The sequence below is a fragment of the Bradyrhizobium sp. AZCC 2230 genome (assembly GCF_036924495.1).
Classification (GTDB): Bacteria; Pseudomonadota; Alphaproteobacteria; order Rhizobiales; family Xanthobacteraceae; genus Bradyrhizobium; species Bradyrhizobium rifense.
The window spans coordinates 8,556,403-8,613,688 of record NZ_JAZHRS010000001.1 but is presented as its reverse complement, the minus strand read 5'-3'; the positions used below and the strand labels follow the sequence as shown (position 1 = coordinate 8,613,688).

Below are 57,286 nucleotides of genomic sequence, written 5' to 3'. Positions count from 1 at the left end.
TGATCTGGTAGCGGATGTTGACGTCATCGAGCTGCTCGCCGGTGGAGCGGTCGACGCCGGTCATCATCGCAGCCAGCATGTCCTTCTTATCGTCGACGGCATCCGCGCCCTTGCGGCGCTCGGCGATGATCTCGTCGACCATCCTGTTCATGAAGTCGACGTCTTCACCCATCGTCTTGCGCCGCTTCTGCATCCAGAGCTGCTCGAACGGCAGGCCGCGGGTCATCATGATGGTTTCGAGCGAGCGCACCAGCGACTCGACGAAGGGATGGTAATCGCGCCGGTAGAACGAGTTGAAACGGTAGTCGAAGCCGCACAGGCCGATCGTGTCCAGCGTCAGCGCCGTCATGTCGTGGACGACGTCGATCTCCTCGTCGGCGTTGAGCCGCTCCCATTTGTGGACGAGCTGCTCGGCGATATCGACCATGCTCGGGTGGTAGGACTGCATGGCACGGTTGCCGAACGGCTGCAGCAGGATGTTGTGCGCCTTGCTCCAGTTCGGCTCCTTGGTATCCGCGGTGAACAGGCCGTCGCCGCCGACCGCGCGCACACGCCGCAACGCGCCGCGCACGGCCTTGTCGAAGCGTTTCTCGTCGGAAAGCTCGTCAACGAGATCGTGGCCGGAGACGACGACGATCGGCGAGCCCATCATGTCGAGCCAGAAGATCGGACCGAGCTCCTTGGCAAGCCGCGTCAGGTTCTGCACGGGTGCGGCCGAATCCAGCGACAGCATGTTGCCGACCACTGGCTTGGTCGGCGGCTGCGGAATCGGATCCAGACGGTTCTTCGATGACATTGCTACGCTTCCCCCTGCTCGCAACGACGAGCTAGCCAAACCGCCTTCTACGCCATTCGATCAGCTTGGCGCTGACCTCTTCCGGCTTCTCCTGCTGCGTCCAATGGCCGCTGTCCTTCACCAGATGCTTCTCGAGATCCGCCACCAGCGTCTCCATGCCGTCGGCCGCCGACGGCGGCAGTACCGCGTCGTTCTCGGCCATGATCATCAGCGACGGCACGCTGATATGGTGATCGAGCCCCTGCGACCGCTCCCAATTGCGGGTGAAATTGCGATACCAGTTGATGCCGCCGGTGAAGCCGGTCTTCGTGAACGTGTCGACGAACACTTTCTTCTCGTCGGCCGACAGGATCGGCGTGCGCGGATCATGCCTGGCGTCGTAATTCGCGATCATCTGCGGAAACGCCAGATTGATCCGTGGCGAGGCACCAATGCCGGCAATCGGCTGTTCCTCCGGCGCACCCGGAGGGCGCGCGACCGGCTTGCGCATGAAGGCATCGAAGGTCTCTTCGACGCGGCTGCCAAAAATCCTGTCCGGCTCGCGTGCCGGATCCTGGAACTGCACGATGTACATCTGATCGCCGAACCGCTTGCGGAACAGCTCGATCGGATCGACCGGCGCGCGGTCCCAATGCGGCGTGTTGACACCGACGACGCCGGCAACGCGCGCGGGGTGCCGCAACGGCATTTGCCAGACGACGAAGCCACCCCAGTCGTGACCGACGAAGATCGCCTTGTCGATGTTCAGATGATCCAACAGCCCGACGAGATCGCCGGTCAAATGCTCCATGTCATAGGCCTCGAGCGGCTCGGGCCGGTCGGTCGCGCCATAGCCGCGCTGGTCCGGGGCGATCACGCGAATGCCGGCCTCGCTCAGCGCCTTGATCTGGTGGCGCCAGGAGAAGGCGAGTTCGGGCCAGCCATGGCACAGCACCACCGGCGGCTTGTCGGTGACTGGGCCCGCCTCGTAATAGCCCATGCGGATTCCGTTCGTCTGCACGAACTTGAGCGGCGGCATTTCGATCATTGCAAAAATCCTGACAAACTTCCTATTCCGCCGCGCCCTTGATGTCGGCCGCGGGTGGCGCATAGGCCGCTTCGAGCGCGGCAAACTCCTCCGGCAGCATGTCGCACATCACCTGCACATGCGGAATGATGTTGGCGCCGACGATGAAGCCGAAATCGAGCTGGTCGCGGTAGCTCTGCACGGTGATGTTTAGAGCCTGCCCGTGAGTCGAGATCGACACCGGGAAGATGTGCAGCAGTTCGGCACCTGCGGCGTAGAGCGTCTGCCGCGGGCCCGGCACGTTGGACACCGTGATGTTCGCCGCCGGCGGCAGCACGTCCGAGAGGTCGGAGCGGCTGTACAGCAATGCCATGATCTGGACGATGATCGGCGCCCCCAGCATCGAGATGTTGGAGACCTGCGGCATCAAGGCCCGCAACGGATGCGACATCTCCTTGGACTTGGCCGACTGCGCGATGATGGCCTCTAACCGCGCCTTGGGATCATCGATGTTGGTCGCGATCGAGCAGATCATGCCGAACACCTGGTTGTTGGCCTCGGTGTTGCCCTCCTCGCGCAGCGAGATCGGCACGGCGGCGGTCAGCGACTTCGCCGGTAGCGTGCCGTATTGCTGGAGGTAGCGGCGGACCACGCCGGAGGCGAGCGCCAGCACCACGTCGTTGAGCTTTCCGCCGGCCTGCTTGGCCAGCGCCTTGGAGCGCGACAACGAGATCGACACGCCGGCAAAGCTGCGCTCCGACGAAATCGACTTGTTGAGCATGGTCGGCGGCGACACCATGCTGGCAAGGCTCTCGCGCGACTTCGGATCGGAAATCTTGCCGAGCACGTCGGAGACGCTCTTGACCATGGTCGGGATATTGCCGGCGAAGCGCACTGCGCTCTCGATCTGGTACATCGCATTGTCGAACAGGATCGAGCCGATGTCGCTCTTGCCGGTGCGCGGCAGTTGCAGGTTCTTCGCGGCCGCCGAGGCATCGAGCGGCTGGGTGAAGAGCTGCTGATAGGAATCGAGCAGGTTCGCCGCGATATCGCGCGGCTCCTGTCCCGGCCTTGATCCGCCCGTCGGCGGCTCGACCTTTCGCGGGATCGGCGAGATGTCGTAGATCATGTTGGTCAGGGCCGCACCGGCACCGCCGTCGACGGCGGCATGGTGCATCTTGGAATAGAGCCCGACCTCGTTGTCCTTCATGCCCTCGAACACGTAGAACTCCCAGAGCGGGCGAGCGCGGTTCAGGAGCTTGGCATGCATCCAGCCGACGATGCGCTCGAGCGTGGCCCGATCGCGCGGCGCCGGCAGGCTGGCGCGGAAGATGTGACGGTCGATGTCGAACTGGTCGTCCTCGACCCAGGTCGGATGATCGATGTCGAGCGGCGCCTTCTCCAGGCGCGCCTTGAGGATCGGCGCGATGTGCAACCGCGAGACGATCATCGCCTTGAAGTCTTCGAAGAAGTCACCCTTGTAGTCGTCAGGCAGGCGAAAGATCGCCATGCTGCCGACGTGCATCGGCATTTCCGGCGTTTCCAGATAAAGAAAAGACGCGTCAAGCGACGACAGCTTCTTACCGTCAGCCATAGTTCCCTCCCGTAGAATTTGACGGGCGCCTTGGGTAGCGCTTCTCGTCAGGTCGATATTGCCCGTTCTGGCGGGGCATATGCAATGGCAAACGGCCCGGCCCGGTCAAATGGCCAGAACTCCCCCTCCGGTTGAGCCAGGCGATCCGCCACGGCCCACAACGCGGCCGGGTTCACCCCGAGCCCAATATGGCTTGCGAAATGCACCTCGATATTCTCGGCCCGGTCGGAGGGGTGTAGCAGGCAAGTCCGCCAATTCACGACGCCGTCTGTGCGCGAATAGATCGACGTCGCCGGCACCGGAAGATCGCCGGCGATCGCTGCGCGCGCTTCCGCGAAATCCTCGACCCGCTCGCCGGACAACGCCTCATAGAGCGCCGTCGCGTTGGTGGCCCGCACATCATTGGCAAACGGGCTGCCGAGCGTGATCACAGAGCGGACCATATCGGGCACCTGGAGTGCGAGATCCCTGGCATAGACGCCGCCGAGGCTCCATCCGACCAGGCTGACCTTGCGTCCGCTTGCAGCGTGGATTTCGCTGAGCCGACTGCGCAGGGCTTCCCGCATCCGCGCCAATCCGCCGAGATTGCGGCCTATCCGCCAGGCATGCGCTTCATAACCGAGTTCGCCGAGATAGCGCCGCATCGGCGCCATCGACAGATCACTGGCGAGAAAGCCCGGAAGCGCCAGCACCGGATGGCCGTCGCCCCTTGGTGCGCGCATCAGCAGCGGCGACAGCAGGACGCTGGCGTTGAATTCGAACAGGCTGCGCGCCTCCGCGAGCAGCAGGCCAAGGGCCGGCGGACGAAGCCGGCCCGAGCCTGGCACCCCGTCGCGCGTGGCCGGCATTATTTCTTCTTGTCGCCGCTGCGCGGGCTACCGAGACCGGCCATGGTCACGAACATGTCCTGAAACCGTTCCGCGATCTTGGGATCGAAGGTGAACCAGCTCTGGACCAGCGATTCCGGCGAGACCTTGTCGATGTTGCTCAGGACCTGCTGCTGCAGCTTGTCCATCACCGCCGTCTGCATCGGCGACACGTCGGGCAACCCGAAGAACTGGCGGGCCTCGAGGGGGGTGCAGTCGATTTCGATATTAACTTTCATGTCCCCTCCGGATGAGATTCGAGCGACGTCAGACAGTATCGCCGCGACATGGTGGGCGACGCAAGCGACCTGAGACCTGGGGCCGGACACGGGCTTCCGCAATTGGCGGATATGGTCAATCAAATTGTCGGCGCGAATGGGCGCCGGCGGGACCGTTTCCGCCCTCATTCTCGGGACCGGGCTGGCCGAAAGTCCAATGTCGCCCATATGCCTATCACCCCTAAATTGTTGGTCAGCATTGCTGCAAAGCGGTGCAACTTGGCGCGTTCCTTGCTGGAATGGCGCTTGCACGGGTCGAGAACTCTGGGCAACATGGATCGATCAACCCCGCCGAACAATCAAAAATCACGGTGCGGGCGAGTGGAGAGGGTCAAGAATGTCAGTCGGACGAAGTTTGTTTGCGGCGACGCTCGCCGGTGCGCTTGCGTTGGCGGTCTCGCCGGCGTCGAGCCAGACGCTGCGCTACGCCAACCAGGGTGAGCTGAAATCGCTCGACCCCTACACGCTGAACGAGTCGACCACCAGTGCACATCTCGGCCACGTCTATGAGGGCCTGGTCGCCCGCGGCAAGGACCTGAAGATCATCCCGGCGCTCGCCGAAAGCTGGGAGACGCCGGAGCCGACACGCTGGCGCTTTCACCTGCGCAAGGGCGTGAAATTCCACAATGGCGACCCCTTCACCGCTGACGACGTGGTGTTCTCGGCCGAGCGCGTGCGGGCGAAAGGCTCGAATTTCCAGAGCCGCGTTCCCGCCGATGCCAAGGCCGTCAAGATCGACGATTACACCGTCGATTTTATCCTGACCTCGCCCAATCCCATCCTGACGGCGCTGTGGGCGACCTGGTACATCATGGACAAGAAATGGGCAGAGGCGAACGATGCGGTGGCGCCGACACCGGCCGCCGCCACGACCCCTAGCTACGCCTCGCTCCATGAAAACGGCACTGGCCCCTTCACGATCGAGAGCCACCAGCCGGGCGTGAAGACCGTCTTCAAGGCCAATCCGGACTGGTGGCGCAAGCCGGAACATAATCTGAAGGAGATCATCTTCACGCCGATTGCAAACCCGGCTACGCGTGTCGCAGCGCTGTTGTCGGGCGAGGTGGACGTGATCGAACCGGTTCCGGTCCAGGACATCGAGCGCGTCAAAGCGAGCCCCAACGCCACTGCGCTGACGGGACCTGAGCTCCGCACCATCTTCGTTGGCATGGATCAGGCGCGCGACGAGCTCCTGTATTCCAACATCAAGGGCAAGAACCCGTTCAAGGACGTTCGCGTCCGCGAAGCCGTCTACCGGGCGATCGACGTCGACCTGATCAAGAATCGCGTCATGCGCGGCCTCTCCACGCCGTCCGCATTGATGGTCGCACCAGAGATCTTTGCCTCGAAGGACTTCACCCGGCCGAAGTTCGATCCCGACGCCGCCAAGAAGCTTCTGGCAGACGCCGGCTATGCCGACGGTTTCGAGGTAACGATGGACTGCCCGAACGATCGCTACGTCAATGACGCCGCGATCTGCCAGGCGATCGTCGGCATGCTCGCCCGCATCAACATCAAGGTAGACCTGCTGGCGCAGCCGAAGGCCCAGTATTTCGCCAAGGTGCTGAAGCCCGGCGGCTACAAAACCTCGCTGTTCATGCTGGGCTGGACCCCGGATACGCTCGATTCCCAGAACGTGCTGCACGACATCATGGGCTGCCGGGAGGATCCCAAGGATCCCAACCGCGGCGAAGCCAATCTCGCCGGCTATTGCAACAAGCAGTTCGACGAGCTCGCGGACAAAGTTCTCGTGGAATCCGATGCGACCAAGCGCGATCTCCTGATCAAGCAGGCTTTCGAGGTCTCGATCAAGGACTGGGCCTATGTCCCGCTGCACCAGCAGGCGCTCGCCTGGGGCGTGTCGAAGAAGGTGAAGCTGACCCAGCGTGCGGACAACATGGTCATGCTCTACTGGGCGACCAAGCAGGACGAGTAAGTGTCGACAAGTTGTGAAGTCCCGGAAGCCATCGCTTTCAAGATCTGGCTTCCGGGACTTGCTGTTTAAGGATTTGCCGTTTCAGGCTAACGCGATGATGCGTGCTGCTGAAGAGATGTGAAAGGAACAGATGCTCGCTTTCACACTGCGCCGGGCCATCCAGGCCGTCGGTGTCATGATCGCCGTCGGGATCATCTCGTTCTCGATGTTCCGCTTTGCCGGCGATCCCGTGAACCAGATGGTCGGGATGGATACGTCGGGCGCCGAACGCGCCGCGATCCGCAAATCGCTCGGCCTCGACGATCCCGTGATCGTGCAGTTCGGCCGCTACGTCGGCAATGCTGCGCAGTTCAAGTTCGGCGTGTCCTACCAGTTTCGACTGCCGGTCAGCAATCTGCTGATGGAACGGATGCCCGCGACGCTGGAGCTCGCGATCTGCGCCACTATCTTCGCAATGGTCAGTGGCATCCTAATGGGGGTCTATTCGGCGCTTCGCCGTGACAGCTGGCTCGCGCATGTGTTCCAGGCCGTCTCGCTGATCGGCATTTCGCTGCCGACCTTCCTGATCGGCATCCTCATGATCTACCTGTTCTCGGTGACACTCGGCTGGCTGCCCTCGTTCGGGCGGGGCGATGTCGTGCATATCGGCTGGTGGACGACCGGACTCCTGACTTGGTCAGGGTTGAAGGCGTTGATCATGCCCTCGATCACCCTCGGCCTGTTCCAGATGACGCTGATCATGCGGCTCGTCCGCGCGGAGATGCTCGAGGTGATGCGGACCGACTACATCCGCTTCGCCCGCGCCCGTGGGCTGACCACGCGTGCGATCCATTTCGGTCACGCGCTGCGCAACACGCTGGTTCCCGTCATCACCGTGGCGGGCTTGCAATTTGGCTCGGTGATTGCTTTCGCAATCATCACCGAGACCGTGTTCCAGTGGCCGGGCATGGGGCTCCTGTTCGTGCAGGCCGTTCAGAACGTCGATATCCCGATCATGGCGGCCTACCTGATGATGGTGTCCCTGATCTTCGTCACCATCAATCTCGTGGTTGATATCCTCTACACCATCGTCGATCCGCGGCTGCGCTCGACGGTCAGCCGGGCGCACTGACATGAGCGAGGCCGTCGTTCCGCACAGCACCGAGAAGCGCGCGACCCCACCTGGCTGGTTCAGGCGTTCGCTCGACAGCGACCTGTTCTATTCGTTCCGCCGCTCCAGGATCACCATGATCGCAGCCGGTGTGACGTTGCTGTTCTTCCTGATCGCGATCTTCGCCTCGGTGTTGTCGGTGCAAAATCCGTTCGACCCGGCGCAGCTCCAGCTGATGAACTCGCGCATCTCGCCGCTCTGGACCGCCGACGGTCAGAGCCCGTTCCTGCTCGGCACCGACGAGCAGGGCCGCGACGTGCTGTCAGCGATCCTTTACGGTCTGCGCATCTCGCTTCTCGTCGGCGTACTCGGCGTGGTCTTGTCCGGCGCGCTCGGCATCCTGCTCGGGCTGACGGCCGGCTATTTCGGCGGCGCCGTCGACGGACTGATCATGCGCATCGCCGACGTGCAGCTTTCCTTTCCGGCCATCCTGATCGCGCTCCTGATCAACGGCATCGCCAAATCGGTGTTTGGCAACAAGCTCGACGAGATGAGCATGCTGGCGGTCCTGGTCTTCGCCATCGGGCTGAGTTTCTGGGTGCAGTACGCGCGCACGGTGCGTGGCTCGGTGCTGGTCGAGAAGAACAAGGATTATGTCGCAGCCGCGCAATTGATCGGCCTGCCAGCCCCCGTGATCATGCTGCGCCACGTGCTGCCGAACACAATGGGGCCGATCCTCGTGATCGCCACCATCAACCTCGCGCTCGCCATTATCACCGAGGCGACGCTGTCGTTCCTCGGCTCGGGCATGCCTGAGACCATGCCCTCGCTCGGCACGCTGATCCGCATCGGCAACGGCTATCTGTTCGCCGGCGAATGGTGGATCGTCGCATTCCCCGGAATCGCGCTCGCGGCCCTGATCCTGTCGATCAACCTGCTCGGCGACTGGCTGCGCGACGCGCTCAACCCGAAACTCCGATGAGTATGCAGCGTTCATGACCGAACCCGTTCTCTCCGTCCGTAATCTTCAGGTCGAGTTCGCCTCCCGCCGCGGCACGCTGCGCGCGATCGACGGCGTTTCGTTCGACATCGCCAAGGGCGAAGTGCTCGGCGTTGTCGGCGAATCCGGCGCCGGCAAATCCGTCACCGGGCTTTCGGTGATCGGCCTGATCGATCCGCCCGGCCGCATCTCCGGCGGCGAGATCCGCTTGTCGGGCCTGCGCATCGACAATCTGCCGCCGGAGGAGATGCGCCGCGTTCGCGGAAAACGCATCGGCATGATCTTCCAGGATCCGCTCACCTCGCTCAATCCGCTGTACAAGGTCGGCGACCAGATCGTGGAAACGATCCGGACCCACCTCAATCTGTCCGAACAGGCTGCGCGCCGCCGTGCCATCGACCTCCTCGCTGAGGTCGGCATTCCCGCACCGGAAAAGCGCATCGACGGCTATCCTCATGAATTCTCCGGCGGCATGCGCCAGCGCGTGGTGATTGCGCTGGCGATCTGCGCCGAGCCGGAGCTGATCATCGCGGATGAGCCGACCACGGCGCTCGATGTCTCCGTGCAGGCGCAGATCATCTCGCTGATCAAGCGGCTCGGCCGCGACCACGGCACCGCCGTGATGCTGGTGACGCACGACATGGGTGTGATCGCCGAGACCTCGGACCGCGTCGCGGTGATGTATGCCGGCCGCGTCGCCGAGATCGGCCCGGTGCAGGACGTCGTGAGGAACCCGTTGCATCCCTACGCCAAGGGCCTGATGGGCGCGATCCCGACGCTTGCCGGCGACGACAAGCGCCTGGTGCAGATTCCAGGCTCCATGCCGCGCCTCTCGGCGATCCCGCGCGGCTGCTCGTTCAACCCGCGCTGCGCTTCCGTCTTCGATCGCTGCCGCGTCGACCGGCCCGAGCCGCTATCGCGTGGCACGCAGTCGGTTGCCTGCCATCTCTATGACAGCGTGCCCGCGGAGACCGCGGCATGAGCGCCCCGTTCGTCCAGGCGACAAATCTCCGCCGCGTCTTCGACGTCTCAAAGCCCTGGCTCAACCGCTTGCTGGAAGGCGGGCATCTCGAATATCTCAAGGCCGTCGATCACGTCACCTTCGACATCAAGAAGGGCGAGACCTTTGCGCTGGTCGGTGAGTCCGGCTCGGGCAAGACCACGGTGGCGCGGATGGTGGTCGGCCTGTTGCCGCCGAGCGCCGGCAATGTCCTGATCGACGGCGTCTCGATGACCGATCCGCGGCAAGGTCAAGCGCGCCGAAAGCTGCGCCGCCGCATCCAGATGATTTTTCAGGATCCCTATGCGAGCCTGAACCCGCACTTCCGCGTCGATGCTATCATCTCCGAGCCGATCCGCGCCTTCGACCTGATCCAGGGCGAACGCGACATCCAGGCGCGCGTCGGCGAGTTGCTCAGCCTCGTTGGCCTGCATCCCGATGACCGCCTGAAATTCCCGCATGAGTTCTCCGGCGGCCAACGCCAGCGTATCGCAATCGCGCGGGCGCTCGCCTCCGACGCCGAATTCATCGTCTGCGACGAGCCGACCTCGGCGCTCGACGTCTCAGTGCAGGCGCAGATCCTGAACCTGATGCGCGACCTCCAGGACAAGTTCGGCCTGACCTATTTGTTCATCAGCCATAACCTCGCCGTGGTCCGCCACATGGCGAGCCGCGGTCGGCGTGATGTATCTCGGCCGCATCGTCGAGATCGCGGAAGGCAAGGAGTTGTTCGCCAGTCCGCGCATGCCCTACACCAAGATGCTGCTTGGTGCCGTGCCTGATCTCGCCATGAGCGGCCGCCAACGCATTCCGGTGAAGGGCGAGATCCCGAACCCGATCAATCCGCCGCCCGGCTGTGCCTTCAATCCGCGCTGCCCGCTGGCGTTCGACCTCTGCCGCAAGGAGGCACCGAGCCTGATCGACGGCGTCGCCTGCCATGCGGTTAACACCGCGCCGGTCCCGGCGTGACGCGCGCGTGCCATGCGGCCTGCGCATTGGCCGCCAGGCATCGCCTGTGATCAATTGCGCGCGCCGTAAATGAGGTAGCCCATGGCCAGCATCGTCAATCCCGATCCCTTCACGACGCGCCCCGAAATCGAGGGCACGTTCGGTGTCGTCGCCACCACGCACTGGATCGCGACCGCCGTCGGCATGGCTGTTCTGGAAAAGGGCGGCAATGCCTTCGACGCCGGTGTCGCCACCGCCTTCACGCTTCAGGTCGTCGAGCCGCATCTGAACGGCCCCGGCGGCGACGTACCTGTCATCGTCCATGACGTGAAGCGCGGCCGCACCGAGGTGATCTGCGGCCAGGGCCCGGCACCGGCGCGCGCCACGATCGCGCATTACAAGAGCGAGGGCCTCGACATGGTGCCCGGCACCGGCCTGCTTGCGGCCTGCGTCCCCGGCACCTTCGAATCCTGGATGATGTTGCTCCGCGACTACGGCACGATGTGTGTCCGCGATGTGCTGGAGCCTGCGATCTCCTATGCCCGCGACGGCTATCCCCTGGTCGAGCGCGCCTGCGCCACGATCCAGACTGTCGAACAATTGTTCCGCAAGCACTGGCCGACCTCGGCCGCTGTCTACCTGCCGAACGGCGAGGTGCCGAAACCCGGTACGCTCTTCACCAACAAGACGCTTGCGGCGACCTACACCCGCATCCTCAACGAGGCCGAAAGCGGCGGCGGAGGCCGCTACGCCGAGATCGAGCGCGCGCGAAAAGCTTGGTCGCAAGGCTTCGTTGCCGAGGCCATCGACAAGTTCTGCCGAACGCAGGAGGTGATGGACGTCAGCGGCTCGCCGCATCGCGGCGTGCTCTCCGCCGACGACATGGCACGCTGGCAGCCGACAATCGAGGCGCCCCTCACCTACGATTATGGTCGCTACACCGTCTGCAAGGCCGGCGTCTGGAGCCAGGGTCCGGTGACGCTGCAGCAGCTCGCGCTGTTGAAAGGCTTTGCGCTCGACGGGCTCGATCCGACCGGGCCGGAGTTCGTCCATCTCCAGATCGAATGCGCAAAACTCGCCTTCGCGGACCGCGAAAAATTCTACGGCGATCCCAAGTTCAGCGAAATCCCGATCGCGACGCTGCTGTCGGACGCCTACAACGACGAGCGCCGCAAGCTCGTCACCGACAAGGCATCGCTCGATTTCGTACCCGGCACCGTCGAAGGCTTCGGCGGCGTGGTCAAGCTGCGCCGTGCCGAAGGACAACGCGAAGCAGTCGGTGCGCTCGGCGCCGGCGAGCCGACGGTGGGACGCTTCGGCGAGGTGCGGGGCGACACCGTGCATTTCGACATCATCGACAAGGCCGGCAACATGGTGTCCTCGACGCCGTCTGGCGGCTGGCTGCAATCCTCGCCGATCATTCCGGAGCTTGGTTTCTGCCTCGGCAGCCGCGCCCAGATGTTCTGGCTTGAGGAAAACCATCCCGGCTCGCTCGCACCGGGCAAGCGGCCGCGCACCACGCTGTCGCCGACCATGGCGCTGCGCGACGGCGAGCCGTACCTCGCCTGGGGCTCGCCCGGCGGCGACCAGCAGGATCAGTGGATCACGCAATTCTTCCTGCGCCACGTCCATTGCAACCTCAATCTCCAGGAGGCGATCGACGCGCCGGCCTGGCACTCCGAGCACTTCCCGATCTCGTTCTGGCCGCGCACCTCGCGCCCCGGCGTGCTCGTGGTCGAGAACCGGGTGCCGAAGGCAACGATCGAGAACCTGCGCGAGCGCGGGCACATCGTCGAGGTCGGTCCCGACTGGTCCGAAGGCCGCCTCACCGCGGCCTCGCGCGTCGGTGTGCGCCGGCGCGCCGCCGCCAATCCGCGCGGCATGCAGGGCTACGCCGCGGGACGCTGAAGGCAGCACATGACCTGGTCGATCATCGCGCGAGATCCTGCCACCGGCCAGTTCGGCATTGCGGTAGCGACCCGCTTCTTCGCCGTCGGCGCACGCGTGCCCTACGTCGCGGCGGGCGTCGGGGCCATTGCAACGCAAGCTTTCGTCAATCCCTATTACGGCATCGACGGCGTCAAGCTGTTGCGCGAGGGCCTGAACGCCCATGACGTGCTCGCCGCCCTGCTCGCGACCGACGACGGCCGCGAGAGCCGGCAGATCCACATCATGGATGCGGGTGGCGCGATCGCTGCGCATACCGGGCGCGATTGCGTCGACTGGTGCGGACATATCGCCGGCAGCGGTTTTTCGATCGCCGGCAACATGCTCGCGGGCGCCGACGTTCTCGCCGAGACGGCCAAGACCTACATTGCCAATGACAGCCAGCCCTTCCCGCGCCGGCTGCTTGCGGCCATGCGCGCAGGCGAAGCCGCCGGCGGCGACAAGCGCGGCAAGCAGTCCGCGGCACTGCTGATCCACGGCGAGGAGGAATGGCCGGCGCTGGATATTCGCGCCGACGACCATCCCGACCCGCTCGGTGAACTCGAGCGGCTCGAACGGGTCAGCCACGAACTCTGGGTCCACTTCCGCCCGTCCATGCCGACCCGGCAGAACCCAGCCGGCAACACCGATCGCAGCGTCATCGACGCCAGCATCGCCGCGGCGCGGGCAAGACAAGCATGAGCGCAAGCCCTCTCATCGAGATCAGGGACCTGCGCATCCGCTTTCACGGCGACGACGGCCGCGTCACCCACGCGGTCGACAGCGTCGATCTCAGCGTCGCCAAAGGCGCAACGCTCGGCCTCGTCGGCGAATCCGGCTGCGGCAAGAGCGTGACCTCGCTGGCGATCATGGGCCTGCTGCCGAAGCAGACGACGGAGATATCAGGCGCGATCCGCTTCGACGGCTTCGACCTGCTGAAGACCCCGGACCAGACGCTGCGCGACCTGCGCGGCAACCGGCTCGCGATGATTTTCCAGGAGCCGATGACGTCACTCAATCCGAGTTTCACCATCGGCGACCAGATCATCGAGACCATTTTGCGCCATCGCGGCGGTTCGCGCCGCAGCGCGCGTGAGCGGGCGATCGAGCTGCTGCGTCGCGTGCACATCCCTTCGCCCGAGCGCCGGATCGACGAATATCCGCACAAGCTCTCCGGCGGCATGCGCCAGCGCGTCATGATCGCGATGGCGCTCGCCTGCGATCCACAGCTCCTGATCGCCGACGAGCCGACCACCGCACTCGACGTCACCCTGCAGGCCCAGATCCTGGAGCTGATGCGCGAATTGAAGGCCGCGAGCGGCGCCGCGATCATTTTGATCACCCACGATCTCGGTGTCGTTGCCGAAGTCTGCGACGAAGTCGCGGTGATGTATGCCGGCGAGATCGTCGAGCGCGCGCCGGTCGACGAATTGTTCTCCGCGCCGCAGCACCCCTACACGGTCGGACTGCTCGGCTCAATCCCGCGTCTGGACCATCGCGCCGAACAGCTTGCGACGATCGAGGGCATGGTGCCGAACATGGCACAGCCACCCGCCGGCTGCCGTTTCGCAGCGCGCTGCCCGTTCGTGCTGAACGACTGCACCAGGGCGCCGCCGCCACTGGTGGAAGTCAGTCCCGGCCACCTCTCGCGCTGCATCCGCGCGCCGCTCGAACGTCTGGTGTCGTGATGGCGCTGCTCGAGGTCAACGGCCTGGTCAAGCATTTCGTCGCCCAGCGCTCGCTGTTCGGCCGGGCGCTGGCGCATGTCAAAGCCGTCGATGGCGTGTCATTTTCGCTCGAGGCCGGCAAGACACTGGCTTTGGTCGGCGAGTCCGGTTGCGGCAAATCCACCGTCAGCCGTCTGGTGCTGCGGCTGATCGAACCCGATGCGGGCACGGTACGCTTCGACGGCCGCGATCTGCTCGCCCTCGATGCCAATGCGCTCCGCAAATTCCGCCGCGAGGCGCAGATCATCTTTCAGGACCCCTATGCCTCGCTCAATCCGCGGATGACGGTCGGCCAGATCCTGACTGAGCCGCTGGCGCTGCACGATCTCGTGCCACCAGAGCGGCGGCACGAGCGCGTCGCGGAAATCTTGCGGCTGGTCGGGCTCGAGCCGCGCCTGGCCCGGCGCTATCCGCACGAATTCTCCGGCGGCCAGCGCCAGCGCATCGCCATTGCGCGCGCACTCGCGGTCGAGCCGAAGCTGATCATCTGCGACGAACCGGTCTCGGCGCTCGACGTCTCGATCCGCTCCCAGATATTGAACCTGCTGCGCGAGCTGCAGGACCGGCTTGGTCTGGCCTATATCTTCGTTTCGCATGATCTCGCGGTGGTCAAGCACATCGCCGACCGAGTCGCGGTGATGAATCTCGGCCAGATCGTCGAGACCGCAGAGGCCGATGCGCTGTTCACAGCGCCCCGTCACCCCTATAGCCGCGCGCTGCTGTCCGCGATCCCCGTGCCTAAACCACGGGCAAAGCGAAGCCGGATTGTGCTTCAGGGCGAGATCCCCAGCGCGCTGAACCCGCCGCCGGGATGCCGCTTCCACACCCGCTGCCCCTACGTCGTCGACCGCTGCCGCAGCGAAATGCCACAGCTCGTGCCGGATGGCATTGGACATGCAACGGCCTGCCACCGAACGACGGAACTGCCGTCGTCCGAGGCGATCGTCCCAATGGACGGCGGCTTCTCGCCGGCCCTTGAAAAATTGGTCGCCGCCTTCAGCGGCAGCCTGGAAGCAGCGAGCGACGGCGGGGTTAGTTCATTGAGGACCGACCCGGCGTAGCCGTCAAACAGAGGTTGAGAACGATGAGTTTTGTGCGTTTGGCATTTCTGGCGTCGGCATTGCTGACGTCGCTCGCGGGCGCGGCCCAGGCCCAGACCACGCTTCGCATCGGCATCGCCGAGGACCCCGACATCCTCGATCCCAGCATCGGCCGCACTTATGTCGGCCGCATCGTGTTCTCCGCCTTCTGCGACAAGCTGTTCGACATCGACGAAAAGCTCAACGTCGTGCCGCAGCTCGCGCTGTCCTACGAGACTTCAGCCGACGGCAAGGAGATGACGATCAAGCTGCGGCCCAACGTCAAATTCCATGATGGCGAGCCGCTCGACGCGGAAGCCGCCAAATTCTCGATCGAACGGCACATGACGCTGCCGACCTCGTTCCGGAAATCGGAGCTTGCCAGCGTCGACCATGTTGAGGTCGTGGATCCCCTCACGATCAAGCCGGTCCTGAAGACGCCCTACTCGCCCTTGATCGCACAGCTCACCGACCGCTCCGGCATGATGGTGTCGCCGAAGGCGGCGAAGGAGGCCGGCGACAAGTTCGGCCTGCATCCGGTCTGCGCCGGTCCCTACAAGTTCGTCGAGCGCGTCCAGCAAGATCGGATGGTCTTTGAAAAATTCGCCGACTACTGGGACAAGGATAACATCCATATCGACCGCGTCGTGTTCCTGCCGATTGTCGACTCGACGGTGCGGCTGGCGAACCTCAAGTCCGGCGGACTCGACCTGATCGAGCGTGTGCTCGCCACCGACATCAAGGACGTCCGCGCCGATCCCAAGCTGGTGCTGTCGACGGCGCCCGAGCTCGGCTATCAGGGCCTGACCATCAACATCGGTAACGACAAGACCAAGGGGCCGCTGAGCCAGTCGGCGAAAGTGCGCAAAGCGCTCGATCTGTCCATCGATCGCGAGGCGATCAATCAGGTTGTCTTCAACGGCGAATTCACTGCCGGCAATCAGTGGGTCAGCCCCACGCATCCCTACTACCAGAAATCATTCCCCGTTCAGGGCCGCGACATTGCCAAGGCCAAGGCATTGTTGAAGGAGGCGGGCGTCAGCCTCCCCGTAACTGTCGACTACATGGTCCCGAAGGGAACGGAGTATGAGGCCGTCGCTCAGGTCGTGCAGTCGATGGCCGCGGAAGCGGGCTTCGACATCAAGATCCGCGCCGTCGAATTCGCGACCACCTTCAAGCAGGCCCAGGCCGGCGAGTTCCAGGTATTCCAGATCAACTGGAGCGGCCGCATCGATCCTGACGGAAATTCCTACATCTTCATGCGCAGCAAGGCACCGCAGAACGACGGCGTTTATTCGAACCCGGACGCTGACAAGCTGTTGGAAGAAGCCCGGACGGTCGCGGGCTTTGATGAGCGCAAGGCGATCTACGAAAAGCTGACCAATATCCTGCTCACCGACCTGCCGATCATCTACATCTATCACCGCACGCTCCTGATCGCGCACACGACCAAGCTCCAGGGCTACAAGCAGATGCCCGACGGGCTGGTGCGCGTGGTCGGATTGAAGTTCAAGTGAGCACGGCTTTGCCCGGGACGCGAGCCGCGCCATGCTGAACTTCCTCGCCCGCCGGATCGCGCAGATCGTACCGACACTGTTCTTCGTGTCGGTGCTGATCTTCTCGCTCCAGCAATTGCTGCCGGGCGATCCCGCTCTGGTGATGGCGGGTGAGGAGCGCGATCCCGCCGTGATCGAGCAGATCCGCCAGCAGTACAAGCTCGATCAGCCGATTCCCGTGCAATACGTCTATTGGCTCAAGGGCGTTCTATCAGGCAATTTCGGCGAGTCGCTGCGCAACAAGATGCCGGTCCGCGAGCTGATCGCGCAGAAGCTGCCGGTGACTCTCCAGCTCGGCTCGATGGCGATGCTGATCGCGTTCCTGATCGGCATTCCCGCCGGCATCGTCTCCGCCGTGAAGAGAGGCACGATGTGGGATTATGGAGCCAACCTGTTTGCGCTCTGGGGCATCTCGACGCCGAATTTCTGGCTCGGGATCCTGCTGATCTTCCTGTTCTCGATCGAGCTCGGCTGGCTCCCGGCCTCGGGCTATGTGCCGCTTAGCGAAAACTGGCGGGCGAGCCTTGCCGCCACCATCATGCCCGCCTTCGTGCTCGGCAACGCGATTTCCGCGGTCCTGATGCGACATACCCGCAGCGCGATGCTCCAGGTGCTGGAGAGCGACTATGTCCGGACCGCGCGCGCGAAGGGTCTCTCCGAGCGCTCCGTGATCCTGAAGCATGCCATGCGCAACGCGCTGACGCCGATCATCACCCTCGGCGCGCTCGAGCTCGGCACGCTGCTGTCCGGTGCGGTGCTGACCGAGCAGATCTTCTCCATTCCCGGCTTCGGCAAGCTGATCGTGGATGCCGTGTTCAACCGCGACTATGCTGTCGTGCAGGGCGTGGTGCTGGTCACCGCCACGGTCTACATCACGCTCAATCTGGTTGCCGACGTCGCCTATATCCTCGTCAATCCGCGGCTGAGGGGCTAGGCCATGACCGACGCCGCCCTGTCCGGCCCCCTTGTGCGAGCCGACGAGCTGGACAGCCCGGCGCGCCGCGCCCGGCGCCGCCTGTTCAAGCGCAAGGCGGCGGTTGCGGGCCTCGCGGTCCTCACCATCTTCATCCTGCTCGCGTTGCTGGCGCCGCTGGTAGTGCCCTACGATCCCATCGCGACGAGCTGGAGCCTGGTGCGCAAGCCGCCCACAATGGCGCACTGGTTCGGCACTGACGAGCTTGGCCGCGATACCCTGAGCCGCGTCGTCTACGGCGCGCGGGCCTCGCTGCTTGCGGGCCTGATCTCGGTCGCGATCGCGCTCGGCATCGGTGTGCCGCTCGGCCTCGTCGCCGGCTATCGCGGCGGGTTCGTCGATGCGCTGATCAGCCGGATCACCGATGCGATGCTGGCCTGCCCGTTCCTGATCCTGGCGATTGCGCTGGCGGCGTTCCTCGGTCCGAGCCTTGGCAACGCCATGATCGCGATCGGCATCTCGGCGACGCCCATCTTCATCCGCCTGACCCGCGGCCAGGTGCTGAGCGTCAAGGCCGAGGACTATGTCGAAGCGGCCCGCGCACTCGGCAATCCGCCCTGGCGCATCGCAGTCTCGCACATCCTGCCGAACATCTTGCCCGCACTGCTGGTTCAGGCCACGCTCTCGATCGCAGCCGCCATCATCGCCGAGGCGGCACTATCGTTCCTCGGCCTCGGCCAGCAACCGCCGGCGCCATCCTGGGGCAGCATGCTGAACGCAGCGCAACGCTTCCTGACCCAGGCGCCCTGGATGGCCATCTGGCCGGGGCTGGCGATCTTCCTCGTGGTGCTGTCATTGAACCTGCTCGGCGACGGCCTGCGCGATGCCCTCGACCCGCGTCAGCGCTAGATTACAGTCTCGCGCATCACGCGCCGGCAATCCATCTCGTATTCGAGGTCGACCACCGGCGGCCGCGCAAAGTGCCAGGTGAGACCCGAGCGCAATGCGCCGTGCCGAACAAGTTCATCGACCAGCGCGTGATGGAAGTCGTGCACGGAATAGGCCTGCACGCCGGTGGTGTCCTTCCAGCTGAATCCGAACGCCGTCATCCGGTTCTCCATCTGTGACGTCGTGGTGAATCGCACCTTCTCGCGCAACCCCTCCGGGCTGAGGTCGCGGTAGCGCACCGTGCGCTCGACATAGGTGCCGCTGCCCTCGCGCGCCTCGGCGCCGCCAGCAATGACGAAGGACGGCGCTTTGGAGTTCGTCGGGCGCGTGAAGGAGAACGCGTAGAACGAGGGCTCGGACGGCGGATCGAGTTCAGGACAGACATTGCTGCGCGCCACCGGATTGGTGGTGCCGTCGAAGATACCCCATTCCGACAGCGTCTTCACATAATGCAGGTTGAATGCGCGAAAGCCTTCCTCGCTGAAGGCGGCCGGCGAGCGCAGCTCGCAGGCACAGAAGGCCGTCAACGGACGCCCTGCCGCCTGAATGAACTTTGCCGCAAGGGCAAACCCCTCGGCCAGAGGCACGAGGCGATCGAACCGGACGCGTTCGATCTCATAGCCATCATCGGCTGCAGCACCAGCAGAATACTGGAACACGGAGGGAATGAACCGATAGTTGCCGGCGGAGAATTCACGAATCATGACGAACTCCTAATCCAGTTGAATGCGGATGCCCTTAGCCCCATTGAGCAGGCGCCTCAGGTGAAATCCGGCGAGAGGATCATCCGCGTGCGCGCCGACCAGCGCGGCAAAGGCCGGCATGGCCGCGGCGTCGCCGGCTTCCATCTTGGCAAAGGCCGCGGAATACCGCGCCGCCTCGGGCGCCTCGAACCTTTCACGTGGCAGTGGCTCGAACGCACGCAGCGGCTCGCTGCGCCCGCGCAGCATCAGATCGCCGACGGGACGCCCCTGAAAATTATCGGCTGCCTCGGCGACACTGGAGCTGACACAGATGCGGGTGCCCAGCTGTTTGTTCGCGGCTTCCAGCCGCGCCGCGATGTTGATCGTGTCCCCATATGCGGTGTAGTCGAAGAAGCGGTTGCCGCCGAAATTGCCGACCAGCGCGGAGCCTGCGTGAATGCCGATGCGGGTGGTGCCGAACCTCACACCCTTTGTATCCTGTCGCGCGCAAAAATCCTGCGCCCAGGCATCGAGATCGTGGGCGCAGGCGACCGCACGCGTCGCGTAGTCAGGCTGATCGCCGGGCGCATTGAACAGCACCTGGATTGCGTCGCCGATGATTTTTGCGACCGTCCCGTCATGCGCAAAGACGACCTCCGTCATCCCGCCGACATATTCGTTGAGGAGCGCGCCCAGCGTCTCGGGCGGCGCGGTCTCGACCAGCGAGGTGAAGCCGGTGATATCGGTGAAAATGGTCGCGACATCGCGCCACTGCACTTCGATCCCCTGACCCTCGGCGCCCGCCGCCAGACGCTTGGCGAGCTCCGGCGAGAAGTGACGCGACAACGCGGCGTGAGCCCGCTCGGCCTCCGCCTGGCGGCGCCTCACCTCGCGCAACATCTCGATGTGGCGAAGCGTCTTGTCGATCGTGGTTTCCAGGTCGGCGAAGTCGATCGGCTTGGTCAGGAAGTCGAACGCGCCGCGGTTCATGGCGGTGCGGATGTTGCTCATGTCGCCATAGGCCGAGACGATGATGGTCGACTTCTTCTCCTCGGCTTCCTGCAGCTTCTGCAATAGCGACAGCCCGTCCATCCTGGGCATGTTGATGTCGGAGACCACCATGTCGACTTGCGGGTTCTGCTCGAGCGATTCCAGCGCCTCCAGGCCGTCGCGCGCGAATATGATGGCGACAAGCCCGTCGCGAATCTTCCTGCGGAATTTTTGCAGGATCAGCGCCTCGAGATCGGGCTCGTCGTCGACGAAGAGGATGGTCGGAGTCATGCCGCCTGCTCGAGCCTCGTGTCGATCTGCTGGCGCAGCAGCGCAAAATCGATCGGCTTGGTGAGGAGCCCGGTGGCGCCGCGCTCGATCGCCTTGCGACGCGTCTCGGCATCGCCGTATGCCGTGATCATGATGACCGGAACATGCGGATGCTCGGCACGCACCTTGGGCAGCATGTCGAGCCCGCTCATGCCGGGCATGTTGATGTCGGACAGGATCAGGATCAACGAGGGGTCGCGAACCTCGGCCGCGAGCTTCAGCGCATCGGGCGCCGAGGGTGCGAACTCCATCTGGAAACGGCCGGCGCGCAGGTCGCGCCGAAACTGCTGCCGGAACAGCGCCTCGACATCGGGCTCGTCATCGACGACCAGGATGTAAACGTTCACGTCTTGCCTCCGGAAGTACTACCTGCCGGCATGACGCGCGGCAGGGTGATGATGAATTCGGTGAATACACCGGGCTCGGTGGTCACGTCGATCGTGCCGCCGTGCTGTTTCACGACGATGTCATGGCTCATGGACAGACCAAGCCCGGTGCCCTCGCCGGCAGGCTTGGTGGTGAAGAAGGGATTGAACATCTTCTCCTTCACATCCTGCGGAATGCCTGCGCCGTTGTCGCGGATCCGGATCTCGACCCTCCCGCCGAGATTCTTCGTCGCGGCGCTCAAGGTCGGCTCGAATCCGTCCGCGGCGCTCTCCTTGCGCTTGGTCGCAGCATAGAAGCCGTTCGAGATCAGATTGAGGAAGACGCGGGTGATTTCCTGCGGATAGACGTCGGCCATCCCGGCGGTCGGATCGAGGTCGCGCTGGAGTGTCACGTTGAACGATGGCCGCTCGGCGCGCGCACCGTGATAGGCCAGATTGAGGCTCTCCTCCACGATCGCATTGATGTCCGCGGGGCGATGCTCGCCTGAGCCTTCGCGCGAATGCAGCAGCATGTTCCTGACGATGGAATCGGCGCGCTTGCCGTGCTGCACGACCTTCTCGAGATTGCTCTTGAGCATCCCGGTCAGCTCGTCCACCTCGTCCTTTGTCTTGCCGTCAAGCGATGCCGTTTGCAGGACCTCGTTGAGCTCGTCGATCAGCTCGGTCGAGATCGACGAGAAATTATTGACGAAGTTGAGCGGGTTCTTGATCTCATGGGCGATGCCAGCCGTGAGCTGGCCGAGCGAAGCCAGCTTCTCGGTCTGGATCAGGCGGCCCTGGGCCGCGCGCAATTCATCAAGGGACTGCGAGAGCTCCATCGTGCGTTTGCGCAACTCATTCAGCAGCCGCGCATTCTCGATGGCGATGACGGCTTGCTTCGTGAAATTCTCGACGACAGAGATCTGCTTGTCCGTGAACGGACGGACTTCCTTGCGATAGACTGCGATCGTGCCGATCAGCTCGCTCTCCCTCAGCATCGGCACGACGACGATCGTGCGAGCGCCGGCCACATCGGAGATTCCGCGAATGCTTGCTCCTCCAGCAATATAGGCAGGCGTGCTTTGCACATCGTGAACGTGAACGACCTGACGTGTCTTGACCACGGCGGCGAGCGCACTCTCCGGATGAGGACGGATCGCAACATCCCGTCGCGAAGCTGCGAACGCAGGCGGCACGTTGTAGTCAGCCGCGATGGTGAAGCCTTCGCCGTCCCACAGGTTCATGATCCCGAAACTCGCGCCGCAGACGCGCGTGGCATTCTCGAGCAATTTGTGGAACACCGGCGTGAGTTCGCCCGGGGACGAACTGATCACCTGTAGCACCTCCGAAGTCGCTGTCTGCTGCTCCAGCGACTCGCTCAATTCAGCCGTACGTACCTCGACCTTCTTTTCCAAATCGGCATAGGATTCCTGCAAGCGCGCGCCCATGTCGTTGAACTGGTCGGCAAGGCCTTCGAGCTCGTCCCCGGTCTTGATCGAGATGCGCTGAGAGAAGTCGCCGCCGCCGATCCGCTCGGCGCCGACGCGCAATGCCTGGATCGGGCCAACCATGCGGCGCGCAAGGAAAATCCCGGCGAGCACCGCGAAGATCGATGCCGCGAGCAGCACGATCGCAAGCCTCTGCAACGAGGCATAGAGCGCCGCATAGGCCTCTTCGACCGGCAGCTCGACGAACATGGTCCAGCCGAGCGGGGCGATTGGCGCCGACGCCGTCAAAACCTTCTGCCCCTGGATGTTGGTCGCTTCCTGCAAGGCATCCGGCATGACGCCGCCGCCGGCGAGCGCAGCGCGGACCTGCGCCAGTCCCGACAGGTCGGTGTTGCGCAAAACCAGGCTGATATCAGGATGCGCGATCAGGCGCCCCTCCGGGCCGACCACATAGGCGTGTCCATGCTCGCCGACCTTGATCTGGGACACGACATCCCAGATCAGCTTGAGATTGACCTCCGCAATGCTGACGCCCGCATCCTTGCGGGCGCCGGCCTGCGCCAGCGTCATGTAGGGCTCTGACTCCCGGCGGAAATAGACCGGCCCGTAATAGACCTTGTGCGCGACCGCCTGCGTGAATTTTGGATCGTCCGACAGATCGATGCCGCTGTCGATCGCGTCCATCGCCAGCCGCGAAACGCGAAGACGCTCTCTGCCGGACGCGCCGACCTGGGCGAGTTCGGTGATCGCCGGCACTTGACGCAGCAGCCGCAGCGCGTCGAACCGGCGCGGCTCGATCGAGCCCGCCGACCACGGCAGCTGCGTGGTCCAGCCGAGCTGGCTCTCGATCTCCTTGACGAACTGGCTGATCTTGGCGGCTGCCGCCTCGGCCTGCTCGTGCTGGACCCGGATCAGCGAGGCCTTGTGCTCCCGATAGTAGAACAAGACCTCGAACAGGCCATTGGCCAGCAGGGCGACGGCGACCACGGCCACGAACAGCGCGACATATTTGGTGAACAGCCGCGTCCTGATCCCCCGTCCCGCCTCAGCGGACGCGGCGCTGTCCGCGGCCCCGCGCGGCAGCGGCCTGGTTTGCGGGGTGTCGGGATGGACGGAAATGCTCATTCCCCCAAGCCTAGCAAGAAGGCCGGACCTTGTCTCTCGCCGCAGCGCACAAGGCTACTCGATGACCTCGTCGGCAAGTGCCAGCAAGGTGGGGGGAATTTCAAGTCCGGTCGCCTTCGCCGTCTTGAGATTGAGCACCAGAGGATAGCGGGTCGGCAGCTCGAACGGCAGGTCGCCGGGATTTGCCCCGTTGAAAATGCGGGCGACCAGGGCGGCGGCCCGCTCGAAGGATTCCGAGGAGTCCGCGCCATAGGACATCAGACCGCCGTCGCGAGCGAACTCGTCGAATTCGTAGATCGCCGGCAGCTTTCGGGCGGCCGCGAACTCGAAGACGCGCTCGCGATTGAGAATGGTCAGCGCGTCCGCCACCATCAGGATGCCGTCAGGCAAATCGTCATTCATCGCTGCAAAGGCTTCGTTGAAATCGTCGGGTTCGCGGACACCTAACGCCTGCACGGTCAGCCCGAGCGCCTGAGCCGCCTTCGCGGACGCCTGGTAGCGCGTGGTCATGCCGAGGTCGTCCTTATTCCAGAGCATCGCGACCTTGGTCAGTTTCGGCGACATCTCCTTGAGCAGCGACAGCCGCTTGGCGCTCAGTGTCGATGCGACGTCCGAAATTCCGGTGATATTGCCGCCTGGATGCGCCAGGCTCTCGATCAGCCTGGTTTCGACGGGGTCACCCACGCCGCTGGCCGCGACGGTCGGAATGCCGGCCGCCTTGGCGGCCATGGCCGTCGGGTAGCCGATGATCACGATGGCATCGACGTTCTTGGCCTTCAGCTCTGTAATCAGCGCAGGCAACATCGTGACGTCGCCAAGCGCGCCCCGCGCTTCGAAGCTCAGGTTGCGGCCGAGCTTGAAACCGCGCTCTTCAAGCACCTTGATCAGGATCTGGCCGCCCCGGCTCTCCGCCGTCACCGGCGCAATCGGCGTCACCGTACCCAGGCGATAGATGCGGCCTGGCGCATCGGCCGACGCCATGCCCGGGCGCGCCAATGCCGCCCCGCCAAGCACTGCCAGAAAATCGCGCCTGTTCATCCGATAACCCGCCTCAAGCGCACCATCACGGCGCTGCAGCGATCATACCACGAGATATCGCTCGACAAAAAAAGCGGCAACAGCGATGGCTGTTGCCGCTTCACACGCAAATCGAGCCTTGATCAGGTCGGCCGGAGCACCTTGGAGTCGAGATCAACCTCGTTGACCTGCTTATTCCGCTCGGAATCAGCCGCCGCACGATGGTCGGTCGCCAGCACGACGTAGACCGCCGGCAGCACGAACAGCGTAAACAGCGTGCCAATCGACATGCCCGCGACGACGACGAGGCCGATCGAGAAGCGGCTGGCCGCACCGGCGCCGGATGCCGTCAGCAGCGGGATCAGACCGGTGACCATCGCGGCCGTCGTCATCAGGATCGGCCGCAGGCGGATGCGGGCTGACATTTCAATGGCCGAGCGGCGGTCGAGCCGCTCGTTGACCTGGAGCTCATTGGCGAACTCCACCATCAGGATGCCGTGCTTGGTGATCAGGCCGACCAGGGTGAGCAGACCGACCTGGGTGTAGATGTTCATGGTCGCAACGCCAAAGAACAGCGGGATCAACGCACCGACGATCGCCATCGGGACCGAGATCATGATGACAAACGGGTCGCGCAAGCTCTCGAATTGCGCTGCCAGCACCAGGAAGATGATGACCAGCGCGAAGCCGAACGTGATCGCGAGCTGGTTGCCCTCCTGCACATACTGCCGGCTATCCGCGAGATAGTCGTGGCTGAAGCCTTGCGGCAGCTTCTTGGCCTCGCCTTCAAGGAAGTCGACCGCCGCACCGACGGTCACACCGGGCATCGGCACGGCCGAGAACGTCGCCGAGTTGAGCTGATTGTAGTGCGTCAGCGAATTCGGATCGGTCCTGGTCTGGATCGACACTACCGTCGACAACGGAAGCTGCTGACCGGTATTGGTGGTGACGTAGTAGCTACCGAGCGATTCCGGCGAGAGCCGCTGGCCGCGCGGCACCTGTGGGATCACCTGGTAGGAACGACCCTCGAGATTGAAGCGGTTGATGTAGTTGCCGCCCAGCAGCACCGCGAGCGCGCTGCCGAGGGTCTGCATGTTGACGCCGAGATCCTGTGCCTTGCTGCGATCGATCTTCACCGTCACAGTCGGCTGATTGTAGGCGAGATCGCTGTCGGAGACGATGAACATGCCGCTCTTGCGCGCGGCGGCCTTCAGCTTCTCCATCTGCTCATATACGGCCTGGAAGCCCGCGGTCGAGTTGATCACCATCTGAACCGGCAGACCGCCCGGCCCGCCCGGCAGCGGCGGGAGATTGAACGCAAAGGCCTGCACGCCCTCGATCTTGGAAAGCTCGGCCTGCACCAGCGGCTTCAACTGGATCGACGACCGCTTGCGCTCATCCCACGACTTCAGCAGCATGCCGGCGATGCCGCCCTGCGGACCGTTGATGCCGTTCAGCACGAAGCGCAGATCGGTCTCGGGGAATTTCTGGAATTCCTTGTCGAGCTTTTCGCCGTAGAAATCGACGTAATCGATGTTGGCATATTTCGGCGCCTTGGTCACCGCGAACACGATGCCCTGGTCCTCCTCAGGCGCCAGCTCCTTCGAGGTGTGCATGTAGAGGAAGCCGACGAGCCCGAGGATCGTGATTGCGAACAGGCCGGTGATGGCCTTGTAGTCGAGCGAGCGGTCGAGCCGGCGGCCGTACCAGCGCGTCAGGGCGCCGAACACCTTGTTGACGAGCTTGGCGAAACGCCCCTCTTCGGTATTCTTGAGGAGCACCGAGCACATCATCGGCGACAGCGTCAGCGCGATCACGCCGGAGACGATCACCGAGCCGGCGAGCGTGAAGGCGAATTCGCGAAATAGCGAACCGGTGAGGCCGCCGAGGAAGCCGATCGGCGCGTACACCGCCGCCAACGTGATCGTCATAGAGACGACCGGGCCGACGATCTCGCGCGCGCCTTGCAACGCCGCTTGCACCGGTGTCTTCCCTTCCTCCAGATGGCGGTGGATGTTCTCCACCACCACGATGGCGTCGTCGACCACGAGGCCGATCGCCAGCACCATCGCCAGCAGGGTCAGCAGGTTGAAGCTGAAGCCCAGCGCCAGCATCAGGGTGCAGACGCCGATCATCGACAACGGGATGGTGACGACCGGGATGATGACCGAACGGAGCGAGGCCAGGAACAGGAAGATCACCACGATCACGATGATCACGGCTTCGCCCAGCGTCTTCTCCACCTCGTCGATCGACGACTGAATGAACTTGGTCGAATCGTAGGCGACCTTCATCTTCATCGACGGCGGCAGATTTCGCTCGAGTTCGGGGAACAGCGCGCGCACGCCTTTCACCAGCGTCAGCGGGTTACCCTGCGGCGTCGCGTTCACGCCGATAAAGATCGCGTGCTCGCCGTTGAAGGCGACGCTCGCATCCGTACTTTGCGCGGCAAGCTCGACGGTAGCAATGTCCTCCATCCGCACGAAGCCGCCGTCCTTGGCCTTGACGATCATCTTCTTGAACTGCTCGACGTTACCGAGGTCGGTGTTCGTCGAGATGTTCGAGACGATCAGATAGCCTTTGGTCTGGCCCGCCGCGGACTGGAAGTTGTTGGCGGCGATCGCGGCAGCGACGTCGGCCGGCGACACATTCCGGCCGGCCATCTTCACCGGATCAAGCCACAGCCGCATCGCAAAGGTCTGACCGCCCAGGATGTCCGCGGACGCGACACCGTCGACGGTCGACAGCACCGGCTGCACCACGCGCGTCAGATAATCGGAGATCGCCGAGCCCGACAGCTCCTCCGAGGAGAAGCCGAGATACATCACGGCCGTCGTCTGGCCGGTCGTCTTGGTGACGATCGGATCATTGGATTCCTTCGGGATCAGATATTTGACCGAGTTCGTCTTGGCCAGCACCTCGGTGAGCGCCTGGTTCGGATCGAAGTTCAGTTTGATATAGACCTGGATCGTCGAGGTGCCGAGCACCGAGGACGAGGTGATGTAGTCGACGCCCTCGGCCGAGGCGACCGCCTGCTCGATTGGCGTGGTGATGAAGCCCTGGATCAGGTCGGCCGACGCACCGGGATAGACGGTCGTGATGTTGATGACCGTGTTCGACAACTTCGGATATTGCCGGATCGGCAGCACCATCGCAGCGCGCAGTCCGATCAGCAGGATCAGCAGGCTGACGACGACCGACAGAACCGGGCGCTTGATGAAAATATCAGTAAAGGCCATCGCGACGATCTCGATCTCTATGTCTCAAGAAACGTGATCCGGCCAGGCCGGATCACGTGAGTGTATTGTCAGTAGCGCGGCGGTTGCGCCGGGATCTGCGGAGCCGGATCGGTCGAAATCGCAACAGCAGCGCCCGATTGCAACTTGAGCTGGCCGACGGCGACGACCTTATCGCCCGGCTTCACCCCCTTGATGATCTCGACGCGACCATCAACCCGGTTTCCGGTTTGCACGAAGGTGCGCACCGCGGACAGGCTGGTCTTGCCGTCTTCTTCCTTCTTCTCGGTGATCACGAACACCGAGTCGCCGTACAGCGTGTAGTCGACCGCCGTCTCCGGAACCGTGATCACGGCCGGCTTGTTCGGCAACACCACCGTTGTGGTCACGAACATGCCTGGCTTCAGGATCTTCTCCGGATTGGAGACGGTCGCCTGCACGCGGATGTTGCGGGTGTCGGCCGCGACTTGCGGCTCGATCGTGGTGACCTTGGCGTCGAAGACGCGACCCGGATAGGCGTCGACCTTCAATCGGACGGACTGCCCGACCTTGAGGTTGGCCGAATCCTTTTCCGTCACGGTGAAGTTGGCCCACAGCTCCGACAGATCGGTCAGCGACACGATGGCCGTACCGGCGGTGAGATATTGACCGACTTCGACCTTGCGGACGCCGAGATCGCCGGAGAAGGGCGCGCGGACCAGCTTCTGGGAGATCAGCGCTTCGGTCTTGGCGATACCGGCCAGCGCCTGGTCGTAGGCGGCCTGCGCGGAATCGACGGTCGCCTGCGGACCGAACTGGCGCGACGCCAGTTGCTTGGCGCGGTCGAGCGACAGCTGCGCGACCGTTGCCTGCGCCTTGTAGTTGGCGAGGTCACCCTGGTCCGGCGCGTCGAACAGCTGCACCAGCGGCATGCCGGCTTCGACATGGGCGCCCGGCTCGAACTTGATCTCGGTGACGCGGCCATTGACGTCGGCGCTGACATCGACCTGGTGCACGGCGGCGAGGCCGCCGACTGCGGTGAGCAGGTTCGGCACCACCTCGGACTTCGCTTCCGCCGCGCTGACTGCGGTCGGCGGCGGCTTGTTGTTGGCGAAGAACTGCTTGATCATCTGGCCGCGGAAATAATTGAACCAGACGAGGCCACCGACGAGCGCGCCCAGGAGCGTGCCGACGATGATGAACCAGAGCACCGGCCGAACCGGACGCTTGGGAGCCTTGCTGTCGATCGGTTCGCCCGAAATCTTGTGTTCGGCTACGATGTTCATGTCATGCGCTTTCTGCAATCGCCGTCTTGCCCGCATCCGCGGCCTGATCGCGGCCCAAATGCGAAGCAATTGCGGCGTCGTTAAGTCCGATGCCTCTCAAGAGAAACTCACAGAGCTGCCGCTCCAATTCGTTCGCCCTGCCGTAAGCCAGACAGGGTACGGACGGCAGCCTGGTCAGCGCAGCGGTCATCACCGTATGATGCGCGAACCAGAACAGGTTGAGCGGTTCGCTGCCACTCGCCCGCGCATCGCCGGAGGCGACCGCGCGTTCGAGCGAGGCGACGAAGACCGCTCCGATCAGCGTCTCGATCTTGGCATATAGCAAACGAGCGAATTCGCCGTCATCCAGATGACTGGTGGCCATCAGTCGCAGGCGCTGCGCCTCCTCCTGGTCGGGGCCATCGACGATCAGCAGGAAATGCTGGACCATGCCGCGGATCAGTTCGACCAGGGTGGCGGTCGACGGCTCCCGCTCGAGCAGCTCCATGAGCGCCGGGTCCGCCTCGCACTCGTCAGCAAGGATTTCGGCATAGAGCGCCGCTTTGGACGGAAAATGCTTGAACAGCAGCGCCTCGGAAATGGCAGCAGCGGCCGCCACGCTCTTGGTCGTGGTGCCGGTATAGCCGTGCCGGGCAAAGCAGCGTTTTGCGGCTCCGAGGATCAATTGACGCCTCAGGTCGCTCGTCATACGCAATGAGCTCATGTTAGTGAGTAAGCACTCACCCACGCAAAAGTCAAGCCAAATGGTGCGACGCAACCTAGATGGGTGGGGATCTGTTGGAAATCGGTCACAACTTACCGCCGCGGGGGTAAACGCCGCGCGCGGGGAACCAGATCAGGGATCGGCGTCAGATCGGCTGGAAGCCGAGGTCGCCGCGGATCCGGTTGACGATGTAGGTCCCGTCCCGGCTCGGCAAGATCCGCTCAACGCTGGCGCTGTCGATCTTCACATTGGCAAAGCGAGGGCCCGCCGAGAGGTCGTGGACGGCTTTGGCGAAGGCTTCCACCTCAGCCATGGTCGAGATCGCCCGGCTGTCGGCGATGCCGCAGGCCTTGGCGACGCCGACGAGGTCGGCAGCAGCCGAGGTGTGGCTGGTCTGGCCGCCGGTCTCGCCATAGGCCTCGTTGTCGAGCACGACGATCGAGAGGTTGGACGGCTTCTGCAGGCCGATGGTGGCAAGGCTGCCCATCCCCATCAGCATCTCGCCGTCGCCGGTGATGACCAGCACCGGCAATTTTGGCTGCGCCAGCGCGAGGCCCAATCCGATCATCGCCGCCCCGCCCATGCCGCCCCAGAGATAGAAATTGCGGGCGTGATCGCCCGCGGCGGTGATGTCGTTGGTGGAGGCACCGAGGCCACCGATCGCAACCACGTCTTTGCGGTTCGCAAGCAGCGCGGACACCACTTGGCGACGGCCGAGGAGATTGGCCTTGCTCATTTGGTGAAAACCTTGGCGCCGATCAGGCGCTGCGACAGCAGGACGGCGGTGGGCGTCAGCGCGTTGTAGGCTTGGGCCGCGGCCGCCTCCAACACCGCCGGCACCTCGGCTGCGTTCGAGGCGCGCAACACCTTGACGCCGGACAGTTCGAACACGCCCTGCGTGGTCGAGCCCATCGGCACCTGCCACGGATTGAACTCGCCCCACTCGCCGCGCATGGTCACGAGGGTGAGGAACGGAAAGCGCAGGATCGGGATCAGCGACAGCATGTTGATGCAATTGCCGACGCCGCTCGACTGCATCAGCAGCACGCCGCGCTGGCCGCCGGTCCAGGCGCCGGCGAGCAGCGCCACGCCCTCCTCCTCCGTCGTCAGCGGAATGCCGCGCATCGTGGAGGAGCCCAGCACGCGCCGGATCAGCGTCGAATGGCCGGCATCGGGCACGTAAGGCACCTGCCGCACGTCGAAGCGTTGCAAGGTCGCGAAAATATCGTCCGGCCAGTTCGGGGCCGTGTCGGAAGCGTCAGCGCGGGCGTGCATTTTCCTGTCCGGTCGGCTAGCAAATCACAGCGAGACTGTAGACGGTGATCCGCACGGCTCGAAAGAGCGAAAACGGCATATCGGTCTCAACCGGTGAGTATGGCGCATGAACGCAGCTGCGAAAGAACTGGCGGCCAATTTCGATCTGGCGAAGCTGACGAGCGAATTCTACGACGATCCCTACCCGACCTATCGTGCACTGCGGGAGAACGAGCCGGTCAAGCGCCTGCCGAGCGGCACCGTATTCCTGACCCGCTACGACGACCTCGTCACCACCTACAAGAACACAAAATCGTTCAGCTCGGACAAGCAGCGCGAGTTCGCGCCGAAATATGGCGACACCCCGCTCTACGAGCACCACACCACGAGCCTCGTCTTCAACGATCCGCCCGCGCACACCCGGGTGCGGCGCCTGATCATGGGAGCGCTGTCGCCGCGCGCGATCGCGGGGATGGAGGCTGACATCGTCAGGCTGGTCGACGGCCTGCTCGACGCCATCGCGGCCAAGGGCGATTGCGAGCTGATCGAGGATTTCGCCGCCTCCATCCCGATCGAGGTCATCGGTAATCTGCTCGACGTCCCCCATGAGGAACGCGCGCCGTTGCGCGATTGGTCGCTGGCGATCCTTGGTGCGCTCGAGCCCGTCGTATCGCCCGACGTCGCCGCGAGCGGCAACAAGGCGGTGGCGGATTTCCTTGCCTATCTCGAGACGCTGGTCGCGCGCCGACGTCAGAAGCTAGGCAATCCCGAGCGCGACGTGCTGACGCGCCTGATCCAGGGTGAAGACAACGGTGAGCGGTTGACCGAGAAGGAGCTGCTGCATAATTGCATCTTCCTGCTCAATGCCGGTCACGAGACGACTACCAATCTGATCGGCAACGGCCTCGTCGCGTTACATCGAAATCCGGACCAGAAGCGGCGGCTGATCGACCATCCAGATCTCATCAAGACCGGCGTCGAGGAGATCCTGCGCTACGAAAGCTCGAACCAGCTCGGCAATCGCATGACGACCGAGCGGATCGAGCTCGGCGGCGTGCTGCTCGAGGCCGGCACGTCGGTCACGCTATGCATCGGTGCGGCCAACCGCGACCCTGCGCAGTTTCCCGATCCCGAACGCTTCGACGTCGCGCGCACCCCGAACCGGCATCTGGCGTTTGCCACCGGCGCGCATCAATGCGCCGGCATGGCGCTGGCCCGGCTCGAAGGCGCAATTGCGATCTCGCGTTTCCTGGCGCGCTTCCCGGACTATGCCGTAAGCAGTCAGCCCGTGCGCGGTGGCCGCGTCCGGTTCCGCGGCTTCCTGAGCGTCCCCTGCTCGATCGGCTGAGGCGTCATGAACATCGATCAATTGCGCGAACGCTGGGCCGATCCGGCCCTGACGGTGCTGACAGTGCTGCTGGTGATCATGATGTTCGTGATCTCGCCGTTGCAGGCATTGGGCCTCTTCGCCTTCCAGGTGACCGAGTTGTTTCTTGCGGTGCTGCTGGTCTGCGGCATCTTCGTGATATCCGGCAGCCCGGTCGCGGTCATCGGCATGCTGATCGCGCTCGGCATGATCGTGACCGGCGCGATCCTGCGGATCAAATCGCCGTCCATTCTGGACCTCAATCTGTTCGCGGGGTCGTGGTTCATCGTGGGAGTGACGATGGCCTGGGCGGTCGCGCGCCAGACTTTTGCGCCGGGGCGCGTGACCTATCATCGCGTGATCGGCGCGATCCTGCTTTATCTGACGGTCGCGATCATCTTCGCAGCCCTCTACACCTTCATCGGTTCGCTCGATGCGGACGCCTTCGTCAGCATGAAGGTGGAAGACAGTCCCAGGCTCGCAAGCGAGGTCATCTATTTCAGCTTCGCAACGATGACCACGACCGGATACGGCGATGTCGCCCCGCTGCATCCGGTTGCGCGCAGCCTGTGCAACATGGAAGCCATCTTCGGCCAGCTCTATCCGGCGACGTTGCTGGCGCGCCTCGTCACGCTCGAGATCGAGCATCGCAGGCAGGACTCCTGACTAGCTAGCCCCCATCGACCCAAAAAGTCGAAAACAACCCCATGCACAGTAGCTGACAGCTCGGCCGAAAATGCCCGGTGGATGCGCAGAACCATTTGACACGCCGAAGCAAATCGGCAGCATCGCGCACATCCCGGGCTGCCCAATGGGAGTGACGAAAAATGAGCTCGTCGGTCATTGATCTCCTCGCAACGGAAGCGCGCTTCGGCGCCAACAATTACGCGCCGATCGGGGTCGTCCTGTCGCGCGGCGAAGGTGTCTGGGTCTGGGATACCGAAGGCAACCGTTATCTCGATTGCCTGTCCGCCTATTCCGCGGTGAGCCAGGGCCACTGCCACCCCAAGATCCTGGCGGCGATGGTGGAACAGGCGCACCGCCTGACGCTGACCTCGCGCGCCTTCCACAACGATCAGCTCGCCTTGTTCTACCAAGAGATCGCGGCGCTGACCGGCTCCCACAAGGTGCTGCCGATGAACAGCGGCGCCGAGGCGGTCGAAAGCGCAATCAAGTCGGTGCGCAAATGGGGCTATGAGGTGAAGGGCGTGCCGGACGGCCAGGCCGAGATCATCGTCTGCGCCGACAATTTCCACGGACGCACGCTGGGCGTCGTCGGCTTTTCAACGGACGCCGAGACACGCGGACACTTTGGACCGTTCGCGCCGGGCTTCAGGATCATCCCGTTCGGCGATGCCGCGGCGCTGGACGCGGCGATCACGCCAAATACGGTCGCCTTTCTGGTCGAACCGATCCAGGGCGAGGCCGGTGTCATCATTCCACCGGCAGGCTATTTCACGGAGGTCCGCGAGCTCTGCACCGCCAACAATGTGATGCTGGTGCTCGACGAAATCCAGACCGGACTCGGCCGCACCGGCAAGCTGCTCGCCGAACAGCACGAGGGCATCGAGGCGGACGTGACGCTGCTCGGCAAGGCCTTGTCCGGCGGCTTCTATCCGGTGTCGGCCGTGCTCTCCAACAACGACGTGCTCGGGACATTGAGACCCGGGCAGCATGGCTCGACCTTCGGCGGCAATCCGCTGGCCTGCGCGGTGGCGCGCGCGGCAATGCGCGTGCTGGTCGAGGAAGGCATGATCGAGAACGCGGCCACGCAGGGCGCGCGCTTCCTGCAAGGCTTGAAGGACATCCGCGCCAACACGATCCGCGACGTGCGCGGGCGCGGCCTGATGCTGGCGGTCGAGCTGCATCCCGAGGCCGGCCGCGCCCGCCGCTACTGCGAGGCGCTCCAGGGCAAGGGCATCCTCGCCAAGGACACCCATGAGCACACGATCCGCATCGCACCGCCGCTGGTGATCACCAGCGACCAGGTCGACTGGGCGCTGGAGCAGTTCGCGACGATCTTGACGCAGGATTTCTCTTGAGAGGGCCGCATTGGGGATCGCCATGCCGGCCGAGGCCGACAACGAACCATTCCGCCACTTGTGCGCTGAAAGTTGTGGCCGATTACGATAGGCGCGGACTCACAAACCGGGCTTGATTGGTGCAGGCCTGCCCAATGTCCGTTATGGCCCGGTAGCGATCACATTCCGCACCGCGTCGAAACGACGCGATGGGCCAGAAGCCCCCCTTGGGTCGCAATAACGAGCGTCGAAGCGACCATAGCCGCGACAGGGGCGAGAAAAAATACATAATTGGCAGGTCGATATGTCCGCACAGGGTCACTCGATGGCTACGGTCTCCTTGAACAGTTCAACCTTGCCGCACGTGTTGTCTGTCACCGCAAAAACCTCGTATAGATCGATCTCCGGCTTCATACCGTAGCGCTTGATGATGCCCTCGAGCCACGGCCCGGTGTAGAACGCCTTGGCGTCCTCGATGCGCTCCCATTGGTACACGCCGCCGGCCCAGCCGCTTTCAGACCAGATGAAGTGCTTGCTGATCAGCCCCGTCACCTCGCGGAAGTTGGGTGCGATCTTGTGAAAGTGCTCACGACACGCGGCACAGTCGATCTGCGGCGGCAGCTTGTATCGTACAACGGCGGTAATCATGCGACCTCCTTGTAAGTATATCCCCGGCGCAACGTTGATGGCATTCCCCGGGATCAAGCAAGCAAAGCGGGAAGCCGATGGGGCAAATGCGCAAAGCCTAACCAGTAGCTTCGGTTCTGCTGCGACCAGCCAACTATTCCATAGCATGCTGGACTTCGCGCCGGGAGGTTCAGCCTTATCCTGCATGATCTTGATGTAGGCGTCGTTCAATTCGCGCAACGCAAGCTCCATGCTGGAGCGTGCGCTCGACCCGAAATACTGATCATCTACTCGCGTGGCGCGACCAAATCGCGAGTGAGTAGGTCAACACGATTGACAAGAGCCTTGATCGCCGCACCGCTATCTCCTCGCAATTTTTTGGGTTAATGTGAACGCCTTCACACCTGTGTAGCAGGCGGGCTCGGATGATGCCCACGGAGAGGTGAGGTAGGGCCCCGCGAAGTGCACCCGTTCCAATGGATTTGTTCCACTCACACGCGAGTTTGGGAGCGACATCATGGAAAAGCGCGAAATTGGCAACAACTCAACGAAAGGTCTACCCGAGGCGAAGCGAAGCGCCTTCTCCCGCCGCACGGTGCTCACCTTAATGGGCACTCTCGGCGCCGCGGCGCCAGGGATGTTCGGAGCGGCTCGTGCGCTGACGGCATCCGGGACTGGATCGCTGTCTTATATTCCCGGCGAGCCTTTTATTTGCCGCACCGCTGCGAATGGTGAAGAGCTGCAGGGCCCAGCCCGCCAACTCAAACTCGCTTGGAACGCGAACGCGGCGTGCACGGTCGCTGCGGCAGTCGCAAAGGAGCGGGGTATCTTCGCCAAGCACAACCTCGATGTCGAATTCGTCAATTTCGGCGGTTCCACCGACCAGTTGTTGGAGGCGATTGCAACTGGCAAGGCGGATGCCGGTTTGGGATTGGCCCTGCGCTGGCTCAAACCTCTGGAGCAAGGTTTCGACGTTCGGATCACTGCGGGTGTGCACGGCGGCTGCATCCGGCTCCTCGGCTCCAAGGCAGCGAATATTGACAGCCTGGAGTCCCTGCGCGGCAAGGCTATCGGGATTAGCGATCAGGCGAGTCCAGCGAAGAACTTCTTTTCGATCTACCTCGCCAAAAAGGGTATCGACCCGGCCCAAGAGGTAGAGTGGCGCCAGTACCCGGCCAATCTGCTCGCTCTTGCGGTCGACAAGGGCGAAGTGCAGGCGCTAGCCGAGATAGATCCGCTGCCCTACCTCTGGCTCAAGGAAGGCAAACTCAACGAGATCGCGACGAACTTGACGGGTGAATTTGCCGACCGCACCTGCTGCGTTCTCGCGATACGTGGCAGCCTCACCCGAAGCGAAATGCCGGTGGCGGCCGCTCTGACCCGATCGATACTGGAGGGGGCAGACCTGGTTGCCAGCGATCCCGCCGATGCCGCGGCAATCTATTCGGGCTACGGCGGGAGAGGATCCGTAGAGGATCTCGCCACCATGTATCGCAGCCATACTCACCACAGGCACCCCGTCGGGGCGGAGCTCAAGAAGCAACTTCTGCTCTACACCGATGAACTCAAGGCAGTGAACGTCATGAAGCGAAGCACTGACCCGGCCAAGTTCGCCGAGCGGATTTATCTTGACGTTCTAAGCTGAGCCAATTGGGAAGATCCGCAGTGAGCTCGGTCATCGATGAAGTGCCGAGGCCATCAGAGAAATCGGGGTTCGGCTCTTTTGAGAGTTCAACCCCTCGGTCTTTGATCGGCGGACTGTCTGTGGCCGCCGCATGGTCGATGGTCGCCGCGCTCACTGCATTCTGGCCGGATAAGCTCGAAAGTGATTGGGCCTACACGGGCAGCTTCGCCATTGCCTGCGGCGTATTGGCCGTTGCCCTTGCCTTAGCGGCCTTTGCCGGCGTTCGATTTGTTGCTTTTCAGCGTCTCCAGCGGCTTTCTCCGTGGCTGTTTGCGCTGGCGCTGTTTTTTGCCGCCTGGGAGGCCGTCACAGCAAAGCTCGGATTGCTGCCGTTACCTTTCTTTCCGCCGCCGCAGGCCATTGTCGAAGTCGTAATCGACGATTGGAGGCGGCTGGCTGAAGGCATCGTCGCCTCGATTCGTCTGCTCGCGACCGGTTATTTTCTCGGTGCGGCGGTGGGGTTCGTGACCGGCGTGGCGATCGGCTGGTCGCGGCTCGCCGGCTATTGGATCCACCCGGTTTTGCGGTTCATCGGGCCGCTGCCCGCGACGGCCTGGCTGCCACTCGCGTTTTTCGTGTTCCCGTCGAGCTTCAGCGCCAGCATTTTCCTGATCGCGCTCGCCACTGGGTTTCCGGTCACCGTGCTCACCTGGTCGGGCGTCGCCTGCGTGAAGAGCGCCTATTACGATATTGCGCGGACCTTGGGCGCAACCCAGCGCTTCCTCGTGTTCAAGGTTGCCATTCCGGCGGCATTGCCGCATGTCTTTGTTGGCCTGTTCATGGGACTCGGCAACTCGTTTGCGGTTCTTGTCGTGGCCGAAATGCTGGGCGTGAAGGCGGGGCTCGGCTGGTATCTGCAATGGGCGCAGGGTTGGGCGGCCTATGCCAATATGTACGCGGCGCTGCTGCTCATGGCGCTCTTGTGCTCCGGGCTGATCACGCTGCTGTTCCGCTTGCGTGACCGCCTGCTATCCTGGCAGAAAGGTCTGGTGCGATGGTAGCGGCGATCGCAAGCGATCACGCGGTCCGTGGATCGACACTAACGCTCCGCGAAGTGAGCCATCGCTTCAATTTCGAAGGGCAGCCCCTGCCGGTATTGGACCGCATCAACCTGCAGGTCGGCCGTGGCGAGTTCGTCGCTCTCCTGGGGCCAAGTGGGTGCGGAAAATCGACCTTGCTGCGGCTGGTTGCGGGACTCGATACTCCGACAGCTGGCTCCCTGCTAACGGAGGGAAGAGAGATCGAAGCACCCGACCCATCGCGCGTCGTCGTTTTTCAAGACCCCACGCTTTATCCATGGCGCACGGTGTGGAGCAACGTTGCGCTTGGTCTGGAAGCACGCGGGTTGTTGCGCACCCATCGCGGACGTATTGAAGACGCGTTGCGCCTGGTGGGGCTCACGGGCTTCGCCAATGCCTATCCGCACCAGCTTTCCGGCGGCATGGCGCAACGCGCGGCTCTGGCGCGTGCGCTTGTCAACGACCCGAAGCTGCTCATTCTCGATGAACCTTTGGGCCAGCTCGACTCGCTGACTCGCATCACGATGCAGGCGGAACTTGTATCACTTTGGCAGCGCTCGAGCTTCACGGCGCTGCTGGTCACGCACGATGTCGAGGAGGCGCTCCTGCTCGCCGGCCGCGTCATCGTGCTGAGCGACCGACCTGCACGGATCAAGGCCGAGGTCGTTAACAGCCAGCCCTATCCCCGCCACCGGGGCGATCCGCACTTCGTTGAGCTTCGTCGCGAGGTGTTCGAGCATCTCGGCCTCGATGAGGCATGGTAGCGGTCAAAAGGAGACTCGTCGGGGCAAGCGAAGAGCTCAACCCATCCTACGGGCCTGGTCGGGCCGATCCAGGGCGAGGCCGGTGTCATCGGCACACCAGTCGGCTATTTCACCAAGCTACGGGAGCCCTGCACCGTCAACGAGCGGACGTCCACGGTTGCGCCAAAGAACATTCCTGAGAGCCTCATGTTGAGAATGCTCTCTCCGGCAATTTCACATGAACGGCAGGAAGATATCGGGCCGCTTGGGTAGAAGCCGCCGAAAATAGCGCCGTCCTTCTTCCGAGACGGTATTGCTGCCTAAAAGGAAATCGTCAGGCATATGGCGTGTTTTGCCAGCCACGCGATCGAGCGGCACGAGCAGAGGTTCGATACGCTCACCGTCATAATGCAGCACCACCGAGCCGCTGCCGGTTAAGGCGCTTTGCGCGGCAAATGCGCCAGCGTCGAAAGCCTCCTTGCGGTCGGTTTCGTCGATCACGCCGATATATGCGCGTGGCAGATAGCCCAGCGTGTCGACACGCGCCCTTGCCTTGGGAAAACGCGATTTCAGCGCTTTTTGGATCTCTATGCCGAGATCACCGCCCGTCAGGTGCAGATTTCCATGGGCGTCGCGCTCGACCGCCTCGCCCGCCAGCACCTCGGCGAGAGGCCGGCCGGCTTCGTCCTGCACTCCCTCGGACATCGAGACGATGCAGCGGCCCAGCCGCGTGTAAACCGCATCGACGTCGTCGAGGAACTGGACCACCGAGAACGGCTTTTCCGGCTTATAGATCAGATGCGGAGCATCCTCGGGCGATTGCTGCCAGCCTGCGGCCGCGGCGGAGAGGAAACCGGCATGGCGGCCCATGACGATGGCTACATAGATGCCGGGCATGGCGCGAAAATCGAGATCTATGCTGACAAGGGCATTGGCGACGAAGGCGGCTGCCGAGATGAAGCCGGGGACGTGATCGTTCTCCATCAGGTCGTTATCGATGGTCTTCGGGGCATGCACGAAATGGCAGAGGCCACTTGACTGCTGCCGCAGCAGTTCGAGCGTTCCGGCGGTGTCGTTGCCGCCAATATAGACAAAGGCGCGGGCGCCCAGCCGGTCCAGCGCCGCGAGGATATCAGAGCATGCGCCAGAATCTGGCTTGTCGCGGGTCGATCCGAGAGCCGAATTGGGCGTGTTGCCGAGGCGGCGGAGTTCGGCCTCGGGCATGGTGGTTAGGTCGACGACGTTCCCCTCCGTGAGGCCTCGCACACCATAGCGCGCGCCCAGAATGCGCAAGGACGGATCATGCCTGCGCGCGGCAAGGATGGCGCCACACAAGGTCTGGTTGATCACGGCGGTGGGGCCGCCGCCCTGGGCGATGACGATTGATGGCATGGATCCTCCATGACTTGTCTCTGGCTATGCCGCTCGCGGACTGTGAGAGACGATTGAAGCGAAGATTGGCCAATGCTGCAACGGGAGGCCTGCCCTGCAGTATCGTATCGCGACGCGGAAAAGCTACAGGCCTAAGCATCATCAATAGCTTAGTTTCCTACAGGGCCGAGGTTTGCCCCCAAGCAATTCGAAACGGATGGAGGAGACAATCAACCCTGGACGAGTCTTTTGCCACGCTGGGCAGCGAGCCGAAGGCACGCTTCAACACGCTGCAAGGCTCGCAAGCCCGTGAGGGCAGCGCTCGCCGAACCTACACCACCGTCCCATGCCGCGCGGTGCAGGTGCGCAGCACCTCGTCCATCGGCTTGTCCAACCAGTCGTTGGAGAAGATCTCGATCTCGGAACAGCCGACATAGCCCTGCGCCTCGACGGCAGCGCGCGCGCGGCGATGCGCGTGCTGGTGGAGGAAGGCATGATCGAGAACGCGGCCGCGCAGGGCGCGCGCTTTCTGAAAGGCTTGAAAGACATCCGCGCCAACACGATCCGCGACGTGCGCGGGCGCGGCCTGATGCTGGCGGTCGAGCTGCATCCCGAGGCCGGCCGTGCACGCCACTACTGCGAGGCGCTCCAGGGCAAGGGCATCCTCGCCAAGGACACCCATGAGCACACGATCCGCATCGCTCCGCCGCTGGTGATCACCGGCGACCAGGTCGACTGGGCGCTGGAGCAGTTCGCGACGATCTTGACGCAGGATTTCTCTTGAGGCTGCCTGCGTCGGAAGATCGCGGCCGCGGCCGACAACGAACCATTCCGCCACCCGTGCGTTGAAAAGTCGTGGGCGATTACGAGCTGGGAGCTAGGATCATGCTTCCGCGTGGCGTTTGCCTTACGGCTTTTTTGATTGGTGTCTCGATGCTGACGGCGAGCGTCGGCGCGTCTGCCCAGGGACCACCGGGACACGGCAGGGGTGGACCGGGGCCAGCGCCTGCGGCTCGGCCAGCAGCACCACCTGCCATGGCGCGTCCGGCAGCACCACCGGCAATGGCCCGTCCGGCAGCCCCGCCAGCCATGGCGCGTCCCGCCGCGCCGGCATTCCATCCTCCAGCGATGCCGCAGCGACCGGCCATGGCGCCGCACATCGCCTCACCGCCACCGCGTCCGACCCCGCATTTCGCTGCACCGCCGCCACGGGCTGCCCCGCATATGGCCGCGCCCCGGCCTGAATTTCATCGCGCGCCGGCGGCGCAGCAACGCCCGGCCATGGCGCCGCAGCCGACGCCGCACATCGCCGCCCCTTCACGCCCAAGCGCACCGCCGGCCGCAAACGAGCGGCTGTCGCAACGAGAGCAGATCGACCAGCGTGCGCAACAGCATCAGCAGCAGATCCAGCAGCGCGAGCAGATGGTGCAGCAGCGGCAGCGCGAAATGCTGTCGCGCCAGACGACGGAGCGCCAGACCCGCATCGATCGGCTCCAGCAGCGCGTGCAGCAATTGCAGTCGCAAAAGGTGGAAGGCGCGCGGGCGCAACGGCAGCAGCAACGGATGCTCCAGACTCAGAACCGCTTGCTTGGCCGCGAGCAGCGCGCGCAGCAAAGCGACCTGGCACGCCAACAGCGGCTTGGACCGCCGGCCGGGCGTGCTGCGGCTCTTACAGGCACCGCGCAGGCCGCCGAGCGTGGACGGTTTGCCGCGCGCTTCCGCGAGCAGGCCAATCCGCAAACCCGGGCAGCCCTCGTCACCCGGCAGAGCGGCTGGGCTCCCCGGGAGGCCTGGCGTCACCGCCATCCGGCGGCTTTCGTGGCCTGGCTTGGCCCCGTGTTCTGGCCTTACGCCTATTCCGACATCTTCAGCTACACGTTCTGGTCCTATGCTTACGAGCCCGGCTATTGGGCGTACGCGTATGACGACTTCGTCGATACCGTGTTCTGGGGTGGTGACAGCCCCTATTCTGCCTATGCCAGCACCAACCCGTATGACTATCCGCAAGCCGGCGGCGGCCGCGCGCACTCGCGCGCGAGCGCCAACGTGAGTCCGCAAACGCTCCAGCAATTGTGCGGCACGCCGGATAAGGGCGTGACCGCCTGGCCGTTGGCCGATATCACGCGAGCCGTACAGCCGACGCCGGAGCAACGCGCACTGCTCGACGAATTGAAGGCCGCGGCGGCGAAGGCTGCCGGTGCATTCAAGGACTCCTGCACCGAGACTTATGCACTGACTCCTCCCGGCCGCTTGCGGGCGATGACTAACCGCATCAACGCGACGCTGGAAGCCGTCAAGATCGTGCGACCGGCGCTGGAGAATTTCTACAACTCGCTGAGTGACGAACAGCAGGCGCGCTTCAACGCGCTCGGCCCCAATGTCGGCGACCGCGCATCACAGCAGCAGGACGCCAGCGCCGAGGGCTGCGGTGATCCGAAGTCCGGCCTGACCCAGTTGCCGATCCAAAGGATCGAGGCTGTGCTGCATCCCGCCGGCAAGCAGAAGGAGGCGCTCGATCGCCTCAGCGAAGCGACGGCAAAGGGCGTCGAGGGCCTGCAGGCGGCCTGTCCGAACGATGCGCCGCTGACGCCGGTCGGGCGGCTGGAGGCGATGCAGCACCGGCTCGAGGCCATGCTGTCGGCCGCCAAGGTGGTCGAACCCGCCCTGGACGAGTTCTATGCCACGCTGAGCAGCGAGCAGAAGGCGCGCTTCAACACGCTGCAACAGGTCGCAAGCCCGTAAAGGCAGCGCGCGCGTGACTCACACCACCGTCTTGTGCCGCGCGATGCAGGTGCGCAGCACCTCGTCGATCGGCTTGCCCCACCAGTCGTTCGAAAAAATTTCGATCTCCGAATAGCCGGCAAAACCCTGCGCCTCGACGGCCGCCCGCGCGGATTTGATGTCAATGACGCCGTCGCCCATCATGCCACGGTCGTTGAGGATGTCCTTGGTCGGCACCAGCCAGTCGCAGACGTGGAAGGCCAGCAACCGATCCTTGCCGGCACGCGCGATCTGGCCCATCAGTTCCGGGTCCCACCAGATGTGATAGACGTCGAGTGCAACGCCGAGCATGCCGCTGCGGGCTGGGTCGAGACGATCACAGATGTCGAGCGCCTGCTTTGTGGTGTTCACGCAAGCGCGGTCCGCCGCGTAAGCCGGATGCAAAGGTTCGATCGCCAACGGCAGGTTTGCTTGCCTGGCGTAGTCGAGCATGTCGGCGAGAGCTTCCTCGACCTGTCCGCGCGCCGCCACGATATCCTTCGACGCTTCGCTGCCGGGCCGCGAATATTGCGGCAGGCCACCGACGACGAGCACGATGCAGGGCGCGCCAAGCGCCTTGGCTTCATCGACGCAGCGGCGGTTGTCGTCACGCACTTCGCCCCGGCGTGATGCATCCGACGTGAACATGCCGCCACGGCAATAGCCTGAGAGCTCGAGCCCGGCATCACGTACCGCCCGCACTGCACGATCGAGACCGACGGTCGCGACCTGGTCGCGCCAGGGATCGATGGCCCGGATGCCGTACTTCGCACAAGCATCGACGATTTCAACGAGGTCACCCTGCTTGCGGACCGTCGCCGTGTTCAGCGATAGCCAGCGATGGTCGGACGAGAAATCACGCATCAGGATTCGATCCCGTGCAAAGCCAGCACGGTCTTTATCCGCCGCGTCGCCAGTTCCGGATTGGCGAGCAGCCCGGCTTGATCTGCGAGCCGGAACAACTCGGCCAGATGCAGCGTCGAGCGCGTGCTCTCCTGGCCACCGACCATGGTGAAATGATCCTGGTGGCCGTTGAGATACGCCATGAAGACGACGCCGGTCTTGTAGAAGCGCGTCGGCGCCTTGAAGATGTGGCGCGAGAGCGGCACGGTCGGCCCCAGCACATCGTGGAAACCGGCTTCATCGCCGGCAGCCAGCCGCGACAGCGCGTAGGACGCTGCCGGCGCGATCGCATCGAAGATACCGAGCAGCGCGTGCGAAAAGCCCTGCTCGTCGCCGGCGATCAGCTCCGCATAATTAAAATCGTCGCCGGTGTACATCTTGATGCGCTTGTCCAGACGCCTGCGCATGTCGATCTCGCGCTGCTTGTCGAGCAGCGAGACCTTGACGCCGTCAACCTTGGCGGCGTTGTTGTTGATGATGGCCACGGCAATGTCCATCGCCTTGTCGAGATCCCTGGTGCCCCAGTATCCCGTCAGGGCCGGATCGAACATGTCGCCAAGCCAGTGGATGATCACGGGCTCACGGACCTGCGACAGCACACGGTTGTAGACCTTGGCGTAGTCGTCAGCGCCGCGACCGAGTTTTGCCAGCGCGCGCGACGCCATCAGGATGATGCGGCCGCCGATCTTCTCGACCGCAGAGAGCTGCTCCTCATAGGCGCGGATCACGTCGTCGATGGTCTTGGCATCTTCCACGGCGAGATGGTCCGTACCGGCGCCGGAGAACACCAGCGCATTGCGGCGCTTGGCGGCGCCGACCGACCGCGTGATCAGCTCCAGCGAGGTCGGCCAGTCCAGCCCCATGCCGCGCTGCGCGGTGTCCATGGCCTCGGCAACGCCGAGACCGAGGTCCCAGACGTGCTCGCGGAACGCGATGGTCTTGTCCCAGTCGACGGCAGCCGAGAGCCAGGGGTCGTTGTCCGCGAAGGGATCGACGACGGTATGCACGGCCGAAAAGGCGATGCGGTTCAGCGGTCCTTCGAGCTTTGCAGGAAACGTGCGCGAGGCTGCGAGCCGATAGGTCTCGATCGAGCGATCGGCTTTCGGCAGCTTGAGCGACAAGGACGACATCGGCTGGACGGGCTTGTTCATGTGTCCCTCCTCAGGCCTTGATCGGCGCGACGTCGATCCAGCGCCGCTCCTTCCAGCTCTTCAGCGCGCATTCGGCAAGCTGCACGCCCTTGACGCCCTCCAGCAGCGTGAACTTGTACGGCGCATCCTCGTAGACGTGGCGGATGAACATCTCCCACTGCTCCTTGAAGCCATTGTCGTAGGTGACGTTGTCCGGCAGCTTCTGCCAGTCGCCGTAGAAATCGTGCTGCCGCTTCTCATCGGGATTCCACACCGGTCGTGGCGTCGCCTGCCGGGCCTGGATCATGCAGTCGGTGAGCCCCGCGACCGCCGAGCCGTGCGTGCCGTCGACCTGGAAGGTGACGAGGTCGTCGCGATAGACACGCGTCACCCAGGACATGTTGATGTGGGCGATGACGCCGCCCTCGAGCTGGAAGGTCGCGTAGGCGGAATCATCCGCGGTCGCCTTGTACGTCTTGCCCTGCTCGTCAAAACGCTCGGGGATGTCGGTGTTGCCGATGCAGACCACGCTCTGGACATTGCCGAAGAGGTTGTCGAGCACGTAGCGCCAGTGACAGACCATGTCCAGAATGATGCCGCCGCCGTCCTCGTCGCGATAGTTCCAGGACGGCCGCTGCGCTTCCTGCCAGCCGCCTTCGAATACCCAATAGCCGAACTCGCCGCGGACCGAGAGGATGCGGCCGAAGAAGCCGGAGTCGCGCAGGAAGGCGATCTTCTTCAGGCCGGGCAGGAACAGCTTGTCCTGCACGGTGCCGTGCTTGACGCCCTTGGCATTGGCGAGCTTCACGACCTCTAGCGCTTCTTCAAAGTTCGTCGCGATCGGCTTCTCGCAATAGACGTGCTTGCCGGCATTGATGGCCTGGGTCAGCAGACCCGGCCGCGCCTGTGTGGTCGCGGCATCGAAGAACATGGTGTCGTTCTTGTCGGCGAGCGCGGCATCGAGATCGGTGGTCCAGCGCGTGATGTTGAAGCGCTTGGCAAGGCCCTCCACCTTCTCGGCGCTGCGGCCGACCAGGATCGGATCTGGCATGATGCGGTCACCGTTCTTCAGGCGAACGCCCCCCTGGTCGCGAATCGCCACGATCGAGCGGATCAGATGCTGGTTGAGCCCCATGCGGCCGGTGACGCCGTTCATGATAAGGCCGAGGCGTTGGGTGGTCATGCCGATTTCTCCAAGAGTGATTTTGGCTGTTCAAGCGGGCGGAGCGCCGACCAGTCCGGATGGACCGACGTCGCAAAGCCCGCAGCATGAAGCGATCCCGTCAGGAGATCGCCGTTGTGAATCTTGAGCCGGATGCCCTGCCCGGCATCGGCGTAGAGATCGGGATGCGCGGCCGCGAAGGCCTGCGCTTCGGCGGCCGGCGTCTCGCCGAAGCCATCGACATAGTGATGGCCGTTGCGCTCGGCATGGGTGACGCCGATGAAGGCACCGAGCGCGAGATCCTGCTGCACGGCGAGGCCGGCCTGGCAGGTGAGGTCCTCGCCGGTGACGAAGAATTTTTCGCCGCCCGCGCTCCATTTCGCTGCGCGCGTCGCATTGACGATCGACTTGTAGAGCCCCTTGCAGGATTTCGAAGAAATCCCGTGATAGCCAAGTGCCCGCGCCGCGGGGAACGCGTCGTAGGAATCGTCGGCCTCGTCGATGATGAAGCCACGCGCGGCGAGCGAGCCGAGCGGCGATTGCCGGGTGATGTCGCGCGGCATGGGCTGCTCGATATAGAGCAGACGCGATGCGATCGACCGCAGCGCGGGTTCGCGATCGAGCCGGTCGATCAGCGCCTGCAAGGCGGCCAGATCGGCATACTGCTCGTTGGCATCGAGCGTCACCTTGTAGTCTCGACCGAGCGTGTCGAGCTCCTTGCCGATGCGCGCCAAGCGCGCGGCATCGGCCGTGGGATCGCCGGATAGTTTCAGCTTGAAGTAATTCGCGCCGGCGTTTTCGCGCACATCGGCAACGCCGCCCTCGCCTTCGACGGTATCGTCGAGGCCGACGGTATGCCTGATGGCAACACGCGGCAGGGGCTTCCGGCTGGACAGAAACGTCGTGAGGTCCGCTTCCTTCAGGTCGGGCGAGAGCCGCGCATCGATGCCTGCGATGTTGCCGGCCATCCCGTCGAAGAAATTCGTCTCGACGCCACGCAGCAGCGCATCGAGGATCGCCTTGTCGATCTCTGCTGGACCATAGGCCGCGGCAAGCGCCGGAATGTTCTGCTTCGCACAGGTTGCGACCTGGGCCCCGATGCAGGAGGCATGCAGATCGAACGCCGTCTGGAATCCAGTCCGTGCCAGATAGAGCCCGCGCGCGATCGCGAGCGACCGGCGCAAGCCGTCGACCGTCTGCCCCGGCGACAGCTCCGGTCGCTTGTCGAACCATTTTGGCACCAGCAGTTCGGCGCTGGCGCCAACCGCGGTGCCCTTTCCCTCGACCACGATCTCGACCCGCACGAACAGCTGCGGCGTCGCATTGATGGTAACAGCGCCAAAGCGGAACGGCCGCGCGAAATGCACGGGACGTTCGAAGAAGGCGATGTCTCGCAGCTTCAGGCGCGGCGCCATGGTGCTACTGGGTCCCACAGATCTGGCCACGGGGACGGTGCACCTCTCCCGCTTGCGGGAGAGGTCGGCACGAAGTGCCGGGTGAGGGTTTTCTCCGCTGGGGGATTCTCGCGGGTGGAGACACCCTCTCCCCAACCCTCCCCCGCAAGCGGGGGAGGGAGCGCACCGTGCATGTGGTCGGTTCAGAGAACACCATCCTCTAATCCAATGCGCCTTGCGAGAAGAAATGCTTGCGGATTCGTTGCACGAGCTCGGTGAAAACAGGATCGGCCATCACGTCGAGCGAACGCGGGCGCGGCATCGGCACGTCGTAGATCGCGGCGACCGCGCCGGGCCGCTCGGTCATGACCAGCACGCGGTCGGCGAGGAACACAGCCTCCGGAATCGAATGCGTGATCAGCAGCACCGTCTTCCTGGTCTCGCGCTGGATCCGCATCAGCTCGACATTCATGCGCTCGCGCGTCAGCGCATCGAGTGCGCCGAACGGCTCGTCCATCAGCATGATCTTGGGATCGTGCACCAGGGCGCGGCAGATCGAGGCCCGCTGCTGCATGCCGCCGGAGAGCTGCCAGGGCAGCTTCTTCTCGAACCCTTCGAGCCCGACCAATTTGAGCAGCGCCTTGGCGCGCACGAGATATTCGTCCCGCGGCAGCCGCTTCATATCGATCGGCAGCATCACGTTGGACAGGATGTTTCGCCACGGCAGCAGCAGCGCGTTCTGGAAGACGATACCGACATTGCCATGCGGCTTCGTTACCTTCTCGCCCTCGACCAGAACTTCGCCTGATGTCGGCGGCAGCAACCCCGAGATCAGCTTGAGCAGCGTGGACTTGCCGCAGCCGCTGGGGCCAACCACGACGAAGAACTCGCCGTCGTTGATGTGGAAATCGAGCGGCCGCAGCGACGGTACATCGCCGTCGCGCGTCCGGTAGGTCTTCGACACGCCTGACAGCGTGATGCCCGAAATGTCGCCGGCAGCCCGGTCGCTCACCAGTCTCAGATGCGCGGCCGGCTGCACAGTTTCACTCACGATCGTCGCTGGTTTCACGTGCCACTCTTCGGCAGATAGTCGTTGGTGTAGAAGGCCTTCGGGTTCTCCTTGGCCTTGGCGTCGAGGCCGCCATATTCGACCATCAGATTGACGCTATCCGTCATGTTCTGATCGGTGACCTGGAACGGCCGCTTGCTCTTGGTCTCCGCGGTCCGGTATAGCGGGATGGTCAGCTCAAAGCCCTGCGTCAGCGTGTCGATCTTGCCGCCCTTCGGGTTGGCATCGAGGATCGACTGCGCGGCCGCCTTCGGCTCCTTCTCGGCAGCTTCGACGGCCTTGGTCGTCGCCGACATGAAGCGGCGGACGAGATCAGCATTGGCCTTCACATAGTCGGCGTTGGCGATGATGCGGGAGGAGACCATGTTGATGCCGTAGTCGGCAAACTTGATCGGATAGACGTCCTTGCCGGTGGCGTCCTTGATCTTCATCGACTGGTCCATGACGTAGCCGAGCAGCAGATCAGCCTGGCCGTTGATGACGGCGTTGAGCTTGGTCTGGCCATCACCGGCAACCGTGGTGAAGTCGCTTTCCTTCAGGCCGGTCTTCTTCAGGAACAGCGGCCAGATCTGGGTCATGGAATCGGCCGGCGTGATCGCCACCGTCTTGCCCTTGATGTCCTCCGGCTTCTTGATGTTCTTGTCGACGAAGCCCATGGCGGACATCGGGCTGGTCTGCAGCAGCACGCCGGTCGCGATCACAGGCGCACCCTTGATCGCGGCACGCATCATGGTGGGAACGTCGACATAGCCGAAATCGGCGGTCTTGGCGGCGACGGCCTGCGTGGTCGCAGCCGAACCGCGGCCTTCCTGGATCTCGAGGTCGATGCCCTCGGCACCGTAAATGCCCTTGGCCTTGCCGTAATAGAACGGCGCGTGCTCGCCATAGACGTACCAGTTGAGCATCAGCACGACCTTGTCGGCCGCCTGCGCCGGCGCAACTGCAAACGCCATCAGCGCCACAGATGCAGCCCCAATCCATCGCTTCATCGTCACTCTCCCTTGTCGTTATGTTTCGGCCGTTGGTGGCCGTTGCTTGAGTTAAGAGGCGAAAATCACGTCTTCGCGCTGGCTGACATGCCAGGGAATGACCAGCTTCTCGATCCGGTCGACGATCCAGAACAGGATGACGCCGAGCAGCGCGAGGATGACGAGGGCCGCGAACATCGTCGGCAGGTCGAAGGTGCCGATCGAGCGCTGCATCACATAGCCGATGCCGGAATTGGAGCCGACGAACTCGCCGACGACGGCGCCGACCACGGCGAGCGTCACCGACACTTTCAGACCGGAGAAGATCGCCGGCAGCGCATGCGGCAGATTCACCGCGCAAAACACCTGAAAGCGGCTGCCCTGCATGGCGCGGGCAAGATCGACCATGTCAGGATCGACCGACTTGAAACCCTGCACCGCCGAGACCACGACGGGGAAGAAGCCGAGCAGGAACGCCGAGATCACCTTGGGAATGATGCCGAAGCCGAACCAGACCACGAACAACGGTGCGATCGCGATCTTCGGCACGGATTGGGAGAACACCAGCAGCGGATAGACATAGCTCTCCACCGTCTTCGAGCCCGCGATCAGCATCGCCACGGGAATACCGAACAACGCGGACAGCATAAATCCGCAGACGGTCGCATAGGTGGTCGGCCAGGACTGACGCAGCAGCTCCGGCCAGTCGGTCCACAGCACCGCGACGACGTCGGCCGGCGACGGGATCTGGTAGGCGGGAATCCTGAACAGCCGGATCGCGAGATCCCAGGCCACGACGATGAACACCAGGAACAAGAACGGCCGGATCCAGGCCGCATTCAGCATCTTGGACACCGCACTTTGCGGCTTCAGCTCAGCCACGCCTCACTCCCGGTCGTCTTTTTCGTTTCCGGGGAGAAATTAACCCGTTGGATAAATACTGTCTAGGGGTTTCCCTGTGACGTTTTGTGCCGGTTTTGGGGGGAGCGGTGGGTTGGGCACTCATCAAGCCAAATCCAAGGTGTCGTCCCGGCGAAGGCCGGGACCCATAACCACAGAACAAGGTTTGGCGATGGCTGGTCATTCGGGATTAGCCCTGCACACGATCGATAGATCACACAGTATGGGTCCCGGCCTTCGCCGGGACGACGGTGGGAAATATTGTGCCCTACACCGTCTGCACCACGCCAGCGCGCGACTTCGGCGCCTTGGCGATCTCGAACAGAGCGGCCGATTGCCCCGTCAGCGCGGCCAGCACGAGACCGACCATGTGCGCAAGCCGCTCGTCCTTGGCATCCTTGGCGAGCAGGTCGCGGCCGAAGATCACGCTGAGCGTCGCGGAATTCGAGAGATAGAAGAAGCAGAGGCCCGCGATCGAGATGTAGAGCTGCACCGGATCGACCGAGACCTGGAAATCGCCGCTCTCGACGCCGCGCCGCACCACGGTGCGGATCATCTCGACGAAGGGCGAGTGCATCGACTTGACCTTGGTCGAGCGCTTGAGGTGCTTTGCACGCGCGAGGTTCTCGGTCTGGAGCAGCGACAGGAATTCGGGATTGCGCAGGAAGTAGCCCCAGGTGAACTCGATCAGCCGCTTGATGGCCTCGGGCGGAGCAAGATGCTCGAGATCGAGCCCCCGCTCCTCGCTGCGGATCTTGTCATAGGCGCCTTCCAGCACCGCGAGATAGAGCTCGTCCTTGTTGCCGACGTGATAGTACAGCATGCGCTTGTTGGCGCCGGCCTTGGCCGCGATGCGGTCGACGCGCGCACCGGCGAGCCCATGAGCGGAAAACTCCTGCTTGGCCGCCTCGAGAATGCGCAGCCGCATCCCCTCGGGATCGCGCTGCCATTTCAGAGTTCGCTTTGCCGTTGCCTTCGCCAAACCGGGTGCTCGCTGGGTGCTTTCACTACGCATGTAACATGCGCGCAAGCGTTTGAGAACGATCTCGTGCCCCAAGCGCAGTTTCGTAGGGTGGGCAAAGGCGCACTTGCGCCGTGCCCACGTCTTCTCATCAAGGATCCAAGACGTGGGCACGCTTCGCTTTGCCCACCCTACGGGAGTCTTCGAGCGGAAAGAGCCGCCTACTCCACCGGCTTCGGCGAGCGCTCCAGCAGCACGGTCTGGATCCCGCAGGTGCCGTTGCGCACCGTCATGATGCGCGTGCCCGGCTTGCGGCCGTTGCGGACTTCGGTGACGTCGAGGCCGGCGGCGAGCAGGCGGGCGCGGGTGGCGTCGATGTCGGCGACGCGCCAGCTCAGGCCCCAGAGCCGGTCGTTTTTGGAGTCGCCGCCCGCCACGGGGCGGCGCACCACTTCGACGATGAGATCGCCGCAGCGGAAGAACATCAGTTGCCCCCAATCGTGATGCGAGCGGTCGAGCGCCAGATCGAGCCCGAGCCGGGCGCCATAGAGCGCGGCGACGCGATCGGAATCCTCGGTGGTGATCACGACGTGGTCGAGCCCGTCGATCGGCGCGACATCGGTCGCAACCGACTTCGGACGTTCCTCGGCGAGCTCGAGGAAGAACATGCGCACGCCACGCGTGAGTTCGGTCGCGGCCCGCGTGCGCTTCCAGTGCAGGGCCGCGCCGGTCACCGCGTCACTGCTCTCGACCTCGGCAACGGGATCCGGCTTCAGCGCCACCCGGTCCAGCCGCCGGTGCATCTTGCCCATGTCTGCGACGCGAAAGCACAGGCTGGCGAGCACGCCCTCCTGGTCGTCGAGCAGCGCGCGCATGCGGTCCGCGGTCGCGGTGAAGCCGCTCGGCGCCATCAATTCGAGGGTCATGTTGTCGAGGGTGAACAGCACGCGATCGGCGCCCTCGCCGGAATTCTGCCAGGCCGGCGCACGCCCCAGGAGCGTCTGATAGGCCGCCTTGGCCGCACCGATATCCCTGACCAGAGCAACGATGTGATCGAGGCCGGTGATCATATTCCCCCTCTTTATGGACCTGGAACAACCGGCCGAAAAACGGCATTTGTCCGGGCTTGGCATGGGCCTCACATGGTCGTATTCCGGCCCCATGCCGGCCTCAAGCGCCTCGGGGTTGTTTTGCGAATAATTTCAGCGTCCCGGACACGGAACCGGTGTTAGAGTAAGCCCGCCGGCCGGGACCACCAAGCGCATCACGGACAAGCAATGCAGGCTCTCTTCATCGGACAGACCTATATCGACGTCGTCTTCATCACCGACCACATGCCGACCGGCGACGAAAAGCACGTGGCAACCGACTACGCAGTCTCTTTCGGCGGCAACGCGGTCACGGCGGCGTTCTGCTGTGCCAAGCTCGGCATCGTGCCTGATCTGATCGCCACCGCGGCCAATGACTGGCTGGGGCGCATGTTCATGGACATGTGTGCGAAATACGCGATCTCGCTGCACGGGCGGAAGGTGAACCAGTCCTCGCTCTCCTTCATCATGCCGAAGGACGGCAAGCGCGCCATCGTCCGTTGCCGCGACGACGAGCACATTCATCCGTTCCCGATGCTCAATCTCGGCGGCTGCCGCGCGCTGCATATCGATGGCCATCAGCCCGATGCCGCGATCCACTACGCAAAGGTCTGCCGCGAGGCCGGCATTCTGACCTCGCTCGACGGCGGCGGCCTGCGTACCAACACGCATGAGCTGCTTGAATACATCGACGTCGCGATCGTCGCCGAGCGTCTCTGCGAGCAGATGGACCTGACGCCGGAAAAGATGCTCGACTACCTCAAGGGCCGCGGCTGCAAGATCGGTGGCATCACCATGGGTGAGAAGGGCCTGCTGTGGTACAACGAAACAGGCGCGGTCGAGACCATGCCGGCGATGCCGATTCCGCGCGAGCGCGTGATCGACACCAATGGCGCCGGCGACGTCTTCCACGGCGCCTATGTCTATTCTTATCTGGCCCATCCCGGCAAAAGCTGGCGCGAGCATTTTGATTTTGCCCGCGCCGCCTCGACCTTCAAGATCCAGCGCCTCGGCAACGAGGCCGGCCTGCCGACCCTTGTGGACATCGCCAAAGTCAGGCACGAGTTCGAAGTTCGAGTCTAAACTTCGTAAGGGTTTGTCATGGGGCGTGTCTTCGTCGCCGGCAGCATCAACATGGATGTGGTGGCGACCGCCGATCGCCACCCCAGGGTCGGCGAGACCGTCGCCGGCAAGCAGGTGCTGTATTTTCCGGGCGGCAAGGGTGCGAACCAGGCCGTGGCCGCGTCACGGCTCGGTGCGGAGACCACGCTGATCGGTCGGCTGGGCACGGATTCGTTCGGGGCTGAACTGAGGACGTTCCTTAACGCGCAGGGCATCGATCCCGGCTCGATCAAGGAGACGCCCGAGACACACACCGGCACCGCGATCATCACGGTCGCCGCCTCCGACAACACCATCGTCGTCATTCCCGGCAGCAATGCGCTGGTCAGCGCGGATGACGTCGCGGATGCGCCGCTGGCGAAGGGCGATGTCGCCGTCAGCCAATTCGAAATTCCGCTGCCGACCATTGCCGCGTTCTTCCAGCGCGCGCACACGGCCGGCGCCACCACATTGCTCAATCCTGCCCCGGCGCAAAAGATGTCGAGCGAGCTGCTCGCGCTGGTCGATATCCTGGTGCTGAACGAGACCGAGCTTGGTTTCCTCGCAGGCACTGAGCTTACTGACGACGACGAAACCGCAAAGATCATCGCGGTCGCGCGAAAACTTCAGGCGCGCGAGGACCAGACGATTTGCGTCACGCTCGGCAAGCGCGGCGTGCTCGCGCTCGCTGCCAGCGAGGAATTTTCCGTACCCGGCCGCGTGGTGAAGGCGATCGACACTACCGGCGCCGGCGATTGCTTTGTCGGCGCGCTCGCGTCGCAGCTGGCTGATGGGGCCGCCTTGCGCGCCGCCCTCGCCTTCGCCAACGCCGCCGCCTCGATCAGCGTGCAGCGCATGGGGGCCGGGCCGTCGATGCCGACGGCCGCGGAAGTGGCGGCGGTGCTCAGCGCTGGCTGATCACGCCAGTGCGCTCTTCAGGTCGAAGCTCTCATCTGCTGCCTGCTCCGGCGTGATCGAGCGGCCCATGGCCTGCAACCTTCGGCCGAACATGTGATCGCCGGCGCGGTTGATCGATTCGATGCCGAGCAGCTTGTCACCGTGGTAGCAGAACACGGAAAACGCCTTTTTCGCGGGATCGCCGCGCAGCACGACGCGGTCGTAGCCGGTGGTGAGACCTGCGATCTGGAGCTTGTCGTCGCCCTGGTCGCTCCAGAACCAGGGATGGCCGTCGTAGACCTTCTTGTCGCCGGTCAGCCGCGCCGCGAGGCAGCGGGCGTGATCGGTTGCGTTCTGCACCGATTCCAGCCGCAGCGAGCCGCCGAAGCGCGGGCTCGCAAACAGCGCGCAATCGCCGATGGCCGAAATGTTCGGGTCAGCCGTCGAGAGATATTCGTCGACAATGATGCCAGCCGCGACCGGCAGCCCCGCCTCGGCCGCAAGCTCGATGTTCGGCAGCACGCCGACGCCGACCACGACGAGGTCGGCGGGCAGATGCCGTCCGTCGCTCAAGGAGACGCCGGTGACCTTGCCGTTCTCGGCCTCGATCGAGGTTGCCTGCACACCGAGGTGAATGCGGATGCCGGCCTCGCGATGCCGCGCCTGAAAATATTCGGAGACCTCCGCCGTCACCGCGCGCGCCATCACCCGCGGCGCGAGTTCGAGCACATCGACCTCGAGGCCCTTGATCCGCGCGGTCGCCGCGAATTCGAGGCCGATGAAACCGGCGCCGATCACCACGACCCGCGTCTTTGACGGAATGATCTTTCGCAGCGCCTCGCTCTCGTCGAGGATGCGCAGATATTTCACGTCGGGCAGATTGGCATTGGGCAGATCGAGCAGCCGGTTGCGCGCGCCCGTCGCCAGCACCAGATGGCCGTAAGGCAGCGTCTCGCCGGATGCGAGCAGCACTTTCCGCCCCGCGCGGTCGATCGACACGGCGCGGCCGGCGATCAGCTCGATGGTCTGGTCGTGATAAAATTTCTCCGGCCGGAACATCAGGCTCTCCGGGCCGGCGGAACCCTTGATGTAGGCCTTGGACAAAGGCGGCCGCTGGTAGGGCAGATGCGCCTCGTCATTGATCAGGCAGATGCGATCCGCAAAACCCGCCTGCCGCAGGGATGCCGCGACCTGGTAGCCACCATGGCCGGCACCGACAATGATCACCGGACCATCCGTCATTGGACAGCCCATTTCCGCAAGACACGAGCATCACCCATGTCGTCTCCTCTCTCGCTCATACTGGCTTGGCTAGCCTAGGAGGAGCCGGCGCTCGTGTCCGTCCCTAAACGAAGGCGCCCCCATTTGAGCCGATCATTCCGGCTTTCGCAAGGGCCATACGCGAGGCGCTGGCGGCGGGGGATTGTCACCCCTCGCCTTCTGCGATCTAGTTGCAGCAACGGACCTCCTGCCGGAGATTTCAAAAATGCCAGCTCCCGTCTCCCAACCCGATGATCCCGCGCTGCTGCGGATCGACGGCCCGATTGCGACCATCACGCTCAACCGGCCGACCGCGTTCAACTCGATCAATCTTGCGATCGCGCAAAAGTTGGAACAGCTCGCGGCGACGATCGAAGGCGACGACACGATCAGGGTCGTGGTGATCGAAGGCGAAGGCCGCGCCTTCTCCGCCGGCGGCGATCTGCAGACGATTGGCGCTGCGGCTGAAGCCAACACGGTGACGCCGGTCGTCGGCGAACTGCTCAAGCATTATCATGCCTTCATCGAGATCATCCGGCGCATGCCGAAGATCTCGCTGTCGAGCGTGCACGGCTCGGCCGCGGGCGCCGGCATGGGGCTGGCCTTCGTCACTGATCTCTGCATCGCCGCCGAGGACGCGAAGTTCACGCCGGCTTATGCCAAGATCGGCGTCTCGCCGGATGGTGGCTCGACGGTCGGGATCGTTGGCACGGTCGGCTCGCGCCGCGCGCTGCAGATCTTCCTGTCCGAGGACAATTTTACAGCGCAGCAGGCCTATGAATGGGGGCTCGTCGCCAAGATCGTTCCCGCGACCGAGCTGAAGGCTGCGACGAGGCAGCTTGCCGAGCGGCTGGCACAGAACCCGCCCGCGGCCATCGCCGGCACCAAGTCGCTGGTCTATGCGGCCGCCACGACGCCCGTAAAACAGCAGCTCGATGCCGAGGAGCACAAGATCATCATGGCGATGAACACGGAGGATTTTCGTGTTGCCGTGAAGAAGTTCACGAGCAAGAGCAAGTGAGCGCGCTGACGCCATCGCGTTCGTTCTGCGGCCTGCGCCACGGCGCAACGGATTGGAACCGGCAGGGACTTTTCCAGGGCCGGACCGACAATCCGCTGAACGAGGATGGTCTCAAGCAAGCGCACGAGGCCGCGGACTTGCTGCGCGGTGCCGGCGTCAGCCGCATCGTCGCGAGCCCGCTGGTGCGTGCAGCGAAAACCGCCGAGATCATCGCGGAAGCAATCTCGGTGCCTCTCACGATCGACGCAGGGATCATCGAGTTCGATTTCGGCAGTTTTGAAGGCCTCCCCGTCCGCGACCTCATGATCAAGCATGGCGTCACTTCCGCGACGGGACTCGTCTCGATCCTGCCCGCCGACGGCGAGAACTGGGACGCCATGGCCGAACGCTCACTGCGTTGCGTGGCCGGTTGGCTCGACCGCTATCCCGGCGACCATCTGCTGTTCGTCTGCCATGACGCCGTGATGCAGGGCATGGCGAATGCGCTCACCGGCAGCTACTTCAAGAACAGCCACGGCACGCCGTTTCGCTACGCCCGCGACGGAGCCGGCTGGCGCATCGAGCAGATCGTCACTTAGGGCAAATGTAGCCGGTCCCCGCCGGCGACTTGAAGCAGCCGACCGATTCCGGCAGCACTTTCTGCGGCAGCCACAGCACGACGCTCGGGAAGTAGATCGCAAACGCGATGGTGGCGAAGAACACGACATAGATCGGCAGCGCCGCGCGTAACGCCTTCGCAAAGCTGACGCCGACGAATTTCGA

General features: G+C 63.8%; 51 protein-coding genes and 2 pseudogenes (2 of these 53 running past the window's edge). 24 read left to right on the top strand and 29 right to left on the bottom strand.

What is annotated here, in order from left to right; translation table 11 throughout:
- The 5 genes in view from V1280_RS41015 to V1280_RS40995 are tightly spaced (at most 47 nt apart) and all read right to left on the bottom strand, a layout consistent with a single transcriptional unit that may run on beyond the window.
- Positions 1–796 carry the beginning of a bifunctional cytochrome P450/NADPH--P450 reductase gene (locus V1280_RS41015; protein WP_334536435.1) on the bottom strand. It extends 2,441 nt beyond the left edge of the window, so only the first 796 of its 3,237 coding nucleotides appear in the window; its start codon is at positions 794–796; its stop codon lies off the left edge, out of view.
- A gap of 31 nt (positions 797–827) precedes the next feature.
- On the bottom strand, positions 828–1,823 hold the full coding sequence (locus tag V1280_RS41010) for an alpha/beta fold hydrolase (RefSeq protein WP_334536434.1): 996 nt from the start codon (positions 1,821–1,823) through the stop codon (positions 828–830).
- 22 nt (positions 1,824–1,845) lie between these two features.
- Positions 1,846–3,396 carry a WS/DGAT/MGAT family O-acyltransferase gene (locus tag V1280_RS41005; RefSeq protein ID WP_334536433.1) on the bottom strand — a complete coding sequence of 517 codons (1,551 nt, stop codon included), beginning with the start codon at positions 3,394–3,396 and terminating at the stop codon, positions 1,846–1,848.
- Positions 3,397–3,443: 47 nt separating this feature from the next.
- Positions 3,444–4,244 (bottom strand): esterase/lipase family protein, encoded by an 801-nt coding sequence (locus tag V1280_RS41000; protein WP_334536432.1) that lies wholly within the window; start codon positions 4,242–4,244, stop codon positions 3,444–3,446.
- Entirely contained in the window at positions 4,244–4,501 is a 258-nt protein-coding gene (locus tag V1280_RS40995; RefSeq protein WP_334536430.1) for a DUF6489 family protein, read from the bottom strand. The genes V1280_RS41000 and V1280_RS40995 overlap by 1 nt, the downstream gene beginning before the upstream one ends.
- Before the next feature lie 376 nt (positions 4,502–4,877).
- Here V1280_RS40995 and V1280_RS40990 point away from each other — a divergent pair, with 376 nt between their 5' ends.
- From V1280_RS40990 to V1280_RS40935, 12 genes and pseudogenes are all read left to right on the top strand, one after another.
- Positions 4,878–6,476 carry an ABC transporter substrate-binding protein gene (locus V1280_RS40990; RefSeq protein ID WP_334536429.1) on the top strand — a complete coding sequence of 533 codons (1,599 nt, stop codon included), beginning with the start codon at positions 4,878–4,880 and terminating at the stop codon, positions 6,474–6,476.
- A gap of 130 nt (positions 6,477–6,606) precedes the next feature.
- Positions 6,607–7,587: an ABC transporter permease gene (locus V1280_RS40985; protein WP_334536428.1), complete on the top strand. Its 981-nt coding sequence runs from the start codon at positions 6,607–6,609 to the stop codon at positions 7,585–7,587.
- Between the two features lies 1 nt (position 7,588).
- Positions 7,589–8,548 (top strand): ABC transporter permease, encoded by a 960-nt coding sequence (locus V1280_RS40980; RefSeq protein WP_334536427.1) that lies wholly within the window; start codon positions 7,589–7,591, stop codon positions 8,546–8,548.
- A 13-nt stretch (positions 8,549–8,561) separates the two neighbouring features.
- A complete protein-coding gene (locus tag V1280_RS40975) occupies positions 8,562–9,548 on the top strand; it encodes an ABC transporter ATP-binding protein (RefSeq protein ID WP_334536426.1) in 987 nt (328 codons plus the stop codon).
- A pseudogene (locus V1280_RS40970) lies at positions 9,545–10,535 on the top strand (ABC transporter ATP-binding protein). Before V1280_RS40975 ends, V1280_RS40970 begins: the two are co-directional and overlap by 4 nt.
- Before the next feature lie 81 nt (positions 10,536–10,616).
- Positions 10,617–12,422: a gamma-glutamyltransferase family protein gene (locus V1280_RS40965; RefSeq protein WP_334536425.1), complete on the top strand. Its 1,806-nt coding sequence runs from the start codon at positions 10,617–10,619 to the stop codon at positions 12,420–12,422.
- A gap of 9 nt (positions 12,423–12,431) precedes the next feature.
- Positions 12,432–13,142, top strand: a complete 711-nt coding sequence (locus V1280_RS40960) for a DUF1028 domain-containing protein (RefSeq protein WP_334536424.1) — start codon at positions 12,432–12,434, stop codon at positions 13,140–13,142.
- Positions 13,139–14,128: an ABC transporter ATP-binding protein gene (locus V1280_RS40955; protein WP_334536422.1), complete on the top strand. Its 990-nt coding sequence runs from the start codon at positions 13,139–13,141 to the stop codon at positions 14,126–14,128. The genes V1280_RS40960 and V1280_RS40955 overlap by 4 nt, the downstream gene beginning before the upstream one ends.
- Positions 14,128–15,228 (top strand): ABC transporter ATP-binding protein, encoded by a 1,101-nt coding sequence (locus V1280_RS40950; protein WP_334536421.1) that lies wholly within the window; start codon positions 14,128–14,130, stop codon positions 15,226–15,228. Before V1280_RS40955 ends, V1280_RS40950 begins: the two co-directional genes overlap by 1 nt.
- A 23-nt stretch (positions 15,229–15,251) precedes the next feature.
- On the top strand, positions 15,252–16,763 hold the full coding sequence (locus V1280_RS40945) for an ABC transporter substrate-binding protein (RefSeq protein WP_334536420.1): 1,512 nt from the start codon (positions 15,252–15,254) through the stop codon (positions 16,761–16,763).
- A 31-nt stretch (positions 16,764–16,794) separates the two neighbouring features.
- Positions 16,795–17,736 carry an ABC transporter permease gene (locus tag V1280_RS40940; RefSeq protein ID WP_148774368.1) on the top strand — a complete coding sequence of 314 codons (942 nt, stop codon included), beginning with the start codon at positions 16,795–16,797 and terminating at the stop codon, positions 17,734–17,736.
- A 3-nt stretch (positions 17,737–17,739) separates the two neighbouring features.
- Complete coding sequence (locus V1280_RS40935; protein WP_334536418.1) at positions 17,740–18,624, top strand: ABC transporter permease; 885 nt, start codon at positions 17,740–17,742, stop codon at positions 18,622–18,624.
- Here the strand turns inward: V1280_RS40935 and cnbZ are convergent.
- The 10 genes from cnbZ to V1280_RS40885 form a co-directional block, all read right to left on the bottom strand.
- Positions 18,621–19,367 carry a 2-amino-5-chloromuconate deaminase CnbZ gene (gene cnbZ, locus V1280_RS40930; RefSeq protein WP_334536417.1) on the bottom strand — a complete coding sequence of 249 codons (747 nt, stop codon included), beginning with the start codon at positions 19,365–19,367 and terminating at the stop codon, positions 18,621–18,623. The two genes, V1280_RS40935 and cnbZ, sit on opposite strands and share 4 nt — an antisense overlap.
- A gap of 9 nt (positions 19,368–19,376) precedes the next feature.
- Positions 19,377–20,627, bottom strand: a complete 1,251-nt coding sequence (locus V1280_RS40925) for an adenylate/guanylate cyclase domain-containing protein (RefSeq protein ID WP_334536415.1) — start codon at positions 20,625–20,627, stop codon at positions 19,377–19,379.
- Entirely contained in the window at positions 20,624–21,013 is a 390-nt protein-coding gene (locus tag V1280_RS40920; protein ID WP_334536414.1) for a response regulator, read from the bottom strand. The genes V1280_RS40925 and V1280_RS40920 overlap by 4 nt, the downstream gene beginning before the upstream one ends.
- Entirely contained in the window at positions 21,010–23,604 is a 2,595-nt protein-coding gene (locus V1280_RS40915; RefSeq protein ID WP_334536413.1) for an ATP-binding protein, read from the bottom strand. Before V1280_RS40915 ends, V1280_RS40920 begins: the two co-directional genes overlap by 4 nt.
- 54 nt (positions 23,605–23,658) lie before the next feature.
- Complete coding sequence (locus V1280_RS40910) at positions 23,659–24,642, bottom strand: ABC transporter substrate-binding protein (RefSeq protein WP_334536412.1); 984 nt, start codon at positions 24,640–24,642, stop codon at positions 23,659–23,661.
- 122 nt (positions 24,643–24,764) lie between these two features.
- Positions 24,765–27,860 (bottom strand): MexW/MexI family multidrug efflux RND transporter permease subunit, encoded by a 3,096-nt coding sequence (locus V1280_RS40905; RefSeq protein ID WP_334536411.1) that lies wholly within the window; start codon positions 27,858–27,860, stop codon positions 24,765–24,767.
- Between the two features lie 68 nt (positions 27,861–27,928).
- Positions 27,929–29,122: an efflux RND transporter periplasmic adaptor subunit gene (locus tag V1280_RS40900; protein ID WP_334536410.1), complete on the bottom strand. Its 1,194-nt coding sequence runs from the start codon at positions 29,120–29,122 to the stop codon at positions 27,929–27,931.
- A gap of 1 nt (position 29,123) precedes the next feature.
- Positions 29,124–29,825 carry a TetR/AcrR family transcriptional regulator gene (locus V1280_RS40895; protein ID WP_334538547.1) on the bottom strand — a complete coding sequence of 234 codons (702 nt, stop codon included), beginning with the start codon at positions 29,823–29,825 and terminating at the stop codon, positions 29,124–29,126.
- A gap of 145 nt (positions 29,826–29,970) precedes the next feature.
- Positions 29,971–30,561: a thiamine pyrophosphate-dependent enzyme gene (locus V1280_RS40890; RefSeq protein ID WP_334536409.1), complete on the bottom strand. Its 591-nt coding sequence runs from the start codon at positions 30,559–30,561 to the stop codon at positions 29,971–29,973.
- Positions 30,558–31,100 (bottom strand): phosphonopyruvate decarboxylase, encoded by a 543-nt coding sequence (locus tag V1280_RS40885; protein WP_334536408.1) that lies wholly within the window; start codon positions 31,098–31,100, stop codon positions 30,558–30,560. Before V1280_RS40885 ends, V1280_RS40890 begins: the two co-directional genes overlap by 4 nt.
- Before the next feature lie 106 nt (positions 31,101–31,206).
- Here V1280_RS40885 and V1280_RS40880 point away from each other — a divergent pair, with 106 nt between their 5' ends.
- From V1280_RS40880 to rocD, 3 genes are all read left to right on the top strand, one after another.
- Entirely contained in the window at positions 31,207–32,427 is a 1,221-nt protein-coding gene (locus V1280_RS40880; protein ID WP_334536407.1) for a cytochrome P450, read from the top strand.
- Positions 32,428–32,433: 6 nt separating this feature from the next.
- Positions 32,434–33,111 (top strand): ion channel, encoded by a 678-nt coding sequence (locus tag V1280_RS40875; RefSeq protein WP_334536406.1) that lies wholly within the window; start codon positions 32,434–32,436, stop codon positions 33,109–33,111.
- Between the two features lie 161 nt (positions 33,112–33,272).
- Positions 33,273–34,487, top strand: a complete 1,215-nt coding sequence (gene rocD, locus V1280_RS40870) for an ornithine--oxo-acid transaminase (RefSeq protein WP_334536405.1) — start codon at positions 33,273–33,275, stop codon at positions 34,485–34,487.
- 297 nt (positions 34,488–34,784) lie between these two features.
- Here the strand turns inward: rocD and V1280_RS40865 are convergent, their stop codons facing one another.
- Entirely contained in the window at positions 34,785–35,333 is a 549-nt protein-coding gene (locus V1280_RS40865) for a hypothetical protein (protein WP_334536404.1), read from the bottom strand.
- Positions 35,334–35,700: 367 nt separating this feature from the next.
- Here V1280_RS40865 and V1280_RS40860 point away from each other — a divergent pair, with 367 nt between their 5' ends.
- The 3 genes from V1280_RS40860 to V1280_RS40850 all read left to right on the top strand — a co-directional run bounded on the left by V1280_RS40860 (position 35,701) and on the right by V1280_RS40850 (position 38,560).
- Positions 35,701–36,738: an ABC transporter substrate-binding protein gene (locus V1280_RS40860; protein ID WP_334538544.1), complete on the top strand. Its 1,038-nt coding sequence runs from the start codon at positions 35,701–35,703 to the stop codon at positions 36,736–36,738.
- A 101-nt stretch (positions 36,739–36,839) separates the two neighbouring features.
- Entirely contained in the window at positions 36,840–37,778 is a 939-nt protein-coding gene (locus tag V1280_RS40855; RefSeq protein WP_442895268.1) for an ABC transporter permease, read from the top strand.
- The gene (locus V1280_RS40850) at positions 37,772–38,560 is read left to right on the top strand and encodes an ABC transporter ATP-binding protein (RefSeq protein WP_334536402.1); all 789 of its coding nucleotides are present in this window, start codon (positions 37,772–37,774) and stop codon (positions 38,558–38,560) included. Before V1280_RS40855 ends, V1280_RS40850 begins: the two co-directional genes overlap by 7 nt.
- Before the next feature lie 213 nt (positions 38,561–38,773).
- On the opposite strand, the gene V1280_RS40845 is transcribed toward V1280_RS40850, so the two are convergent.
- A complete protein-coding gene (locus tag V1280_RS40845; RefSeq protein WP_334536400.1) occupies positions 38,774–39,931 on the bottom strand; it encodes a diphosphate--fructose-6-phosphate 1-phosphotransferase in 1,158 nt (385 codons plus the stop codon).
- 436 nt (positions 39,932–40,367) lie between these two features.
- Between V1280_RS40845 and V1280_RS40835 the strand changes: the two are divergent.
- Positions 40,368–40,694: pseudogene (locus V1280_RS40835) on the top strand (aminotransferase class III-fold pyridoxal phosphate-dependent enzyme); the annotation flags it as partial.
- A gap of 533 nt (positions 40,695–41,227) precedes the next feature.
- Here the strand turns inward: V1280_RS40835 and V1280_RS40830 are convergent.
- Positions 41,228–41,470 carry a hypothetical protein gene (locus tag V1280_RS40830; protein WP_334536399.1) on the bottom strand — a complete coding sequence of 81 codons (243 nt, stop codon included), beginning with the start codon at positions 41,468–41,470 and terminating at the stop codon, positions 41,228–41,230.
- A gap of 3 nt (positions 41,471–41,473) precedes the next feature.
- On the opposite strand from V1280_RS40830, the gene V1280_RS40825 reads away from it, so the two are divergent.
- The gene (locus tag V1280_RS40825) at positions 41,474–42,652 is read left to right on the top strand and encodes a Spy/CpxP family protein refolding chaperone (RefSeq protein WP_334536398.1); all 1,179 of its coding nucleotides are present in this window, start codon (positions 41,474–41,476) and stop codon (positions 42,650–42,652) included.
- A gap of 18 nt (positions 42,653–42,670) precedes the next feature.
- Here the strand turns inward: V1280_RS40825 and V1280_RS40820 are convergent, their stop codons facing one another.
- The 9 genes from V1280_RS40820 to V1280_RS40780 form a co-directional block, all read right to left on the bottom strand.
- Positions 42,671–43,534 carry a sugar phosphate isomerase/epimerase family protein gene (locus tag V1280_RS40820; RefSeq protein WP_334536397.1) on the bottom strand — a complete coding sequence of 288 codons (864 nt, stop codon included), beginning with the start codon at positions 43,532–43,534 and terminating at the stop codon, positions 42,671–42,673.
- On the bottom strand, positions 43,534–44,724 hold the full coding sequence (locus V1280_RS40815) for a dihydrodipicolinate synthase family protein (protein ID WP_334536396.1): 1,191 nt from the start codon (positions 44,722–44,724) through the stop codon (positions 43,534–43,536). The genes V1280_RS40820 and V1280_RS40815 overlap by 1 nt, the downstream gene beginning before the upstream one ends.
- 10 nt (positions 44,725–44,734) lie before the next feature.
- Positions 44,735–45,886 carry a Gfo/Idh/MocA family protein gene (locus V1280_RS40810; RefSeq protein WP_334536395.1) on the bottom strand — a complete coding sequence of 384 codons (1,152 nt, stop codon included), beginning with the start codon at positions 45,884–45,886 and terminating at the stop codon, positions 44,735–44,737.
- The gene (locus tag V1280_RS40805; RefSeq protein ID WP_334536394.1) at positions 45,883–47,280 is read right to left on the bottom strand and encodes a hypothetical protein; all 1,398 of its coding nucleotides are present in this window, start codon (positions 47,278–47,280) and stop codon (positions 45,883–45,885) included. Before V1280_RS40805 ends, V1280_RS40810 begins: the two co-directional genes overlap by 4 nt.
- A 199-nt stretch (positions 47,281–47,479) precedes the next feature.
- Entirely contained in the window at positions 47,480–48,328 is an 849-nt protein-coding gene (locus V1280_RS40800; RefSeq protein WP_334536393.1) for an ABC transporter ATP-binding protein, read from the bottom strand.
- The gene (locus V1280_RS40795) at positions 48,325–49,317 is read right to left on the bottom strand and encodes an ABC transporter substrate-binding protein (RefSeq protein ID WP_334536391.1); all 993 of its coding nucleotides are present in this window, start codon (positions 49,315–49,317) and stop codon (positions 48,325–48,327) included. The genes V1280_RS40800 and V1280_RS40795 overlap by 4 nt, the downstream gene beginning before the upstream one ends.
- Before the next feature lie 51 nt (positions 49,318–49,368).
- Positions 49,369–50,178 (bottom strand): ABC transporter permease, encoded by an 810-nt coding sequence (locus V1280_RS40790; RefSeq protein ID WP_334536389.1) that lies wholly within the window; start codon positions 50,176–50,178, stop codon positions 49,369–49,371.
- 286 nt (positions 50,179–50,464) lie between these two features.
- Entirely contained in the window at positions 50,465–51,211 is a 747-nt protein-coding gene (locus V1280_RS40785; RefSeq protein ID WP_334536388.1) for a TetR/AcrR family transcriptional regulator, read from the bottom strand.
- Positions 51,212–51,378: 167 nt separating this feature from the next.
- Entirely contained in the window at positions 51,379–52,227 is an 849-nt protein-coding gene (locus V1280_RS40780; protein ID WP_334536387.1) for a VOC family protein, read from the bottom strand.
- Positions 52,228–52,434: 207 nt separating this feature from the next.
- Here V1280_RS40780 and V1280_RS40775 point away from each other — a divergent pair, with 207 nt between their 5' ends.
- A complete protein-coding gene (locus tag V1280_RS40775) occupies positions 52,435–53,328 on the top strand; it encodes a sugar kinase (protein ID WP_334536385.1) in 894 nt (297 codons plus the stop codon).
- An 18-nt stretch (positions 53,329–53,346) separates the two neighbouring features.
- Positions 53,347–54,264, top strand: coding sequence for a ribokinase (gene rbsK, locus V1280_RS40770; protein WP_334536383.1), 918 nt, complete (start codon positions 53,347–53,349; stop codon positions 54,262–54,264).
- Here the strand turns inward: rbsK and V1280_RS40765 are convergent, their stop codons facing one another.
- Positions 54,265–55,485, bottom strand: coding sequence for an NAD(P)/FAD-dependent oxidoreductase (locus V1280_RS40765; RefSeq protein WP_334536382.1), 1,221 nt, complete (start codon positions 55,483–55,485; stop codon positions 54,265–54,267). It abuts the gene before it with no gap.
- A 244-nt stretch (positions 55,486–55,729) separates the two neighbouring features.
- On the opposite strand from V1280_RS40765, the gene V1280_RS40760 reads away from it, so the two are divergent.
- Together V1280_RS40760 and V1280_RS40755 are read left to right on the top strand one after the other, a co-directional pair.
- Positions 55,730–56,524, top strand: coding sequence for an enoyl-CoA hydratase/isomerase family protein (locus V1280_RS40760; RefSeq protein ID WP_334536380.1), 795 nt, complete (start codon positions 55,730–55,732; stop codon positions 56,522–56,524).
- Positions 56,521–57,102 carry a histidine phosphatase family protein gene (locus V1280_RS40755; protein WP_334536378.1) on the top strand — a complete coding sequence of 194 codons (582 nt, stop codon included), beginning with the start codon at positions 56,521–56,523 and terminating at the stop codon, positions 57,100–57,102. The genes V1280_RS40760 and V1280_RS40755 overlap by 4 nt, the downstream gene beginning before the upstream one ends.
- On the opposite strand, the gene V1280_RS40750 is transcribed toward V1280_RS40755, so the two are convergent.
- Positions 57,095–57,286, bottom strand: the 3' end of a protein-coding gene (locus tag V1280_RS40750) for a TRAP transporter large permease (protein WP_334536376.1). Its footprint extends 1,149 nt past the window's final position; only the last 192 of its 1,341 coding nucleotides appear in the window; its start codon lies off the right edge, out of view; the stop codon is at positions 57,095–57,097. The two genes, V1280_RS40755 and V1280_RS40750, sit on opposite strands and share 8 nt — an antisense overlap.

Excerpts from the sequence above, each read along its gene's own strand:
- V1280_RS40990 (WP_334536429.1), top strand. The coding sequence starts at position 4,878 with ATGTCAGTCGGACGAAGTTTGTTTGCGGCGACGCTCGCCGGTGCGCTT.
- V1280_RS40880 (WP_334536407.1), top strand. The coding sequence starts at position 31,207 with ATGAACGCAGCTGCGAAAGAACTGGCGGCCAATTTCGATCTGGCGAAG.
- V1280_RS40810 (WP_334536395.1), bottom strand. The coding sequence starts at position 45,886 with ATGACCACCCAACGCCTCGGCCTTATCATGAACGGCGTCACCGGCCGC.
- V1280_RS40950 (WP_334536421.1), top strand. The coding sequence starts at position 14,128 with ATGGCGCTGCTCGAGGTCAACGGCCTGGTCAAGCATTTCGTCGCCCAG.
- V1280_RS40955 (WP_334536422.1), top strand. The coding sequence starts at position 13,139 with ATGAGCGCAAGCCCTCTCATCGAGATCAGGGACCTGCGCATCCGCTTT.
- V1280_RS40885 (WP_334536408.1), bottom strand. The coding sequence starts at position 31,100 with ATGCACGCCCGCGCTGACGCTTCCGACACGGCCCCGAACTGGCCGGAC.
- V1280_RS40925 (WP_334536415.1), bottom strand. The coding sequence starts at position 20,627 with ATGACTCCGACCATCCTCTTCGTCGACGACGAGCCCGATCTCGAGGCG.
- V1280_RS40765 (WP_334536382.1), bottom strand. The coding sequence starts at position 55,485 with ATGACGGATGGTCCGGTGATCATTGTCGGTGCCGGCCATGGTGGCTAC.
- V1280_RS40910 (WP_334536412.1), bottom strand. The coding sequence starts at position 24,642 with ATGAACAGGCGCGATTTTCTGGCAGTGCTTGGCGGGGCGGCATTGGCG.
- V1280_RS40760 (WP_334536380.1), top strand. The coding sequence starts at position 55,730 with ATGCCAGCTCCCGTCTCCCAACCCGATGATCCCGCGCTGCTGCGGATC.
- V1280_RS40805 (WP_334536394.1), bottom strand. The coding sequence starts at position 47,280 with ATGGCGCCGCGCCTGAAGCTGCGAGACATCGCCTTCTTCGAACGTCCC.
- V1280_RS40900 (WP_334536410.1), bottom strand. The coding sequence starts at position 29,122 with ATGAACATCGTAGCCGAACACAAGATTTCGGGCGAACCGATCGACAGC.
- V1280_RS40795 (WP_334536391.1), bottom strand. The coding sequence starts at position 49,317 with ATGAAGCGATGGATTGGGGCTGCATCTGTGGCGCTGATGGCGTTTGCA.
- V1280_RS40775 (WP_334536385.1), top strand. The coding sequence starts at position 52,435 with ATGCAGGCTCTCTTCATCGGACAGACCTATATCGACGTCGTCTTCATC.
- V1280_RS40945 (WP_334536420.1), top strand. The coding sequence starts at position 15,252 with ATGAGTTTTGTGCGTTTGGCATTTCTGGCGTCGGCATTGCTGACGTCG.
- V1280_RS40985 (WP_334536428.1), top strand. The coding sequence starts at position 6,607 with ATGCTCGCTTTCACACTGCGCCGGGCCATCCAGGCCGTCGGTGTCATG.
- V1280_RS40960 (WP_334536424.1), top strand. The coding sequence starts at position 12,432 with ATGACCTGGTCGATCATCGCGCGAGATCCTGCCACCGGCCAGTTCGGC.
- V1280_RS40825 (WP_334536398.1), top strand. The coding sequence starts at position 41,474 with ATGCTCCAGACTCAGAACCGCTTGCTTGGCCGCGAGCAGCGCGCGCAG.
- V1280_RS40965 (WP_334536425.1), top strand. The coding sequence starts at position 10,617 with ATGGCCAGCATCGTCAATCCCGATCCCTTCACGACGCGCCCCGAAATC.
- V1280_RS40975 (WP_334536426.1), top strand. The coding sequence starts at position 8,562 with ATGACCGAACCCGTTCTCTCCGTCCGTAATCTTCAGGTCGAGTTCGCC.
- V1280_RS40915 (WP_334536413.1), bottom strand. The coding sequence starts at position 23,604 with ATGAGCATTTCCGTCCATCCCGACACCCCGCAAACCAGGCCGCTGCCG.
- V1280_RS40785 (WP_334536388.1), bottom strand. The coding sequence starts at position 51,211 with ATGCGTAGTGAAAGCACCCAGCGAGCACCCGGTTTGGCGAAGGCAACG.
- V1280_RS40780 (WP_334536387.1), bottom strand. The coding sequence starts at position 52,227 with ATGATCACCGGCCTCGATCACATCGTTGCTCTGGTCAGGGATATCGGT.
- V1280_RS40995 (WP_334536430.1), bottom strand. The coding sequence starts at position 4,501 with ATGAAAGTTAATATCGAAATCGACTGCACCCCCCTCGAGGCCCGCCAG.
- V1280_RS40980 (WP_334536427.1), top strand. The coding sequence starts at position 7,589 with ATGAGCGAGGCCGTCGTTCCGCACAGCACCGAGAAGCGCGCGACCCCA.
- V1280_RS41000 (WP_334536432.1), bottom strand. The coding sequence starts at position 4,244 with ATGCCGGCCACGCGCGACGGGGTGCCAGGCTCGGGCCGGCTTCGTCCG.
- rbsK (WP_334536383.1), top strand. The coding sequence starts at position 53,347 with ATGGGGCGTGTCTTCGTCGCCGGCAGCATCAACATGGATGTGGTGGCG.
- V1280_RS40875 (WP_334536406.1), top strand. The coding sequence starts at position 32,434 with ATGAACATCGATCAATTGCGCGAACGCTGGGCCGATCCGGCCCTGACG.
- rocD (WP_334536405.1), top strand. The coding sequence starts at position 33,273 with ATGAGCTCGTCGGTCATTGATCTCCTCGCAACGGAAGCGCGCTTCGGC.
- V1280_RS40895 (WP_334538547.1), bottom strand. The coding sequence starts at position 29,825 with ATGAGCTCATTGCGTATGACGAGCGACCTGAGGCGTCAATTGATCCTC.
- V1280_RS40815 (WP_334536396.1), bottom strand. The coding sequence starts at position 44,724 with ATGAACAAGCCCGTCCAGCCGATGTCGTCCTTGTCGCTCAAGCTGCCG.
- V1280_RS40845 (WP_334536400.1), bottom strand. The coding sequence starts at position 39,931 with ATGCCATCAATCGTCATCGCCCAGGGCGGCGGCCCCACCGCCGTGATC.
- V1280_RS40935 (WP_334536418.1), top strand. The coding sequence starts at position 17,740 with ATGACCGACGCCGCCCTGTCCGGCCCCCTTGTGCGAGCCGACGAGCTG.
- V1280_RS40860 (WP_334538544.1), top strand. The coding sequence starts at position 35,701 with ATGGGCACTCTCGGCGCCGCGGCGCCAGGGATGTTCGGAGCGGCTCGT.
- V1280_RS40820 (WP_334536397.1), bottom strand. The coding sequence starts at position 43,534 with ATGCGTGATTTCTCGTCCGACCATCGCTGGCTATCGCTGAACACGGCG.
- V1280_RS40850 (WP_334536402.1), top strand. The coding sequence starts at position 37,772 with ATGGTAGCGGCGATCGCAAGCGATCACGCGGTCCGTGGATCGACACTA.
- V1280_RS40940 (WP_148774368.1), top strand. The coding sequence starts at position 16,795 with ATGCTGAACTTCCTCGCCCGCCGGATCGCGCAGATCGTACCGACACTG.
- V1280_RS40905 (WP_334536411.1), bottom strand. The coding sequence starts at position 27,860 with ATGGCCTTTACTGATATTTTCATCAAGCGCCCGGTTCTGTCGGTCGTC.
- cnbZ (WP_334536417.1), bottom strand. The coding sequence starts at position 19,367 with ATGATTCGTGAATTCTCCGCCGGCAACTATCGGTTCATTCCCTCCGTG.
- V1280_RS40890 (WP_334536409.1), bottom strand. The coding sequence starts at position 30,561 with ATGAGCAAGGCCAATCTCCTCGGCCGTCGCCAAGTGGTGTCCGCGCTG.
- V1280_RS41010 (WP_334536434.1), bottom strand. The coding sequence starts at position 1,823 with ATGATCGAAATGCCGCCGCTCAAGTTCGTGCAGACGAACGGAATCCGC.
- V1280_RS41005 (WP_334536433.1), bottom strand. The coding sequence starts at position 3,396 with ATGGCTGACGGTAAGAAGCTGTCGTCGCTTGACGCGTCTTTTCTTTAT.